This is a genomic window from Saccharothrix deserti, from assembly GCF_009769385.1.
GTDB lineage: Bacteria > Actinomycetota > Actinomycetes > Mycobacteriales > Pseudonocardiaceae > Actinosynnema > Actinosynnema deserti.
Genome location: NZ_ML775963.1, coordinates 114202 through 168749, shown reverse-complemented (window position 1 = coordinate 168749; position 54548 = coordinate 114202). Strand labels below are relative to the sequence as shown.

The 54548-nt window shown below is 70.9% G+C and carries 63 protein-coding genes and 1 tRNA gene (2 of these 64 only partly in view); 34 read left to right on the top strand and 30 right to left on the bottom strand.

Going from position 1 to position 54548, the window contains the following annotated elements; translation table 11 throughout:
• A protein-coding gene (locus FM051_RS09525; RefSeq protein WP_158842543.1) for a toxin-antitoxin system HicB family antitoxin crosses the window boundary here: on the bottom strand, positions 1 to 52 show its 5' end (the start). 437 nt of this gene lie to the left of the window's left edge; only the first 52 of its 489 coding nucleotides appear in the window; it begins with the start codon at positions 50 to 52; the stop codon falls past the left edge of the window.
• A 443-nt stretch (positions 53 to 495) separates the two neighbouring features.
• On the opposite strand from FM051_RS09525, the gene FM051_RS09520 reads away from it, so the two are divergent.
• Positions 496 to 1677, top strand: coding sequence for a Fic family protein (locus FM051_RS09520; RefSeq protein WP_158842542.1), 1182 nt, complete (start codon positions 496 to 498; stop codon positions 1675 to 1677).
• Positions 1678 to 1813: 136 nt separating this feature from the next.
• Here the strand turns inward: FM051_RS09520 and FM051_RS09515 are convergent, their stop codons facing one another.
• Positions 1814 to 2677 (bottom strand): tetratricopeptide repeat protein, encoded by an 864-nt coding sequence (locus FM051_RS09515; protein WP_158842541.1) that lies wholly within the window; start codon positions 2675 to 2677, stop codon positions 1814 to 1816.
• Between the two features lie 189 nt (positions 2678 to 2866).
• Entirely contained in the window at positions 2867 to 3097 is a 231-nt protein-coding gene (locus tag FM051_RS09510) for a transcriptional regulator (protein ID WP_158842540.1), read from the bottom strand.
• Positions 3098 to 3260: 163 nt separating this feature from the next.
• Between FM051_RS09510 and FM051_RS09505 the strand changes: the two genes are divergently transcribed.
• Together FM051_RS09505 and FM051_RS09500 are read left to right on the top strand one after the other, a co-directional pair.
• Positions 3261 to 3605 carry a helix-turn-helix domain-containing protein gene (locus tag FM051_RS09505; protein WP_158842539.1) on the top strand — a complete coding sequence of 115 codons (345 nt, stop codon included), beginning with the start codon at positions 3261 to 3263 and terminating at the stop codon, positions 3603 to 3605.
• Between the two features lie 98 nt (positions 3606 to 3703).
• On the top strand, positions 3704 to 3871 hold the full coding sequence (locus FM051_RS09500) for a hypothetical protein (protein WP_158842538.1): 168 nt from the start codon (positions 3704 to 3706) through the stop codon (positions 3869 to 3871).
• A 219-nt stretch (positions 3872 to 4090) separates the two neighbouring features.
• On the opposite strand, the gene FM051_RS09495 is transcribed toward FM051_RS09500, so the two are convergent.
• Positions 4091 to 4276 (bottom strand): DUF5999 family protein, encoded by a 186-nt coding sequence (locus FM051_RS09495; RefSeq protein ID WP_158842537.1) that lies wholly within the window; start codon positions 4274 to 4276, stop codon positions 4091 to 4093.
• Positions 4277 to 4444: 168 nt separating this feature from the next.
• Between FM051_RS09495 and FM051_RS09490 the strand changes: the two genes are divergently transcribed.
• The 6 genes from FM051_RS09490 to FM051_RS09465 all read left to right on the top strand — a co-directional run bounded on the left by FM051_RS09490 (position 4445) and on the right by FM051_RS09465 (position 12166).
• Positions 4445 to 6778, top strand: a complete 2334-nt coding sequence (locus FM051_RS09490) for an ATP-binding protein (RefSeq protein WP_238412258.1) — start codon at positions 4445 to 4447, stop codon at positions 6776 to 6778.
• Between the two features lie 227 nt (positions 6779 to 7005).
• Complete coding sequence (locus tag FM051_RS09485) at positions 7006 to 8136, top strand: alpha/beta hydrolase family protein (protein WP_158842536.1); 1131 nt, start codon at positions 7006 to 7008, stop codon at positions 8134 to 8136.
• A gap of 176 nt (positions 8137 to 8312) precedes the next feature.
• Positions 8313 to 9431, top strand: coding sequence for a sensor histidine kinase (locus FM051_RS09480; RefSeq protein WP_158842535.1), 1119 nt, complete (start codon positions 8313 to 8315; stop codon positions 9429 to 9431).
• The gene (locus tag FM051_RS09475; protein WP_158842534.1) at positions 9424 to 10533 is read left to right on the top strand and encodes a hypothetical protein; all 1110 of its coding nucleotides are present in this window, start codon (positions 9424 to 9426) and stop codon (positions 10531 to 10533) included. The genes FM051_RS09480 and FM051_RS09475 overlap by 8 nt, the downstream gene beginning before the upstream one ends.
• Positions 10515 to 11192 (top strand): response regulator, encoded by a 678-nt coding sequence (locus FM051_RS09470; protein ID WP_158842533.1) that lies wholly within the window; start codon positions 10515 to 10517, stop codon positions 11190 to 11192. The genes FM051_RS09475 and FM051_RS09470 overlap by 19 nt, the downstream gene beginning before the upstream one ends.
• 209 nt (positions 11193 to 11401) lie before the next feature.
• Positions 11402 to 12166, top strand: coding sequence for a hypothetical protein (locus tag FM051_RS09465; RefSeq protein ID WP_158842532.1), 765 nt, complete (start codon positions 11402 to 11404; stop codon positions 12164 to 12166).
• Positions 12167 to 12306: 140 nt separating this feature from the next.
• On the opposite strand, the gene FM051_RS09460 is transcribed toward FM051_RS09465, so the two are convergent.
• Positions 12307 to 12379 (bottom strand) — tRNA-Arg (locus tag FM051_RS09460).
• Positions 12380 to 12577: 198 nt separating this feature from the next.
• Here FM051_RS09460 and FM051_RS09455 point away from each other — a divergent pair.
• Together FM051_RS09455 and FM051_RS09450 are read left to right on the top strand one after the other, a co-directional pair.
• Positions 12578 to 13423: a hypothetical protein gene (locus tag FM051_RS09455; RefSeq protein ID WP_158842531.1), complete on the top strand. Its 846-nt coding sequence runs from the start codon at positions 12578 to 12580 to the stop codon at positions 13421 to 13423.
• Between the two features lie 35 nt (positions 13424 to 13458).
• Positions 13459 to 14202 (top strand): FkbM family methyltransferase, encoded by a 744-nt coding sequence (locus FM051_RS09450; RefSeq protein ID WP_158842530.1) that lies wholly within the window; start codon positions 13459 to 13461, stop codon positions 14200 to 14202.
• Positions 14203 to 14279: 77 nt separating this feature from the next.
• Here the strand turns inward: FM051_RS09450 and FM051_RS09445 are convergent, their stop codons facing one another.
• The gene (locus tag FM051_RS09445) at positions 14280 to 17462 is read right to left on the bottom strand and encodes a penicillin acylase family protein (protein WP_158842529.1); all 3183 of its coding nucleotides are present in this window, start codon (positions 17460 to 17462) and stop codon (positions 14280 to 14282) included.
• Between the two features lie 396 nt (positions 17463 to 17858).
• Between FM051_RS09445 and FM051_RS09440 the strand changes: the two genes are divergently transcribed.
• On the top strand, positions 17859 to 18506 hold the full coding sequence (locus FM051_RS09440; RefSeq protein ID WP_077008338.1) for a response regulator: 648 nt from the start codon (positions 17859 to 17861) through the stop codon (positions 18504 to 18506).
• Between the two features lie 199 nt (positions 18507 to 18705).
• Here FM051_RS09440 and FM051_RS09435 read toward each other — a convergent pair whose 3' ends face one another.
• A complete protein-coding gene (locus FM051_RS09435) occupies positions 18706 to 20217 on the bottom strand; it encodes a GGDEF domain-containing protein (RefSeq protein WP_158842528.1) in 1512 nt (503 codons plus the stop codon).
• 73 nt (positions 20218 to 20290) lie between these two features.
• Positions 20291 to 20923, bottom strand: coding sequence for a 5,6-dimethylbenzimidazole synthase (gene bluB, locus FM051_RS09430; protein WP_158842527.1), 633 nt, complete (start codon positions 20921 to 20923; stop codon positions 20291 to 20293).
• 84 nt (positions 20924 to 21007) lie between these two features.
• Here bluB and FM051_RS09425 point away from each other — a divergent pair, with 84 nt between their 5' ends.
• Positions 21008 to 21325 (top strand): hypothetical protein, encoded by a 318-nt coding sequence (locus FM051_RS09425; RefSeq protein WP_158842526.1) that lies wholly within the window; start codon positions 21008 to 21010, stop codon positions 21323 to 21325.
• On the opposite strand, the gene rpsR is transcribed toward FM051_RS09425, so the two are convergent.
• Genes rpsR through rpmB form a run of 4 tightly spaced genes read right to left on the bottom strand, consistent with a single transcriptional unit; the run spans position 21273 to position 22225 of the window.
• Positions 21273 to 21503 (bottom strand): 30S ribosomal protein S18, encoded by a 231-nt coding sequence (gene rpsR / locus FM051_RS09420; protein ID WP_158842525.1) that lies wholly within the window; start codon positions 21501 to 21503, stop codon positions 21273 to 21275. The genes FM051_RS09425 and rpsR overlap by 53 nt on opposite strands.
• An 18-nt stretch (positions 21504 to 21521) precedes the next feature.
• Positions 21522 to 21824 carry a 30S ribosomal protein S14 gene (gene rpsN, locus FM051_RS09415; RefSeq protein ID WP_158842524.1) on the bottom strand — a complete coding sequence of 101 codons (303 nt, stop codon included), beginning with the start codon at positions 21822 to 21824 and terminating at the stop codon, positions 21522 to 21524.
• Positions 21825 to 21992 carry a 50S ribosomal protein L33 gene (gene rpmG / locus FM051_RS09410; protein WP_158842523.1) on the bottom strand — a complete coding sequence of 56 codons (168 nt, stop codon included), beginning with the start codon at positions 21990 to 21992 and terminating at the stop codon, positions 21825 to 21827. It abuts the gene before it with no gap.
• Positions 21989 to 22225, bottom strand: coding sequence for a 50S ribosomal protein L28 (gene rpmB, locus FM051_RS09405; RefSeq protein ID WP_158842522.1), 237 nt, complete (start codon positions 22223 to 22225; stop codon positions 21989 to 21991). The genes rpmG and rpmB overlap by 4 nt, the downstream gene beginning before the upstream one ends.
• A 66-nt stretch (positions 22226 to 22291) precedes the next feature.
• On the opposite strand from rpmB, the gene mrf reads away from it, so the two are divergent.
• The 4 genes from mrf to FM051_RS09385 all read left to right on the top strand — a co-directional run bounded on the left by mrf (position 22292) and on the right by FM051_RS09385 (position 24891).
• Positions 22292 to 23347 (top strand): ribosome hibernation factor-recruiting GTPase MRF, encoded by a 1056-nt coding sequence (mrf, locus tag FM051_RS09400; RefSeq protein ID WP_420803580.1) that lies wholly within the window; start codon positions 22292 to 22294, stop codon positions 23345 to 23347.
• Positions 23344 to 23592, top strand: coding sequence for a type B 50S ribosomal protein L31 (locus tag FM051_RS09395; protein ID WP_158842520.1), 249 nt, complete (start codon positions 23344 to 23346; stop codon positions 23590 to 23592). The genes mrf and FM051_RS09395 overlap by 4 nt, the downstream gene beginning before the upstream one ends.
• On the top strand, positions 23592 to 23756 hold the full coding sequence (rpmF, locus tag FM051_RS09390; protein WP_158842519.1) for a 50S ribosomal protein L32: 165 nt from the start codon (positions 23592 to 23594) through the stop codon (positions 23754 to 23756). Before FM051_RS09395 ends, rpmF begins: the two co-directional genes overlap by 1 nt.
• 82 nt (positions 23757 to 23838) lie before the next feature.
• Positions 23839 to 24891, top strand: coding sequence for a MerR family transcriptional regulator (locus FM051_RS09385; RefSeq protein WP_158842518.1), 1053 nt, complete (start codon positions 23839 to 23841; stop codon positions 24889 to 24891).
• A 21-nt stretch (positions 24892 to 24912) separates the two neighbouring features.
• Here the strand turns inward: FM051_RS09385 and FM051_RS09380 are convergent, their stop codons facing one another.
• A complete protein-coding gene (locus tag FM051_RS09380; RefSeq protein WP_158842517.1) occupies positions 24913 to 25575 on the bottom strand; it encodes a histidine phosphatase family protein in 663 nt (220 codons plus the stop codon).
• 54 nt (positions 25576 to 25629) lie between these two features.
• On the opposite strand from FM051_RS09380, the gene FM051_RS09375 reads away from it, so the two are divergent.
• The 5 genes from FM051_RS09375 (at position 25630) to FM051_RS09355 (ending at position 30240) form a co-directional block, all read left to right on the top strand.
• Positions 25630 to 25986: an EthD family reductase gene (locus FM051_RS09375; protein ID WP_158842516.1), complete on the top strand. Its 357-nt coding sequence runs from the start codon at positions 25630 to 25632 to the stop codon at positions 25984 to 25986.
• Complete coding sequence (locus FM051_RS09370) at positions 25983 to 26813, top strand: 3-hydroxyacyl-CoA dehydrogenase family protein (RefSeq protein ID WP_158842515.1); 831 nt, start codon at positions 25983 to 25985, stop codon at positions 26811 to 26813. Before FM051_RS09375 ends, FM051_RS09370 begins: the two co-directional genes overlap by 4 nt.
• Positions 26810 to 27958: a GNAT family N-acetyltransferase gene (locus FM051_RS09365; protein ID WP_238412256.1), complete on the top strand. Its 1149-nt coding sequence runs from the start codon at positions 26810 to 26812 to the stop codon at positions 27956 to 27958. Before FM051_RS09370 ends, FM051_RS09365 begins: the two co-directional genes overlap by 4 nt.
• Before the next feature lie 174 nt (positions 27959 to 28132).
• Entirely contained in the window at positions 28133 to 28822 is a 690-nt protein-coding gene (locus tag FM051_RS09360) for a response regulator transcription factor (protein WP_158842514.1), read from the top strand.
• A complete protein-coding gene (locus FM051_RS09355) occupies positions 28819 to 30240 on the top strand; it encodes a HAMP domain-containing sensor histidine kinase (RefSeq protein WP_158842513.1) in 1422 nt (473 codons plus the stop codon). The genes FM051_RS09360 and FM051_RS09355 overlap by 4 nt, the downstream gene beginning before the upstream one ends.
• Positions 30241 to 30263: 23 nt before the next feature.
• Here FM051_RS09355 and FM051_RS09350 read toward each other — a convergent pair whose 3' ends face one another.
• Positions 30264 to 30986 carry a 5-formyltetrahydrofolate cyclo-ligase gene (locus FM051_RS09350; RefSeq protein WP_158842512.1) on the bottom strand — a complete coding sequence of 241 codons (723 nt, stop codon included), beginning with the start codon at positions 30984 to 30986 and terminating at the stop codon, positions 30264 to 30266.
• Between the two features lie 11 nt (positions 30987 to 30997).
• Positions 30998 to 32164, bottom strand: coding sequence for a helix-turn-helix domain-containing protein (locus FM051_RS09345; RefSeq protein ID WP_158842511.1), 1167 nt, complete (start codon positions 32162 to 32164; stop codon positions 30998 to 31000).
• Positions 32165 to 32336: 172 nt separating this feature from the next.
• Between FM051_RS09345 and FM051_RS09340 the strand changes: the two genes are divergently transcribed.
• The 3 genes from FM051_RS09340 (at position 32337) to FM051_RS09330 (ending at position 33656) form a co-directional block, all read left to right on the top strand.
• A complete protein-coding gene (locus tag FM051_RS09340) occupies positions 32337 to 32912 on the top strand; it encodes a bifunctional DNA primase/polymerase (protein WP_158842510.1) in 576 nt (191 codons plus the stop codon).
• The gene (locus tag FM051_RS09335; protein WP_158842509.1) at positions 32909 to 33190 is read left to right on the top strand and encodes a hypothetical protein; all 282 of its coding nucleotides are present in this window, start codon (positions 32909 to 32911) and stop codon (positions 33188 to 33190) included. Before FM051_RS09340 ends, FM051_RS09335 begins: the two co-directional genes overlap by 4 nt.
• Positions 33191 to 33293: 103 nt before the next feature.
• A complete protein-coding gene (locus tag FM051_RS09330) occupies positions 33294 to 33656 on the top strand; it encodes a DoxX family protein (protein WP_158842508.1) in 363 nt (120 codons plus the stop codon).
• Here FM051_RS09330 and FM051_RS09325 read toward each other — a convergent pair.
• The 3 genes from FM051_RS09325 to FM051_RS09315 are packed head-to-tail and all read right to left on the bottom strand — an operon-like array spanning position 33631 to position 36753.
• Entirely contained in the window at positions 33631 to 34488 is an 858-nt protein-coding gene (locus tag FM051_RS09325) for a carbohydrate ABC transporter permease (RefSeq protein WP_158842507.1), read from the bottom strand. The genes FM051_RS09330 and FM051_RS09325 overlap by 26 nt on opposite strands.
• Positions 34485 to 35450, bottom strand: a complete 966-nt coding sequence (locus FM051_RS09320; RefSeq protein WP_238412255.1) for a carbohydrate ABC transporter permease — start codon at positions 35448 to 35450, stop codon at positions 34485 to 34487. Before FM051_RS09320 ends, FM051_RS09325 begins: the two co-directional genes overlap by 4 nt.
• Positions 35451 to 35454: 4 nt before the next feature.
• The gene (locus FM051_RS09315; RefSeq protein ID WP_158842506.1) at positions 35455 to 36753 is read right to left on the bottom strand and encodes an ABC transporter substrate-binding protein; all 1299 of its coding nucleotides are present in this window, start codon (positions 36751 to 36753) and stop codon (positions 35455 to 35457) included.
• Between the two features lie 261 nt (positions 36754 to 37014).
• Here FM051_RS09315 and FM051_RS09310 point away from each other — a divergent pair, with 261 nt between their 5' ends.
• The 4 genes from FM051_RS09310 (at position 37015) to FM051_RS50415 (ending at position 42958) form a co-directional block, all read left to right on the top strand.
• Complete coding sequence (locus FM051_RS09310) at positions 37015 to 39030, top strand: beta-galactosidase (RefSeq protein ID WP_158842505.1); 2016 nt, start codon at positions 37015 to 37017, stop codon at positions 39028 to 39030.
• A gap of 1 nt (position 39031) precedes the next feature.
• Positions 39032 to 39829 (top strand): DeoR/GlpR family DNA-binding transcription regulator, encoded by a 798-nt coding sequence (locus tag FM051_RS09305; protein ID WP_158842504.1) that lies wholly within the window; start codon positions 39032 to 39034, stop codon positions 39827 to 39829.
• Positions 39826 to 40917, top strand: a complete 1092-nt coding sequence (gene galT, locus FM051_RS09300) for a galactose-1-phosphate uridylyltransferase (RefSeq protein ID WP_158842503.1) — start codon at positions 39826 to 39828, stop codon at positions 40915 to 40917. The genes FM051_RS09305 and galT overlap by 4 nt, the downstream gene beginning before the upstream one ends.
• Before the next feature lie 106 nt (positions 40918 to 41023).
• A complete protein-coding gene (locus tag FM051_RS50415; RefSeq protein WP_202918754.1) occupies positions 41024 to 42958 on the top strand; it encodes a trypsin-like peptidase domain-containing protein in 1935 nt (644 codons plus the stop codon).
• 64 nt (positions 42959 to 43022) lie between these two features.
• Here FM051_RS50415 and FM051_RS09290 read toward each other — a convergent pair whose 3' ends face one another.
• The 5 genes from FM051_RS09290 to FM051_RS09270 are packed head-to-tail and all read right to left on the bottom strand — an operon-like array spanning position 43023 to position 46510.
• Positions 43023 to 43463 carry a hypothetical protein gene (locus FM051_RS09290; RefSeq protein ID WP_158842502.1) on the bottom strand — a complete coding sequence of 147 codons (441 nt, stop codon included), beginning with the start codon at positions 43461 to 43463 and terminating at the stop codon, positions 43023 to 43025.
• Complete coding sequence (locus FM051_RS09285) at positions 43460 to 44545, bottom strand: molybdopterin-dependent oxidoreductase (protein ID WP_158842501.1); 1086 nt, start codon at positions 44543 to 44545, stop codon at positions 43460 to 43462. The genes FM051_RS09290 and FM051_RS09285 overlap by 4 nt, the downstream gene beginning before the upstream one ends.
• Positions 44542 to 45144: a class I SAM-dependent methyltransferase gene (locus FM051_RS09280; RefSeq protein ID WP_158842500.1), complete on the bottom strand. Its 603-nt coding sequence runs from the start codon at positions 45142 to 45144 to the stop codon at positions 44542 to 44544. Before FM051_RS09280 ends, FM051_RS09285 begins: the two co-directional genes overlap by 4 nt.
• Positions 45141 to 45809: a TIGR04282 family arsenosugar biosynthesis glycosyltransferase gene (locus tag FM051_RS09275; RefSeq protein ID WP_158842618.1), complete on the bottom strand. Its 669-nt coding sequence runs from the start codon at positions 45807 to 45809 to the stop codon at positions 45141 to 45143. Before FM051_RS09275 ends, FM051_RS09280 begins: the two co-directional genes overlap by 4 nt.
• 44 nt (positions 45810 to 45853) lie before the next feature.
• Positions 45854 to 46510: a glycosyltransferase family 2 protein gene (locus FM051_RS09270; RefSeq protein ID WP_158842499.1), complete on the bottom strand. Its 657-nt coding sequence runs from the start codon at positions 46508 to 46510 to the stop codon at positions 45854 to 45856.
• A gap of 132 nt (positions 46511 to 46642) precedes the next feature.
• Between FM051_RS09270 and FM051_RS09265 the strand changes: the two genes are divergently transcribed.
• The 3 genes from FM051_RS09265 to FM051_RS09255 are packed head-to-tail and all read left to right on the top strand — an operon-like array spanning position 46643 to position 49600.
• Positions 46643 to 47851: a hypothetical protein gene (locus FM051_RS09265; protein ID WP_238412254.1), complete on the top strand. Its 1209-nt coding sequence runs from the start codon at positions 46643 to 46645 to the stop codon at positions 47849 to 47851.
• A 7-nt stretch (positions 47852 to 47858) separates the two neighbouring features.
• Positions 47859 to 48581, top strand: coding sequence for a response regulator transcription factor (locus tag FM051_RS09260; RefSeq protein WP_238412253.1), 723 nt, complete (start codon positions 47859 to 47861; stop codon positions 48579 to 48581).
• Positions 48581 to 49600: a sensor histidine kinase gene (locus FM051_RS09255; RefSeq protein ID WP_158842498.1), complete on the top strand. Its 1020-nt coding sequence runs from the start codon at positions 48581 to 48583 to the stop codon at positions 49598 to 49600. Before FM051_RS09260 ends, FM051_RS09255 begins: the two co-directional genes overlap by 1 nt.
• On the opposite strand, the gene FM051_RS09250 is transcribed toward FM051_RS09255, so the two are convergent.
• Positions 49569 to 50588 carry an NAD-dependent epimerase/dehydratase family protein gene (locus tag FM051_RS09250; protein WP_158842497.1) on the bottom strand — a complete coding sequence of 340 codons (1020 nt, stop codon included), beginning with the start codon at positions 50586 to 50588 and terminating at the stop codon, positions 49569 to 49571. The genes FM051_RS09255 and FM051_RS09250 overlap by 32 nt on opposite strands.
• Before the next feature lie 94 nt (positions 50589 to 50682).
• Between FM051_RS09250 and FM051_RS09245 the strand changes: the two genes are divergently transcribed.
• Positions 50683 to 51183, top strand: coding sequence for a MogA/MoaB family molybdenum cofactor biosynthesis protein (locus tag FM051_RS09245; RefSeq protein WP_053719418.1), 501 nt, complete (start codon positions 50683 to 50685; stop codon positions 51181 to 51183).
• Positions 51180 to 51368 (top strand): hypothetical protein, encoded by a 189-nt coding sequence (locus tag FM051_RS09240; RefSeq protein ID WP_158842496.1) that lies wholly within the window; start codon positions 51180 to 51182, stop codon positions 51366 to 51368. Before FM051_RS09245 ends, FM051_RS09240 begins: the two co-directional genes overlap by 4 nt.
• Positions 51369 to 51427: 59 nt before the next feature.
• Here the strand turns inward: FM051_RS09240 and mscL are convergent, their stop codons facing one another.
• The 6 genes from mscL to FM051_RS09210 all read right to left on the bottom strand — a co-directional run.
• Positions 51428 to 51826: a large-conductance mechanosensitive channel protein MscL gene (gene mscL / locus FM051_RS09235; RefSeq protein WP_158842495.1), complete on the bottom strand. Its 399-nt coding sequence runs from the start codon at positions 51824 to 51826 to the stop codon at positions 51428 to 51430.
• Between the two features lie 48 nt (positions 51827 to 51874).
• Positions 51875 to 52819 carry an RNA polymerase subunit sigma-70 gene (locus FM051_RS09230; protein ID WP_158842494.1) on the bottom strand — a complete coding sequence of 315 codons (945 nt, stop codon included), beginning with the start codon at positions 52817 to 52819 and terminating at the stop codon, positions 51875 to 51877.
• The gene (locus tag FM051_RS09225; RefSeq protein WP_158842493.1) at positions 52816 to 53235 is read right to left on the bottom strand and encodes a glyoxalase superfamily protein; all 420 of its coding nucleotides are present in this window, start codon (positions 53233 to 53235) and stop codon (positions 52816 to 52818) included. The genes FM051_RS09230 and FM051_RS09225 overlap by 4 nt, the downstream gene beginning before the upstream one ends.
• Before the next feature lie 291 nt (positions 53236 to 53526).
• Positions 53527 to 54036 (bottom strand): SAF domain-containing protein, encoded by a 510-nt coding sequence (locus FM051_RS09220; protein ID WP_158842492.1) that lies wholly within the window; start codon positions 54034 to 54036, stop codon positions 53527 to 53529.
• 86 nt (positions 54037 to 54122) lie between these two features.
• The gene (locus FM051_RS09215) at positions 54123 to 54413 is read right to left on the bottom strand and encodes an FmdB family zinc ribbon protein (RefSeq protein WP_158842491.1); all 291 of its coding nucleotides are present in this window, start codon (positions 54411 to 54413) and stop codon (positions 54123 to 54125) included.
• Positions 54414 to 54514: 101 nt separating this feature from the next.
• Positions 54515 to 54548, bottom strand: partial view of a 5-formyltetrahydrofolate cyclo-ligase gene (locus FM051_RS09210; protein ID WP_158842490.1) — the 3' end only. The gene runs 530 nt beyond the window's last position; the window shows 34 of its 564 coding nt (coding positions 531-564); its start codon lies beyond the right edge, outside the window; it ends in the stop codon at positions 54515 to 54517.

Below are 54548 nucleotides of genomic sequence, written 5' to 3'. Positions count from 1 at the left end.
CGGCGGTGGCGAGCGCCCGACGAAGGTTGTCGACGTACGGCGTCAAGTCCATGGCACCACTATGGCATCAGTGTGGCACCACTGCAAGCCCGTGTGGCGTCACGGCCGGCGGCGGGGGTTGCGACCGGGTTTCGGGCGTAGTCGTCACTCGTTCGAGTGAAAATGCCCTTCAATGAGACCGGTGGTCCATTTTGGAACGTGGTGCGGCGCTTTGGGCGGGGTTCGGGCCGTTCACCTCGGTTGGAATAATGCAGCTCGTGCGGAACTGGTTGGAATCCTCCGGCGTGTTGGGTGTGCGCTCGCAGCGCCCGTGCTGAGCTGCGTATATACGCTTGCCGGCAGTTGTTGTCCGCAGATTTGCGGACCCCGGTCGAACTTTAACTCGAACGGCCTAGCGAACTGATCTTGGCGGATGTGTAGTGAAGTCGATCGCCACTTCACTTTGGCTCTTGAACGCCTTGCCAAGGCGTCAGCCGTCGTGCAAGCCTTTCGCCCATGAATTTCCGCCCTCTGTCCACCGGGCAGTGGTCGCCGGTTCCGCACCTCCCCGGCATCCCCGAAGCTCTCCGGCGCGAAGGCGCCTACCTGCCGCCGCCGCTGCCGTCGGACCTGGCGCTGCCCGTCGCGACCTACCGCGGGTGCGCCGAGGCGGAGCACGCGCTCGGTCGGCTGGACGAGGCGGCCGACCGGTTGGGCCTGCGGTCCGCCCTCGGCCGGGCGACGCAGGCACGTGACGCGAACAGCTCGGCCGGGCTGTCCGGGGTGGCGGTCGGCCTGCGCGAGACGTTCGCGGCGGACCTGCTGGCCTCCCAGGACGGCACGCCGCCCGCGGACAGCGCCGCGCCGTCCCAGCTGGTCGCGCCGTTCCTGCGGGCCTTCGACCACGGTCTCGCCCGCGTCCGCGCCGGCGCGGCGGTCGACGCCGAACTGGTGGGCGAGGTGGCCGCGATCATGACCGGCCGTGCCCCCGGCCACCACCACATCGGTGACGTGCTGCGCCGTGCGCCGGGACGACTGGGTGTCAGCGACGAGCGCGCTTACCTGCTGACCGCGACCGGCGCGCACCTCGTGGCGCTGCTGGAGCAGTGGTCCACGTGGGTGCGAGAGGAGGACGAGCAGCCGAGGATCGCCAAGATCGCGCTCGCGCACTACCAGCTGGAGGTGCTGCAGCCGTTCCCGACCGCCAACGGGCACGTCGCGCGCGCGTTCTCCACGCTGGAGATGGTGCGGTGCGGGCTGGTGCGCGACCAGGTCCTGCCGCTGTCGGTGTGGCTGGACAACGCCCTGGCCGAGTACCAGCGGCAGATCCGCGCGGTGGTCGACACCGGCCGGATCGACCGCTGGGTGGACTTCTTCGCCGCCGCCGTGCGCGACCAGGCCGTCGCCCAGCTGCGGCTGATCGGTCACCTGGAGGCGTTGGCCGCCGACTACGCCGCGCGGCTGCCCAAGAAGGGGACGCTGCCCCGGGTCGCCGCCGAGCTGATCGGCTTCCCCGCCGTGGACAACCGGTCGCTGCGCACGCGGTACGGCCTCACCGCGAAGGCCGCCACCGACATCACCGCACGCCTGGTCGAGCTGGGCATCCTCGTCCCGTGGGAGTTCCGCGGCTACCGCCGGGTGTTCCTGTGCCGGGACGTGCTGCGCCTGCTGGCCGGCAACCCCGACACCACCGCCTGACCTGACCCCGACCTGCCACTACCCCGTCACTACCTGGAAGAACGCGACAACACCGATGAGCGCATCCCCCGACCACCCGTCCCCGCAGTGCCGCCGTGCCGGCTGCCGCAGGAAGGACTGCCGCCGACGTCACCGGTCAAGGATCATGCCGGGAGTCCGCGTCGTCGTCGGCCTGCTGATCCAGGTCGGCGTGGCCCTGGTCCACCTGTTCCGGGACTGACTCCAGCTCGGCCACCAGGTCACGGACCCGCTGCGCCGCCACGTCGTCGGTCCCGATGAGCAGTGCGAGCGCGCGGTTGAACCGCCGGTGGGCCACGGCCCGGTCGCCGGACAGCCACAGCGCCCGGCCGAGCAGGGTCAGGCACCCGGCCCGTTCGGCGGTCCCCGGCAGCTCCTCGAACACCTTGTCCGCGCGGGACAGGTAGTTGACCGCCGAGTCGAACCGGCCGACCTCGATCATCAACGAGCCGAGGTGCACCAGCGCCCGTGCCACTCCGGGCTGGTCACCGTGCAGGAGGTACAGCTCCAGCGCCTCGTCGGCGCACTCGACGACCTTGTGCATCCGGCCTTGGGCCCGGTAGGTCGCCGCCAGGTCGTGCAACGCGGCGGAAGCGGCGTCCGGGTCGTCGTCGCGGAGGCGGTGGATCGCCAGCTCGCGCATGCCCGCGACGGTGGCGAGCCGGAGCGCCCCCTGCGCGCGCAGCGATTCGGCGGCACGGCGGAAGGCCGTGGCGAGCAGGAGGGACGTGGGCAGTGCGGCGGCGAGTGCGGCACCGATGTCGAGTAACTCGCGCGACCACGTTTCGTCCACGTCGGTCGGGACCGCCGGCCACACGTCGGCGAACAGCGCCACGGCGGTCTCGGGTTCACCGATCGTGTCGCGGAGGGTGGCCAGGACGTGGTCGCGGTGTGCGTCGAACCAGGCACGTCCAGGGGTCTGCCGGGCGACCAGCAGGTCTTGGCGCAACCGCGAGGCCGCGTGCCGTGGGGCGTCGCTCACCTGGTGTCATCCTTCCGGGTCCCCGTGTTGGTGGACCGACGTGTAGGGGGTGGACCACTGGTCTCATCGCTCTGCGACGTCACATGATCACGAGTCTCGCCCCTTCGGGTGAATGCGCACACCGCTGAAGTGGCGGACTCTCGGCGAAACCGGTCGCACATGCGCTCGACCGGGACACCGGGACCGGCCTCACTGCCGGGTCGAGACGACTTCGAAGAGGTCGTCGAACTGCATCGGCGCGAGCGCCGTCAACGCGCCGCCGATGAACGCCGGACCGGGCTGGAGCTCGCCGCTGAGGACGCGCGCGACCGTGGACCGGTTCACGTCCATCGCCTTGGCCAGGGAGTAGTCCGACTCGAAGCCCGCGAGCCGCGCGGCCTTGGTGAAGACATCGGTGCGGAGCTTGATCGTGTTCGGCATGGTCCGCCTCGTGTTGTGCGCACCCAACGTGTGGTGTGTGCGCACAACGCTAGCAGTGTGTGGTGTATGCGCAACTAATGTTGTGTGCACACAACGTGCAGGTCAGGGCCCACCTGGGGGGACTGCGCAACGAGCGTTGCGTGCGCGCGGCTACCATGGGCGGGTGACCACAGACGAGAGTGCGGACTCGCCCTGGTGGGACTGGGTCCAGCGCCAACTGGACGACCACGGGATGACCACGGCGCGGCTGAGCGAGCTGACCGGGTTGGACCGCAGCGCCTTCACCCGATGGCGCAGGGGCGAGCGCCCCACCCTCGACACCGCCCGGCTGGTGGCCAAGGCGTTCGGCATCAGCCCGCTGGAAGTCATGGTGGAGGCGCAGCTGATCTTCCCCGAGGAAGCGGGCATGAAGGGGATGCGCAGTCCCGACCCGGGGGCGCTGACCGACCAGCAGCTGGTGGCCGAACTGAGCCGCCGCCTCAAGCGCTCGTCCCCGAGTGATACGTAGTCACCTACGTAGGTCTGGCGATGTGTCACCGACCCCTCGGCCGACATCGTGGTAGCCAACCGCACCACGACCGTGGTCGGAACCACGAGGAGTTCGCCATGACCATCGACTCGCTCCCGCAGCCCTGCCCGCGCTGCCTGCGCGACACGGTGCTCGTCACGAACCGCGTCGGCAGGCAGTGGCTGCACGTCGGCACGTGGCGGCTGCGGTGTGACCGCGTCGTCGGCACCATCGACGAGCAGGATGCGGAAAAGCAGACGGCCTGAGGGGCACACACACGACGAACCTGACGGGGACCGACCCCGTCAGGTTCGTCGCTTTTTATGAGCTCGGTAGCTAGGAGACGCGAAAGAGCTCGCAAGACATGAAAGCGCGGCCAGGCGGCGCGCTAGCGGCACGAGGGGATGCCGTGCTGGACACCCCCAGAAAGCCGGCCGCCGAGCGGTCGGGACGCTCGGCGGCCGAGATCGTGGTTCCGCCTTGGTTCAGGCGGCGGCGGCGTAGGTGGCGGCGACGACGCGGTGGTCGGACAGCATCAGGCCACCGTCGTCGAACAGCACCACGCCGTTGCACAGCAGGTACCAGCCCTGCTCCGGGTGGGAGGTGGTGATCCGCGCCCACTGGCCGTTCGAGTCCGTCCCTGACGGGCACCGGGGTTCGTGCTGGCACATGATTGACGCTCCTGACGGTCCAACGGCCAATCCTTCAACCGACCTCTGTGTTCTGGACCACGTGACTAAAGACTGCGCTCGTCGCGCCCGCCGGTCATCGGGAGAACTACGTATCCACTGCTCAAGTCCGTACGCTTGGCCCTTGACGGGGGAGACGGGAGTCGAACCGTGGTCGTCGCGGAGGTGCCTCATCCGACGGTCGGGCTGCCGGCCGAGCTGACCAGCTTCATCGGCCGCCGACGTGAGCTGGAGCAGGCCAGGCGGTTGCTGTCCGCCAACCGTCTGCTGACCCTGACCGGTGCGGGCGGCGTGGGCAAGACCCGGCTGTCGCTCCGGATCGCCGACCAGGCGCGGCGGACCTTCCCGGACGGCGTCTACCGGGTGGAACTCGACGCGTTGCACGACCCCTCCCTGCTGGCGCAGAGCGTGGCGACGAGGTTCGGGCTGCGTGACGCGTCGGTCGAGCCCGCGGAACGGCTCGCCGAGCACCTCGAGGACAAGCGGCTGCTGCTGGTGCTCGACAACTGCGAACACCTCGTGGACGCGTGCGCGATTCTGGTCGGCAAGCTGCTCGGCGCCGCGCCCGGCCTGCGCGTGCTCGCCACCAGCAGGCACGTGCTGGGCATCGCGGGCGAGCAGACGATGGTGGTCCCGCCGCTCCCGGTGCCCGACGACACGGACCGGACCACGGGCTGTGAGGCGGTCGACCTGTTCGCCGACCGCGCGGCGGCGGTGCTGCCCGGCTTCACCGTCGACGAGCGCAACCGGCACCTGGTCGTGCGCATCTGCCGTCGGCTGGACGGCATCCCGCTGGCCATCGAGCTGGCCGCCGCGTGGGTGCGCACGCTGTCGCTCGCCGACATCCACGACCGGCTGGACGACTGCCTCAAGCTGCTCAACCGGGGCAGCCGCACCGCGCCGTCACGTCAGCAGACGCTCGCGGGCGCGATCGACTGGAGCCACGACCTGTGCCTGCCCGAGGAGCGGGCGCTGTGGGCCCGGCTGTCGGTGTTCGCGGGCGGGTTCGACCTGGACGCGGCCGAGGCCGTCGGCTCGGGCGGTGACATCGCCGTAGCGGACGTGATCGGCCTCGTGGCGGGCCTGGTGGACAAGTCGATCCTGATCCGCGACCCGGACACGCACGGCCGGACGGCGCGGTACCGGATGTTGGAGACGATCCGCCAGTACGGGCGGGCGCGGCTCGCGTCGTCGGATTCGGGCTCGGGCTCGGGCGACGAGGATGCCGTACGGGCCCGTCACCTGGAGCACTACGTGCGCCTGGCCGAGCGGTACCGGTCCGAGTCCTTCGGCCCGCACCAGCTCGACTGGGTCCAGCGGATGATCCGCGAGCACCCGAACCTGCGGATCGCGATCGAGTTCGCCCTCACCGGAGCCGGGCGGGTCCGCGCCGCCACGGACATCGCCTCCCGCCTGTGGAACTTCTGGTTCTCCGGCGGCTTCCTGCGGGAAGGCCACCGCTGGCTGACCAGGGCGCTCGAAGCGGACCCCGAGCCGACCCGCTCACGTGCCGAGGCGCTGTGGACCTGCGCTTTCATCTCCGTCCACCTCGGCGAGGCCGACTCGGCCCGGCGGATGCTCGCCGAGTGCGAGGTCCTCGCCGAGCAACTGGACGACGACCCGCTGCGCGCCCACCACGCCGAGGCCGCAGGCCTCGCCGCACTGCACCGCGGTGAGGTGCCGGCGGCGTGCGCGCTGCTGGAACAGGCGGTCGTCGGACACCGGGAGGTCGGAGATCTGCTCGGGCTCGCGGACTCGTTGATCCTGCTGGCCGCGGCGACCCTGTTCAGCGACGACCCACGCGGCGCCGACGCGGCGGCAGAGGCCTTGGAGCTGTGCGAGACCCATGACGCCACGTGGACGAGGGCTTACGGGCTGTGGGCGGTGGCGGTCCACAAGTGGCGTGCCGGCGACCACCGCGACGCCGAGCGGCTGAGCCAGGACGCCATCCGGCTGCAACGGGCGGCCCGGGACTGGACGGGCCTGGCCTACCTGCTGGAGGCGCTGGCCTGGTGCACGGAGGGAGCGGGCCGGCCGGAGCGGGCGGCGCGGTTGCTCGGCGCGGCCACCGCGGTGTGGCGGCTGAGCGGGGCGAAGACCTACGAGGCCCCGCCCTACGCCGCCGTCGACGAGCAGATCGCGGCACGGGCCACCGGCGAGATCGGCGCGGAGGCGTTCCGGACGGCGTTCGAGGAGGGCAAGGCGCTCGGTCTGGAAGACGTGATCGCGTACGCCCTGGAGGAGAAGACCGCGAAGCCGGCATCGCCCGACGAATCGCTCGACACGGGTCCCGGCCTGACCCGCCGGCAGCTGGAGATCGCCCACCTGGTCGCCGAGGGCCTGAGCAACAAGGAGATCGCGGCCCGGCTGGTGATCGCCCTGCGGACGGCGGAGACCCACGTCGAGAACGTGCTGACCAAGCTGGGCTTCACCTCGCGCACCCAGATCGCCACGTGGGTCGCCGAACGCCGCGCCGACCGTTGAACCCCCTGGTACACCGGTCGCCTACATCGCAGGGATGACGTCGGCCGGCCTCATCCTCGTGCGGTACCGGAAATGCCTCCGTCGACCGACGCGCCCGGACCGGGAGCGCTTCTAGCGTCCACCGGACCAGATGCGACGACCGAGGGAGTCCGATCATGACCACACCGGCGATCGAACCGCGCGACGCGAGTCCCCGACACGGGAAGCCGCCGGTCCCGGGTGGCCGCATGACGGCCGTTGCCGGGCTCCTCGCCGTGGCGGCGTCCGCCTTGTCCGTGCCTGCCGCGGCCTCGGGAGGCACGCCGCACCTGTCCAAACCCACCGGTCCGCACTCGATCGGAACCACGTCCCTGCACCTGACGGACACCTCGCGCCCCGACCCGTGGGTTCCTGAAGAGGAAAGGGAGCTCATGGTCTCCCTGTGGTACCCGGCGAAGCCTTCGGGCGGGCCGCGGGCGCAGTACATGACGCCGACGGAGTCGGAACTCATGCTGAAGCACGGGGGCATCACCGGGCTGCCGTACGACGTGCTCAGCACGACGCGAACCAACGCGGTCAAGGACGCCACGCCGACCGGGCGCACGCGCGGCCTGCCCCTGGTCGTGCTGTCGCCCGGCTACACCAAGTCCCGCAAGACGCTCACCGGCCTGGCCGAAGACCTGGCGAGCCACGGCTACGTGGTGGCCGCGGTCGATCACACCTACGAGAACCCCGCCACCACGTTCCCGGACGGCCGGGTCGCCACCTGCGCCTCGTGCGAGATCCCGCACGACCCGACGTTCTGGGACAAGCTGGAGGCGGGCCGGGCCGTCGACATCTCGTTCGTGCTCGACGAACTGACCGGGGCGCAACAGAAGTGGGCCCGGCTGATCGACCCGGCCAGGATCGCGATGGCGGGCCACTCCGTCGGCGGCGCGAGCGCCATGACCGCCATGCTGGCCGACTCCCGGTTGCGCGCCGGGATCGACGTCGACGGCGTCACGCACACGCCGATCCCGGACACCGGGCTGTCGCGGCCGTTCCTGTTCATGGGCAGGGAATCCGCTTACACCCCGGGAACCCCTAACGCGTTCTCCTGGGAACGTGACTGGCCGCACCTGACCGGGTGGAAGCGGTGGCTCGTGGTGTCCGGCGTCACACACGCCTCCTTCACCGACGTCGGCCTGCTGGGGGAGCAACTCGGCCTCGACGGCGGAGCCGAGCTGCCCGCTGCCCGCGCCACGGAGATCACCCGCCGGTACACCCGGGCGTTCTTCGACCTGCACCTGGGCAACAGGCCCCAACCCCTGCTGGACACCCCGTCGCCGCGCTACCCCGAGGTGAAGTTCTGCGCCGTGGAGACCAAGACCTGCGAGTAGGTCGGCGACGCGCCGACAACGAGGTGGGGAAGACCGAACCCCGGTCGCGGCCCGTCGAGCAGCCGCTCCGCCGGCGGAAACCCCTTGCCGAGCTGTCCTATTCGGACCGTGTTGCCGGTAAAGTCGCCACGTCGCCGCCGCGTGGGTAGTGGGGCGAGTGCGAGGCGGGGTGGGGGATGGCGGGGCAGGCCGAACGTCGGCTGCGGCGGTTCGGCCGTCGGTACGCGGTGGTGGTCCGCCTGGCGACGTTGCTGCCCATCGCCGCGGTCGCCCTGCTCAGGGCGACGCCGTCGCAGTTGCCGGCCATCGTCTTCGTCGTCGGTGCCGCCGTGGTGTGGACGTGCGGGTACGGGTGGTGGCTGCAGAGGACCGACGGCCCGCTGCCGGTCGCGGTGGACGTGGTGGTGCTGCTCGGCGTGTGCCTGAGCATCTTCGTGACCGACGCCGTCGAGCACACCAACATCGGCTGGATCAGGCTCCTCGTCACGTTCGCCTGCGTGACCTACCAGTGGCACACCTCGCCGTTGGCGGGCGGTGTCGCGGCACTCGCGGTCGACGGCGGGCTGATGATCACCACCAGCGCCGCCGGAGCGGACCCCGACCTGCTGGTCGGGCAGGCGTGGGTGCTGGTGGCGGCCACGTTGTCCAGAGCGGCGTGGCTGCTCGTCCGGCGTGCCGCGGCGCGGGCCGACCGGATGGCCGCCGAGGCCGCACAGGCCCGTCGGGACTCGCTGGTGGCGGCGGCCGTGCGCGCCGGAGAACGGGAATTCGCCGCCGCCCTGCACGACACCGCCGCCGCGACGCTGCTGATGGTCGGCAGCGGGCAGGTTCGCGGGGACACCGCCTGGCTGGCGCCGCAGGCGCGCCGTGACCTGGAAAGGCTGCGCACCGACCACACCCGGGCAGCCCGGCACACCGACCTCGTCCGGTTGCTGGACGCCGAGATCGAGGCCGTGCACCTGGACGTCGAGTTCGACGCCCCCGACCGGCTTCCGCTGCCGTCCGAGGTGGCGACGGCGTTGGCCGACGCCACCAGGGAGGCGCTCAACAACGTCCGCCGGCACGCCGGCACCGGACGGGCGGTCATCCGGCTCGGCGCGGACGAGCAGTGGGTGCGACTCGACATCGTCGACGAGGGGAACGGGTTCCAGGTCGACGACGTCCCGGCCACCCGACGCGGGTTGCGGGAGTCGGTGCGCGGCCGGTTGAGCCGTATCGGCGGCACGGCGGCGGTCAGCTCCAGCGTCGGTGCGGGCACCGCCGTGCGGTTGGCCTGGGGTGCCCGCGGTGAGTGACGCCGTCGGCGGGCAGACGCGGGCACAGCTGCTGCTCGCCCTGCGGACCGCGATCCTGCTCGTGAGCGTGGCCGTCGTCTGCGGGCTCGGCCTCGCCAACCTGGTGCGCCACCTCGGATCCCACGAATTCCCGCTCGCGCAGGTGGGCGCGTTCGCGGCGCTGGCCGCTGTGCTCGCCGTCGAAGCCGTGCTGCTCGTCCGGCGCCGACCGTGGGGCCGGCTGCGCCTGCCGGCCGTCGCCGTCGTGCTGGCCGCGTCGGTGCTGTCCGCCGCGACCCTGCCCGACGGTCGCACGGCGTCCGGCGTGGACTGGGTCTTCGGCGCGGCCAACTGGGTCGGGCTCGTCGTGCTGCTGGACCGTCCACTGCGGACCGTGGTGGCGTTCCTGTCGGCGCACGAGCTGATCGCCGCGCTGAACCTGGTCCTGTTCGACGACGTCGACAAGGGCGACCTGGCGCGGCTCGCCACGGGCTCGGTCAACGTGATCGGCTTCCCGCTGTGCGTGGCGGTGGTGGCCGCGGTGCTGAACCGGCTCGCCGCGGAAGCGGCGGCGGCCGGCGCCGAGATCGAGCGGGTGCGCACCGAGGAGGCCGTCACGGCGGAGTCGCACCGGCGCAGGCAGCAGCGGTTCGCCGAGCTCGCCGACGGCACGATCCCGCTGTTGGCCGGGCTCGCCGACGGCTCGCTCAACCCCGAGGACGCCTCGGTCCAGCGACGCAGCGCGATCGAGGCGGCCCGGATGCGGCGGCTGTGCGCGGAGACGGACGTGGTGACGAACCCGTTGCTGCACGAGCTGCGCCACTGCGCCGACGTCGCCGACCGCAAGGGCGTCGTGGTGGAGCTGGAAGCACGCGGCCACTGGCCGACACCGCCCGTCACCGTCCGGCGGGACCTCACCGACGCCGCGCTGACCGCTCTCGCCACGGCCGCCTCGTGGGCGCGGGTCACCGTGGTCGGCGACCACGAGCTGGTGTCGGTCAACGTCGTCGCGGACTGCGGCGAGGTCGAGCCGCCGCGCCCGGCGACGCCCGGTGTGCGGGTCGAGGTGCTCGGCAACGGCGAGACGGTCTGGATGGAGGCCCGATGGCAGCCGACGACGTGATCACCGCGGTGATCGTCGACGATCACGCGGCGATCAGCGCGGGCGTCCGCTACTGGTGCGAGCAGGCTTCCCCGGCGATCCGCCTGGTCGACGCCGGTGACCGGCTCGCCGACGTCTGGACCGGCCCGGGTGCCACCGCCGACGTGGTGATCTTCGACCTGGAGCTGGTGCCGGGCCGACCGGACTTCACCGAGCTGCGCAGGCTGGTGGACAGTGGCCGCCGCGTCGTCGTCTACTCCCAACACGCCGACGCCGCCACCGCGCTCAAGTGCGTCGACCTCGGTGCGCTGGCCTACCTGACCAAGCGGGAAGGCCTGGAGCACCTGATCCCCGCCGTCCGGGCCGCCGCACAGGGCATGCCCTACACCGCGCCGTCCTTGTCGGGCGCGCTCGTCGCCGACGACGCACCCGACCGGCCACGCCTGTCACCGCGTGAGGCGGAAGTCCTGCGGGCGTGGTTCACCTCGTCGTCCAAGGAACTCGTCGCCGCCAAGCTCAACATCACGGTGAAGACCGTCGACACGCACATCGCGCGCGTGCGGGTGAAGTACGCGAACGCCGGACGGACGGCCCGCACCAAGAGCGAACTCGTGAGCCGGGCGCTCGACGACGGGCTCATCACGCTCGCGGAACTCAACCAAACCGATACCGCGCTGTAGGGCGTTCACCGGACACCGGGGAAACCGCCGCGCCCGTACGCTCTCCACCGAGCGCGTTGCATTGGTCGTGGATCCAGCTCGCCCGTGCCTTCGAGGGGTAGGTGCGGGGCGTGGCCGGAGAACCCGCGGCGGACGTTGCGGAATCGCCGTTGAAACGCGGGGTGCTCTGTCTGGATGTGTCACACGAAGGCCCTTGTCGAGGAGGTCCGATGACGCACCCCGGTGCGCCACAGCACTACCCGCAGCCCGGGCAGTACCCGCAGCATCAGCCGCAGTTCCCGCAGCAAGGGCAGCAGTACGGGCATCCGCAGCAGGGTCAGCACTACCCGCAACAGTATTTAGGGGGACCACCACCGCGGCGCGGCAACAAGGCCGGCGTGGTGATCGGGGTGCTGGCCGTCGTCCTCGTGCTCGGCCTGGCATTCGCCGGGTACTGGGTGTTCTTCGAAATGGACGACTCCGCCGACGCGCGGCCGGCCGTGGACGCCTCCCAGGACCTGGAGAAGGCGCCGATCGGCTGCGCGATGTTCGACGAGGCGGAGGTGGCTCCCCACATCCCCGGCCGCATGGACTACGAGGAGGGCTCGGCCAACCCGGGTGTCGGGGAGTCGTACGACCAGGGGCAGTGCATGTGGAACAACCCCGACTTCATCAAGGAGAAGGTCCGCCCGTCACACGTGATCGTGACCAGCTACGTCTACCATGCCAACATGACGATGTCCGGCGTGGACAGGGCGAAGGAGCACCTGGAGCGCCGCGTGCGCACTGGGGTCGCGGTGAACGTGAAAGGCGCCGACGACGCTCTGCTCGTGGAGCAGAGGAAGGTCGACTGGACGGTGGAGCTCGTCGTCCGCTACCACAACGTCGTCTACTCCGTCGTGTACGCCAACCAGACCGATGGTGCGAACGTCAAGGGCGGGGCGACGGCACTGGCCACCATCGCGATCGGCAAGGTAGTGCCGGACGAAGACTGACGAGCCGGCAGACATCGGCCCGCAGGCGGCAGGCGATGCGGCTTCCAGCCCAGCGTGAAGGCGGGACAGCTCAGCCTAAAAGATCAAGCCCCGGCCGCGTTTCCGCTGGCCAGGGCCTGATTCACCCGGCGAAAGGTGAGTGCCCCCGGCAGGATTCGAACCTGCGACACACGGTTTAGGAAACCGATGCTCTATCCCCTGAGCTACGAGGGCGCGTGGTGCAGCCTACCGGGTGGTGGGTAGGGCTTTGGGTGGAGGGGTTGTCACTCGGTGGGCCTAGGAGTGTGCACCTTGGGTTAGGTGGGGCCTGCGACCCCTCGGCTGTCTGGGGGAAGTGGGCGACCTCATCTGTTCCGCATCGGTCAAGTGAGGTACAGAAGGGGCATATCGCCCTCCGACGAAAGCCATCCCATGAGCAGTAGACCCTGGCCTGACTTCCGTCCCGGCCCCCTCGGCTCCGTCGGCGCCTGGTGGCGTCGGCTCCGCGCCCGCCCCGTCGACGCCGAGCAGTACACGTTCGTCCCCGCCTCGACCTCCCACCAGCACCCGTTCGAGACGCCGCTCCCGAGCGCCGTCTACGGGCTGGACTTCCAGGCCCGGATGACGATCCACTGGCGGGTCGACCTGACGACCGGTGTGCGGCACACCGCACCGCGCAGCGCCGCCGTCAACGACATCATCCACCGGGCCAAGGCGCTGACCGAACGGGCGATGCTCGTCCACCACGCCCCGCTGCAGCACCAGCTCGGGGCCGAACTCGCCGCCGAACGGCAGGTCGAGGGCACGCACGTGTGGGCGCGTGCGGACGGCATCGAGCTGACCGCCGACGACCACGACCTGGAGATGGCGCGCAAGCACATCGAGCTCCTCCAGACCACCACCATGCGCCAGGCCGAACGGGACGCCGAACGCGCCGAGATCAAGTACCTGCGCGACGAGGTCCTGACCGACCTCTCCACCGCCACCATCTGGTGGCTCGTCCGCAACGGCTACCAGGTCGAGCAGGCCGTCGCCCTCAGCCGGCACCTGGCCGAACTCGTCGGCATCGCCTCCCAGCGCCGCGACCAGCACTGGGCCGACACGCTGGTCACCTCGTTCGAAAGCGCTCTCCCGCGCCTGGACGACGGGCACCGCGCCGACGTCCGCCTCCACCTGGCCAAGGCCCTCGGCATCTACGGCGGCTCCACCGTCGCCGCGGAGTTCGCCGAGCAGGTCGGCCTCCCCCACCACCAGAACGGCGCCAAGCCGCTGACTTAGCCAAAAAATCCGACGCAGTCCCTAATGTGGTCACCGTGACCCAGAACCTGACCGAGGTGCGCGGCGCGGCCGTGGCGGGCGCGTTGCGCGTCCTCGCCCGGCTGACGCCGTTCGTCGAACCCGAGTTGATCGGCCTGCGCGACGTGGTGCGACCCGGAGACGTGTGCGTCGACATCGGCGCCGCGCTCGGCCTCTACACCGTCTCGCTGTCCCGCCTCGTCGGTCCACAAGGGACAGTGCACAGCATCGAGCCGCTGGTGTTCGCGCACCCCGCGCTGTCCTACCTGCTCCGACCCCGCGAAGGCCGGAACGTCGTGCGGCACTCCGTGGCGTTGGGCGTCGCCGAAGGCCGTGACGTGATGAGCGTCCCGGTGCGCCACGGCACACCGGTCACCGGCCGCTCGTTCCTCACCTCGGGCGCGGACGGGCTGGGCTCCAACGCCGAGTTCACCGACCACCTCGAAGTCCTCGTCCGCACCGACACCCTGGACCGGTTCGTCGCGGCCAACGCCATCGACCGGCTGGACTTCGTCAAGGCCGACGTCGAGGGTGCGGAACTCCGCGTGCTGCAAGGCGGTTCGGAGACGATCGAGAGGTTTCGACCGAAACTTCTTCTCGAGATCGAGGAACGGCACGTGCTGCGCTTCGGCTACCGGGCCCGGGACGTCCAGGACTGGCTCGCCGAACGCGGCTACCGCATGCACGCCTGGCACCGCAACGCCTGGCGGCAGGTCGACCGGATCGACGGCCGGGTGCGGAACTACCTGTTCAAAGCGTGAGAAGACCCTGATCAGAGCCTGAAAAGGCGGAAGACCCCGGTCCCTGGGGGTGGACCGGGGTCTTCCTGCGGACCGGTCTACGTGACGTAGACCTCAAGTTCGTAAACCGAGTATCCGTATTCTGTCGCCCGTTGGATACCCGTCATTCGTACGAATCGTGCCGTACCGGGCGGGAACGACGCAACATCCCGGCCACCATCGCCTGCGGACGTCGTGTACACCGTGCGCCACGTGCTGCCGTCGGACGACAGCTCTATGCGATACCCCTTGGCATAAGACGCTTCCCACGACAGCACGACCCGGCCGACGGTGCGCGCCGCGCCCAGGTCCACCTGCACCCACTGCTGGTCGGACCAGTCGCTGGCCCACCGGGTGTCCGGCTTGCCGTCCACGGCGTTGGAGGGCGGTGAGTTGTACCAGCCGGTTTCGTGGCTGCTGGCGGTGGCCGTGGTGCCGGCCGCCAGGTTCGCCACGTTGGCGCCGCGGCGGGACGGGAACTGCACGACCTGCTGGTACGTGGGTCGGTTCTGCCAGTTCACCTTGTCCTGGTTGATGCCGCCCATGGCCCGGTGGATGATCGTGTCCGCGCACCACTGATCACCGGCGGCGCACGAGTCGTCACCGGGGTACACCGCCGTGGCGGGCTTGGCCGCCGCCGCACGCAGGCTGTCCAGCAGCACCTGCCGGCACGCCGCCACCGCACCGCCACCGCAGTAACGGGCGCCCAGGGCGCCGTCCACCCGATCGCCGAGCACGGCCCGCAGGTCCTTGTCGACGTAGCTCCACCAGCCGTACTGGAACGAGGAGCCCTTGTGCGGCGCGGCGCCGTGCGTGTCCGACGGCGCCTCGTCGACCTGGAGCGCACGCGTCAGCTGCCCGTACAGCCCGTCACCGAGCCCCGGCTTGAACTGCGCCTCCACCAGCAGCGGCCACCACGCGTCGAGCAGCCGGATCGCCTCGGCGTGCCCGTACGCCTTGCTGCCGCGCGAGGTCTCCTTGCGCAGCGAACCGGACCGCTGCCACTCCCGCAGCTTCCCGACCGCCGCGGCCAACGTCGGATCGGTCACCGCCGCCGTGTCGATCACCCGCAGCAGGTCCGGCAGCACCTGCTCGGCACGCAGGTCGGCCACCCCCGCCTCGGCCATCGCCCGGGTCAACGACGCCCGCGTGACGGGACCGCGCGCGATCAGCGCCCGCACCCGGTCGTCCAGCAGGTCGCCGCGGTGCACGGAGCCGTTGCCGTAGCCCGACGCCGAGTAGTCCAGCGCCTGCTTGTTGTTCCAGCTGATGTAGTAGTCCTGGTTGATCGAGTTCGGGTGCTGCGCGAACGGCGTGTACGTCGCCGTGTTGCGGTCGGCGTTCCAGCCTTCCCACTCGTACGCGGCCTCGGCCTTCACCGGCAGGTGCGGGTCGACGGTCGCCTTGCGCACCGGGTTCGCGCCGGAGTTGAAGTACGCGGTGTCCCGCGAGTCCACGTAGAACCAGTTGAAGGCGTACCCGACGTCCTCGGCGGCGCGCTGGAAGTCGGCGGCCGACTTGATCGCGTCGGGGTCGTTGAACTCCTGGAACCCGACGATCGAGTCCACCTCGTGCAGGTAGGTCGACCGCAACGACGTGTACGCGACGAACTTCCCGCCCACCTTCGCCCGGCTCTGCACCAGCCCGTACTTCGTGCGGTACATGACCAGCGTGTACGAGCCGGCGGGCGTCGGGTCGGCCACCGTCGGCTTCCAGGCGTTCTTGCGCTCCAACCGCTCCATCGGCAGGCACTGCCCGTGGTACCGGTAGTGCAGCGACGACGCGGTGGGCGTGCCGTTATCGGGCTCGCACAGCTCCACGGCGTACGTGTCGGTGATGTCCTGCCCGGCGGACGTCGCGCTCCACGAGTAGTCGACACCACGCCCGAGCTGCACGTACATCGACACACCCGCGAACGACACGCCGCGCGCCCGCAGGCCCGGACCGTTCAGCTCCTGCAGCATCAGCAGCTGCGGCGCGAAGTACCCGGTCTGCGGTCCCCACACGGCGATCGGGTTGCCGGTGTCGGTGTGCGCGCCGGACACGGCCAGCGCGTTGGACATGCCCTGCTTCTTGTTCAGCAGGTCGCGCGGCAGCACGCCGTCCGCGAAAAGCCCTTCCGCCGCCTTGAGATCCGCCGGCACGTCCACAGTGGACTGAGCGGCTGAGGTCTGGTCGTAGACCATCGGCTCCGGCGTCACCACGCCGCCGTCGGGCAGCGCCACGCCCTGCGGGTTGGCGGGCGTCGTCCCGTACGGGAAGCGCTGGCCGTTGTGCAGGGTGAGCACCGACTCGGGGTCGTTCTGCTCGCGGAACGACCGCCACACCTGATCGCCCACCGCGGCGCCGTACCGGTTCTGCGCGGCCAGCTTCACCAGCGCGTTCTGCACCTCGCCGCCGCCGCCCGCGCCGAACAGCCCGCCCACCACGGCCGCGATCGCGACCAGGTCGGTCGGCTGGAACGGCTTGATGTCGTTCCAGTTGGTGACCGAGTCGGCGTGCCCGGTCAGCACGTACTCGCCGGGGAAGTACCGGCCGTTCACCGACTCGGTGAGGTAGGCGTTGATGCCCGCGATGTAGTCCTTCACGTCCTGCAACGCCTGCGCGCCGCGCGGTCCCTGGGACGCCACCTGGTCGATCTGCGCCTGGAGGTCGGCCTCGGTGTACGGGATCTGGTTGTAGAAGCTCTGCTCCAGCACCCGGTTGCCCTCGGCGCCGCCCGCGAACCCGGACAGCTGGCCGCGGCCGAGGTGCCGGAACAGGTCCATCAGCCACAACCGGTCCTGCGCGGCGGCGTAACCCGCGCCGAACTCCGTGCCCGACCGCGTGGTCCCGTAGATGTGCGGCATCCCGATGGCCTTGTCGCGCACGATCGTGACGTCGGCGCGCGGCTTGATCGTGCTCTCGACCTGGTCCGCCGGGACGCCGAACGACGCGTCGTTGAAGAACGTGCCCAGCTGCTCGTTGGTCAGGCCGCTGTAGCCGGAGACGAGGGAGTCGTAGCGGCCGAGCTGGTCGGCGGAGTGCGCCGGACGGGTGCCGAACGCCTGGTGGGACAGGATCTCGGCGAGCGTGGCGTTGCCGTTCTGACCGGGCGGCAGCACGTCGTGGCACTGGCCGAGGCAGTGGTCGTCCGGGGTGAACGCGGTGGTCCTGACCTCGGCTTGGGAGGTCGTGGGGACGGTGAGGGCGGTCGCCGTGAGGAGGGCGACCACGGCGAACGATCGGGTGGCTCTCCGCATGGCGCGAAGCTCCTTCCAGGCAGGGATCGTGTGACGCACGTTACTGTGAAGTAGGCATTCGCGAAAGACCTTCGCGTTTGCCCCCTGTGGGCCGTCGACCTGCGTGTCACGCGCGTGTGCACGTATGAGCAGTACGGCAGCCCGTCGTCCGCCCATGCGGGGCCATAGGGACTACGGGGTGCGGTCTATCCGGACCACAAGCCCTGCGGCCGGTTGTCGCGTCGGCGCGAGGAAGTCGCGCGGGTCCCGAGCCGGCCTCGGATATTTCCTGGCAACTGTGAACAGGCGGATCCTGTGTCTTTCCATGGTGAGATAACGGTGAATTAACGTCAGCTTGCGTGTTCGTGCGCGATGCTGGGCGAGTACGAACACGAAACGCCAACGCGGGGAGGCGTCGTGATCAAGGTGATGCTGGCCGACGACGAAGACCTCGTCCGGTCCGGCCTTCGCATGATCCTCAGCAGCGCCGGCGACATCGAAGTCGTGGCCGAGTGCGACGACGGGCACCTGGTGGCCGACCTGGCGCGCCGGCACCGCCCGCACGTCGTGCTGCTGGACATCCGGATGCGGTCGTCCGACGGGTTGATGGCGCTGCGCAGGCTGCGCGCCATTCCCGACCCGCCGAAGATCGCCATGCTCACCACGTTCGACGTGGACGAGTACGTGTCGGAGGCGCTGCGGCTGGGCGCCTCGGGCTTCCTGCTCAAGGACACCGAACCCGAGCAGCTGGTCCGGGCGGTGCGCGACCTCGCGCTGGGCGGCGCCGTGCTCGACCCCGGCGTGGCGGCCAGGGTGCTGGCCGCGGTCGCCGACGGTGAACGGGCCGCCGAGCCCGCGCGCCGGCTGCTGGCCTCGCTGTCCGAACGCGAGCGCGAGGTGCTGGTGCTGATCGGGCAGGGCATGTCCAACGCCGAGATCGGCGGGACCCTGCACCTGTCCGAGGCCACCGTGAAGGGCTACGTCTCGTCGGTGCTGGGCAAGATCGGCGCGGTGAACCGGGTCCAGGCGGCACTGGTCGCGTTCCGCGGCGGTTTGATCGCTTGACTGTGTTTGATTGCCGCTGCTCCGCAGACGGCGGGCTCGGTCGCCCGGGAGGTCGGTCGTTCGCGCCTGATTTTCCGACGATCGAAAAGCGTGATCGCCGGAAAATGAGTCGCGAACGACCGACGGCGACCTCGCGTGGTGGTCGGGATGGCGGTGTGAGACGCCGAAGGACCCGCGGGCTGGTTGCCCAGTCTGCGCGCTAATTCCCGGAGACGATTTCGGGGATCTCTACGTGGGGTTCTACTTCTACGCGGTTGCGGCCGTGGCGCTTGGCGCGGTACAGCGCCATGTCCGCGGCCGCGAACAACTTGTCCAGTTTGGCCGGTCCGGCTGCCACCCCGATGCTCACCGTCGGCCGCTGGGTGGTGCCGAGCATGGTCCAGTCGTGGCCGTCCACCGCCGCCCGGATGCGTTCGGCGACCACCGGGCCGACGTCGAGCGGGCTGCCGCCCGTGTCGCCGAGCAGCACCACGAACTCGTCACCGGCCCACCGGGCGACCAGGTCGGCGGCCCGGCACTCGCGCCGCAGCAACTGCGCGATCTCGCGCAACGTCGCGTCACCCGCCGCGTGGCCGGCGTCGTCGTTCACACCCTTGAACCGGTCCACGTCCACCAGCACCAGCCACGGCACCCGGCCGCGCGCCGCCGTGCCCTCCAGCAGACCGGCCGCCGCGCGTTCCAGCCCGAGGCGGTTCGCCAGCCCCGTCAACGGGTCGCGGGCCGCCGCCTCCTGCGCCGCCACGGCCAACCGCTGCGCCTGCACGGCCACCCGGCGCTGCTCCAACGCCTGCCCCAGTCCCTCTTGGAGGGTCACCATGGACGTCTTGCTCGCCGCGACCGAACAGCGCAACGCCGCCGCCTCGCCGACGTGGTCGTCCAGCTCCGCGCAGATGTCCGCCAGGTCCAATGAGAACCGCAGCAGCAGCGACGCGTCGTTGATGGCCTCCGCCGCGGCGACCGCCCGGCTGGCCAGCGTGCGGGCCTCCACCAGCCTGCCCTGCTCGCGCCGGACCCCCGCCAACACCCAGTTGGCCCCCGCCAAAGCCCAGTTGTTGTGGGCGTCGCGCGCCTGCCGCAACGTCTCCCGCGCGGTCTCCTCGGCCTGTTCGAACTCGCCCACACCGGCCAGCGCGCAGCCGTACGCGGACATCAGCGCCAGCCGCGTCTGCTCGGCCTTGACCAGCTCCAAACCCTCTTTGAGGTACCCGCGCGCCTCCTCGAAGATCGCCGGCGCCTGGTCCGGCGGCGACGAGATGGCGCGGAAGTTCAACAGGCCGCCGAGGCCCTGGAGGCACTGGCTCAGCACCTCGGCCGCGGTCTCGTGGCTGTCCATCGCCCGGCGGGCGACCTGCGCGGACAACCGCAGCATGTCGATGGCCGCACGGCGGTTGCCGATGCCCTCCAGCAGGTAGGCCAGCGCGTGCATGGCCAGTGCGGCGGCCGGGTTGTCGCTGTGCTCGCCGTCGAGGTCCGTCCACCCCTCCGCGGCCAGCTCCAACGCCAGCGGGATGCGACCGAGCCGCCACGCCAACTTGCCCTGGTTGATCAGCACCGCGGCACGCTGCAAGCGGTCGGCGCCGGGCGGCACCCGGCCCACCACCTGGTCGAACAGGGTGTTGGCCTCCGGCAGGCGCCCAGCGTTCAGCAGCTCCTTGACCTCGAGGTCGAGTTGCGGCACCTGCCCCGCTACCAGCGGATCTCGCTGCTCCACTCGTGCTGACACTCCATTCCGACTCGGCGAGTCGGTACGCGGGCCCGCTCGCCGACGGCACGGCCATCACAGGCTACCGGCCCGAACGCCGTGTGTACCGCTCCTGGTGGAGTACGTCCTCGAGCGGCATCCGGTTGCGCCAGCCGTGCCGCTCCAGATCGGGCGTCTCGGGAAGCTTGTCGACGGGACCGACGCACAGCCACGCCACCGGCCGCAGCCGCTGCGGGATGTCGAGCAACCGTCGCAATTCGTCCTCGCGGTAGAAGCTCACCCAGCCGACACCCAGGCCTTCGGCGGTCGCGGCCAGCCACAGGTTCTGGATGGCCAGGCACACCGAGTAGAGGCCGGCGTCGGCGATGGCGTGCCTGCCCAGCACGGCGGGCGAGCCGCGATCGGGGTCGTAGGTGACGACCACACCGACCGTCGACTCCAGAATGCCCTCGACTTTGATCTTCGCGAAGAGTTCGGCCTGCCGAACCTCCAGTTCGGCCGCGAAGACGCTGCGCTCGGCCTGGACGTGGTCGCGGAACGCGCGGCGGGTGTGCTCGTCGCGCACGACGATGAAGTCCCACGGCTGGGACAGGCCCACGCTGGGCGCGGCGTGCGCGGCGGTGAGCACCCGGCGCAGCACCTCGGGTGGGATCGGGGCGCCGGTGAACTCACCCCTGGTGTCCCTCCGGCGGTGCAGGACGTCGTAGAAGCTCATTCGAACGATCGTGCCTCACACGATTCGGTGAACCCGACCGCGGGAGGGTGGCGTGCGTCTCAACCGGGCGTTGAATGGCCGGTCATGGTCGGAACAGTGCACGGGTCCGCGCTCGGCTTCGCGGGCGGCGTCGGGGCGACCGCCCTCGCCGCGAACTGGCCGGTGTTCGCCCTGCTCCTGCTCGTGGTGGTCGTGGTGGTCGTCTCGTGGTGGACGACCGTGCTCGGCGCGGTGCTGACCGCCGTGCAGTGCTGGGGCCTGTACGCGAGCTTCGTCGTCGGCGACGAAGGGCGCCTGGTGCCGGACTGGCCCGCGTTGGCGGTGCTGGCGGTGGCCAGCACCGCGTCGCTCAGCGGCCTTGCGAGGGGTAGGGCAGCAACGCCATCTCCCGCGCGTTCTTGATCGCGGTGGCGACCTGGCGCTGCTGCTGCGGCGTCAGGCCGGTGACCCGGCGGGAGCGGATCTTGCCGCGGTCGGAGATGAACTTCCGCAGCAGGGTCGCGTCCTTCCAGTCCACAGTGGCCACGCCCTCCTTGCGGAGGAGGTTCGCCCGGCGTTTCGGTTCGGTTCTGTTCCGCATTTTTCTGGGCAGTCCGTCCTACCAGCTCGACTTCGTCACGCCGGGCAGTTCGCCGCGGTGCGCCATCTCGCGCAGCCGGATGCGGGACAGGCCGAACGCGCGGTAGTGCGCGCGGGGGCGGCCGTCCACCGCGTCCCGGTTGCGGAGCCTGGTGGGGCTGGCGTCGCGGGGTAGCTTCTGCAGCGCCTTGAGCGCCTCGTCGCGGCGGTCCTGGTCGGGGTGGACGCGGATGATCTCCTTCAGCTCGCGCCGCCGTTCCGCGTACCGGGCGACGACCTGCCTGCGCTGCTGGTCGCGGGCGATCTTCGACTTCTTGGCCACTTATCGCTCCTCGCGGAAGTCCACGTGCCTGCGCACGACCGGGTCGAACTTGCGCAGCACCAGGCGGTCCGGGTCGTTGCGCCGGTTCTTGCGGGTCACGTACGTGTAGCCGGTGCCCGCGGTGGAGCGGAGCTTGATGATCGGGCGGACGTCGCTCGCCTTGCTCATCGGCCCTCACCCTTCCGGATCTCGGCGAGCACGGACTCGATGCCGCGGCGGTCGATGGTCTTCATCGCCTTGGTGGACAGGGTCAGGGTCACGTAGCGGTTCTCGCCCGGCACCCAGTAGCGGCGGGTCTGGGTGTTGGGCAGCCAACGCCGTGACGTGCGCCGGTGCGAGTGCGAGACCTGTTTGCCGAAGCCCGGCTTGCGGCCGGTCAGCTGGCAGTGCCTGCGGGACATGACCCTCCTCGTTTGAAACGACAATCGTTGTCGTTTAGGGTAGCCCATGTGGAAACCGTTGTCGTTATGGTGGCCGGGATGGGTGCGCACGGCGTCGCCGAGGAGGTCTGGCGCGCCTCACCGGGATCCGTGCTCGTGCGGCACGACCTGTCGGCGCTGTCGTCCGGGCTGGTGCGGCGGTGGGTCGACGGCGTGCCGACCGAGCTGACCCTGGCCCACGGCTGCGTGTCCTGCACGCTGCGGGAAGACCTGCTGCCGCTGCTCGCGTCGCTGGGCGGACGGGTGGTGCTCGACCTCGACCCGGCGTTGGAGCCGGAGGCGGTGTGCCTGGCGTTGGTCGACGAGCCGGTGCGGGTCGAGACGGTGGTGTCCGTGGTGGACCGGGCGACCTGGTCGGTCGACGCGACGGGTGACGCGACGCTGGGTGAGCGGGGCATCGGGCTGCCGTCCGACGAGCGGACCGTGGCGCAGGTCGTGGTCGGGCAGGTGGAGTTCGCCGACGCGCTGGTGCTGACCGGACCCGCCGGCGACGACGTGCTGACGGCGGTGCTGGACCGCGTCGCGCCCGGCACGCCGCGGTTCGAACTGTCCTCTTTGGACGTCGACGCGCTGTTGGCGGTGCCGGTCGGGCGTCGGTTCACCCCGGCGTTCGGACCGTTGCTGCGCGGTGTGCCGTTGGAGCCCGCCGCCGGTGTGTCGGTCGTGCGGTTCACGGCACGGCGGCCGTTCCACCCCATGCGGCTGCACGACGCGCTGGACGTGCTGCTGGACGGCGTGGTGCGCGCCCGCGGCCGGGTCTGGGTGATCAGCCAGCCGTCCCGGGTCATGTGGCTGGAGTCGGCAGGCGGCGGCTTGAGCGTCGGCGCGGTCGGCACCTGGCTCGCCGCGCAGGACGACTGGTCCACTGTGGACTCGGAACGACGGGCGTTCGCTTCGCTGGACTGGGACCCGGAGTTCGGCGACCGGGGCCAGGAGGTGGTCGTGGTGTGCCTGCACGCCTCCGGTGAGTCCGTGCTCGCGGCCCTGGAAGGGGCGTTGGTCACGGACGAGGAGTTGGCCATGGGGCCCGAACTGGAGTTCGTGGACCCGTTCTCCGAATGGCACGAGATGGAGGAGCTGTGAAGCGCGGTATCCACCCGGACTACCACCCCGTGGTGTTCCAGGACTCTTCGACCGGGATGACGTTCCTGACCCGGTCGACCGCGACGTCCGCGCGGACGATCGAGTGGGAGGGGCAGGTGTACCCGCTGATCACGGTGGACGTGACGTCGGATTCGCACCCGTTCTGGACCGGCGCGCAGCGGGTCATGGACACCGCCGGGCGGGTCGAGAAGTTCAACCGCCGCTACGGGCGGAGGGGTCGCTGATGGCCGTTCCGAAGCGGAAGATGTCGCGGAGCAACACGCGGTCGCGGCGGGCGCAGTGGAAGGCGTCGGTGCCCGACCTGGTTCCGGTGGTGACGCTGGACGGGCGGCGGCTCATGGTGCCCCGGCGGTTGGTCCCCGCCTACCGACGGGGGTTGCTGCCCTGACCTGTGGTTGACCTTCACCCTGGGTGAAGCCGCACGGTGGAGTTCGCCGGGCCGCAGACCCGGCCGAGGAAGGGGTGGGGACGTGGAGCTGCTGACCATCGGGGCGTTCGCGCGGGCCTCCCGCCTGTCGCCGAAGGCGCTGCGGCTCTACGACGAGCTGGGCCTGCTCACGCCGGCCCGGGTCGACCCGGTCTCGGGCTACCGGTTCTACGCGCCGGACCAGCTCGACCGGGCCCGCCTGGTGGCGTGGCTGCGCCGACTGGGCATGCCGTTGGCCCGCATCCGGCGGGTGTGCGCGCTCGACCCGGCGGACGCCGCCGTCGAGGTGCGCGCCTACTGGGCGCAGGTCGAGGCCGACACCGCGGCCCGGCGGAACCTCGCCACCTTCCTCGTGGAGCAACTCTCCGGGAAGGACACCACCATGACCGTCGCACTCCGGTACGCCCTGCGCACCGACCGCGGGCTCGTCAGGGACTCGAACCAGGACTTCGGCTACGCGGGCGAGCGGCTGCTCGCGGTGGCCGACGGGTTCGGCGCCCGCGGCGAACCCCTCAGCTCGATGGCCATCGACACGCTCGCCCCGCTGGACACCGCCATCCCGGCGGGGGAGCTGCTCAACACCCTGGCGGACGCCGTGCACCGCGCCGGGACGGCGGTCGGCGACTACCTGTCGGCCCACCCGGCCGACGAGTGCAGCGGGACCACGTTGACCGCGCTGGTGCTGTCCGGGTCGCGGTTGGGCCTGGTGCACGTCGGCGACGCGCGGGTGTACCTGCTGCGCGGCGGCGAGCTGTTCCGCATCACGCACGACCACACGGTGGTGCAGTCGATGATCGCCGAGGGCAGGCTGACCGAGGAGGAGGCGGTCAGCCACCCGCAGCGGTCGATGCTGGTGCGGGCCCTGCACGGCAAGGCGGTGGAGCCTGATCTGGCCCTGCACGACGCCCTGCCGGGCGACCGGTACCTGCTGTGCTCGGACGGCCTGCACACCGTCGTGCCGCAAGCCGACGTGCTGGAGGTGCTGGAGTCCGCGGTGGACCCGGAGGAGGCGACGCGGCGGCTGGTCGAGCTGGCCAACGGCAACGGCGGCCCGGACAACGTGGTGTGCGTGGTCGCGGACGTGATCCCGGCCTAGCGCCCGGTCCTGGTCGTAGTCCTAGGACGCGGGTGCGAGCGGGCCCTGGACCTCGCCGTCCGGCGAGACCCGCCACTGGTCGAACGGCCGGTCCAGGTGCCACGCCTTGCCGTCGTGGGTGAGTACCCGGTATTCGCACGTCTCCAGGTTCGACAGCGACTCGAACAGCTCGATGCTCCACCCGAACAGGCGGCGGCACAGCAGGCGGATGGTGAGGCCGTGCGACACCACCAGCGCCGTGGTCGGGTGGGCCGGGTCCCGCATCCGGGTCTCCAGGTCGGTCAGGAACGCGGCCAGGCGGTCGTCCACGTCCGCGCCCGACTCGCCGTTCGGCAGCCGGAAGAAGAAGTGGCCGAACGCGTGGCGCTGGTGCTTCAGCACCTCCTGCCGGACCGGGTCCTGGAGGTTGCCCCAGTCCTGTTCGCGCAACCGGGGCTCGGCCACCGTGCGTTCCACCTGGTCACCGAGGTCCAGGTTGCGGAGGGTGGCCCTGGTCCGCACGTACGGGCTGACGTAGACGGCCGCCGGGTCGCCGTTCAGCAGCTCCTTGATCCGCGGGCCGGTGTCCTTGGCCTCCTGTTCCCCCAGTTCGGTCAACGGGAGGGCGTGGTCGGGGACGCGGCAGTACGCCAGCTCGTCGACGTTGCCCAGGCTCTGTCCATGGCGCAGCAGGATGATCCGCACCGGTCCATGGTGCCGGTGTTACATTCGCTGGCGAAACCGGACGGAAGGTGTCACATGATCAAGTACGTCGCCCTGTACCGGAAGCCCGCCGACGTCGAGGCGTTCGACGAGGCCTACTTCGCCTCCCACCTCCCGTTGGTCGAACGAACGCCGGGGCTGCTGCGGGCCGAGGTGGCGAAGGTCTCACGGGTCTTCGTGCCCGGTTTCCTCGGCGAGCACGAGCCGCACCTCGTGGCCGAGATGTACTTCGAGTCCGCCGCGGCGATGAAGACCGCCTTCGGGTCGCCCGAGTGGCAGGCCGCCGGGGCGAACCTCGCCGAGATCGGCGGCGTCGAGCTGGTCGCCATGTTCGCCGCCGAAGTCGTCGCCGACGATGTCGCCGAGGACGTCACCGAGGTCGGCGCGCGATGATCTCCGTGGTGATCGGCGGCGGCACGATGGGCGCCGGTGTCGCGCACCTCTTCCTCGCCGGCGGGCACGAGGTGGTGCTGGTCGAGGCGGGCGCCGACCGGGCGTTGGCCGCACGGCGGGCGGTCGAGGCGTCGCTGGCCAAGGCCGCCGAGCGCGGCAAGCTGGACGCCGTCCCGCACGAGCTGCTGAAGAACCTCACCGTGGTCGAACGGCTGGACGACGTCGCCGCCGGCGCCTCGCTGGTGGTGGAGGCGGTGCCCGAGGACGTCGAGCTGAAGCGGCAGGTGCTCAAGGCCGCCGCAAACGCTTGCCCGAACGCGGTGCTGGCGTCCAACACGTCGTCGCTGTCGATCTCGGCGATCGCCGAGGGCCTGCCCGGCGAACGGGTGCTGGGCATGCACTTCTTCAACCCCGTGCCGGTCCAGCAGCTGGTCGAGCTGGTCCACCACGACGGTGTGTCGGCCGACGTCGTCGCCCGCGTCCGCGGCTGGGCCGAGGAGCTGGGCAAGACCGTCATCGAGGTCCGGGACGCGCCCGGTTTCGCCACCTCGCGGCTCGGTGTCGCGGTCGGCATGGAGGCGATCCGGATGCTCGAAGAGGGCGTGGCGAGCGCCGAGGACATCGACACCGGCATGAGGCTCGGCTACGGCTGGCCGATGGGTCCGCTGCGGCTGACCGACCTGGTCGGGCTGGACGTCCGGCTGGCCATCGCCGAGCACCTGGCCGCCGAGCTGGGTCCGCGCTTCGAACCGCCGCGGCTGCTGCGGGACAAGGTCGCCGCCGGTCAGCTCGGGCGGAAGACCGGCCGGGGTTTCTTCACCTGGTGACTGGTAAGCAGGACGGCGTGCTGATCCGCGAACTGACGCCGGACGACGTCGAGGAGGCCGACCGGCTGCGCCGGGTCGCCTACGGGAGCATCGGCGATCCGTCGTTGTGCCCCGGCCGGCGGGGGTTGGCCGCCGAACTGGGCGGTCGGCTGGTGGGCGTGCTCACGGTCAAGGACTTCCACCAGTTCTACGGCGGGTCGACGGTGCCCATGGGCGGCATCGGGTTGGCCGTCGCGCCCCACGCGCGGGGACGTGGGCTGGCGAGCGCGCTGCTCGACGCGGCGTTGCGGGACATGCGGGAACGCGGCCAGCCGCTGTCCGTGCTCTACGCGACCGTGCCCGCGCTCTACCGGTCGCGCGGGTGGGAGCGGGCCGGGGTGTTCGAGTACCTGGAGTTCCCGCTGGACCGGATGCCCGCCGGCGAACGGGTGCTCGCGCGGCCCGCCGGCGAGGGCGACCTCCAGGCCCTGCACGCCTGCTACACCGACCTCGCGTCCACGGTGAACGGGCTCATCGACCGCAGCCCGCCCACCATCGACGTGGCCGACGTGCTCAAGCTCGACGTCGTGTCGGTGGTGCCGGGTCACGACGGCGAGGTGCGCGGATACCTCACGGCCGAACGCGGCACCCACGGGTTGCGGGTGTTCGACCTGGTCGGGCGGGATGTCGCGACCCAACTCGGGTTGCTGCGCGAGTTGGGCAGCTGGGCCGGTGTGCTGGACAAGGCCCTGGTCCGGGTCACCGATCCCGCCGTCACCGGTTTGCTGACCAACCAGGCGATCGAGCACACCATCACCACGTCGACCTGGCTGCTGCGCGTCGTGGACCTGCCGGCGGCGGTGGCGGCACGGGGCTGGCCGGCGGCGGAGTGGCTGAAGCCCGCGTCCGTGGACCTCGACGTCGTCGACGAGCACGCGCCGTGGCACGCGGGACGGCACCGGTTGGTGGTCGAGGACGGTCGGGTGCGCGTCGAGCCTGGTGGGAGCGGTGCCGTGCGGCTGCACGCGCGTGCGCTCGGACCGTGGTTCAGCGGCATGCAGGACAGCCACGCGCTGCGCCGCGCCGGGCTGCTGGACGGTGACGCCGCGTTGCTCGACCGGCTGGTCGGCGCACCGGGCGTCCCACGACTGGCTGACTTCTTTTAACCCGACCGCCCTCACTTCTCGCCGCCTCCAGGACCACCACGCGAGTGATCGACCTCCAAGGCGACCGAGCCCGCCGTCTGCGGAGCAGCGGCAATTCAACACAGTCAAAACTTGACGGGTAGCTCACACCCCCTTCTCAGGCAGCTCTCAGGACCGCGAGCAAGACTGAGTCCCATGCGCATCCTCGTTGTCGACGACGACAGGGCCGTGCGTGAGTCGCTCCGTCGCTCACTGCAGTTCAACGGCTACCAGGTCGACCTGGCCGGCGACGGCCAGCAGGCTCTCGAGTCCGTCGTGTCCCAGCGCCCCGACGCCATGGTGCTGGACGTGATGATGCCCAGGCTCGACGGGTTGGAGGTGTGCCGCCGGCTGCGCAGCACCGGCGACGACCTGCCGATCCTCGTGCTCACCGCCCGTGACGCGGTGTCCGACCGGGTGTCCGGGCTGGACGCCGGCGCGGACGACTACCTGCCCAAGCCGTTCGCGCTGGAGGAGCTGCTGGCCCGGCTCCGCGCGCTGCTGCGGCGGGCCGTCTCGGAGGCGGAGGAGCCGGCGGGCGCGGTGCTGAGGTTCGCGGACCTGGAGCTCGACCCGAGCACCCGGGACGTGCGGCGCGGTGACCGGCCGATCAGCCTCACCCGGACCGAGTTCGCCCTGCTGGAGCTGTTCCTGGCGCACCCCAAGCAGGTGCTGACCCGCGGCCGGATCCTGGAGGACGTCTGGGGCTACGACTTCCCGACCTCGGGCAACGCGCTGGAGGTCTACGTCGGCTACCTGCGCCGCAAGACCGAGGCCGAGGGCGAGCCCCGGCTGCTGCACACGGTGCGCGGCGTCGGCTACGTGATGCGGGAGACCCCTCCGTGATCGGTGCCGCCAACGGGCGACTCCAGCGGGTGTCGTTGCGGGCGCGGGTCACCCTGCTCGCCGCCTTCTGCGTCGCCGGAGCCGTCGCCGTCGTGTCGCTCGGCGCGTACATGACGGTGAGCCAGAACCTGCACGACCAGCTGGACGAGAACCTGCGGCAGCGCTCCGAGGCCGCGGTCAACGCACCCAAGGTCAACAACAACGTCTCCGAGATCCCCGGCGCCTTCCTGGCCGCCGGTGACATCCGGATCGGCGTGCTGGACGTGAGCGGGCTGATCCAGTACCCGAAGGGCACGGTCGCGCCGCCGACCCAGCCCGCCGACCTGGACGTGGCGCGCGGGTCGAAGCTGGAGAACATCTGGACCGACACGCGCACCGACTTCCGGGTGCTCGCGGTGCCCTACGGCGACGGTCAGGCGATGCTGATCGCCCAGTCCACCAAGCCGCTGAACACCACCCTGGGCAAGCTGTCCGTGGTGTTGTTCGTGATCAGCGGGTTGGGCGTGCTGGTCGCGGCGGCGGCGGGCACGGCGGTCGCGCGCACCGGGCTGCGACCCGTGCAGCGGTTGACCGAGGCCACCGAACGGGTCGCGATGACCGGTGACCTGCGGCCCATCCCGGTGTCCGGTGACGACGAGCTGGCGGTGTTGTCGCAGCGGTTCAACGCGATGCTCGGCGCGGTGGCGGAGTCGCAGGAGCGGCAGCGCCGACTGGTCGCCGACGCGGGCCACGAGCTTCGCACGCCGTTGACGTCCATGCGCACCAACCTGGAACTGCTGCTGGCCTCGGAACGCCCGGACGCGCCGACCCTGTCCGACGAGGACAAGGCGGAGATCAACGCCGACGTCCGGGCCCAGCTGGACGAGCTGACCACGTTGATCGGAGACCTGGTCGAGCTGGCCCGCGAGGACGCGCCGCAGGTCGTGCACGAACCGGTCGACCTGGTCGAGGTCGTGGAACGAGCCCTGGACCGCGCGAAGCGGCGGGCGAGCGACGTGCATTTCGCGGTCGAGGTCGAGCAGTGGTCGCTGCTGGGTGATTCCAGCGCCTTGGAACGCGCGGTGCTCAACCTCCTGGACAACGCGGTGAAGTTCAGCCCGACGGGCGGCGTGGTCCGACTGACCCTCAAGCAGTTGGGCGACGGCAGCGCGGTGGTCGAGGTCGCGGACTCCGGTCCGGGCATCGCCGACGCCGACCTGCCCCACGTCTTCGAACGCTTCTACCGCTCCTCCGAGGCCCGCACACTGCCCGGCTCAGGCCTGGGCCTGGCAATCGTCAAACAGGTGGCCGAACGCCACGGCGGCATGGCCTACGTGGGCAAGGCCCCGGAAGGCGGCGCGATGTTCACCCTCCGCCTCCCCGGCCGCCCCACCCCGGTCCCGAACCACTCGGCCAACGCCGACCAGGTGTCGCACTAGTCACCGCACGTCCGCTCCACTCGTTACCGCACCGACCTCCGTCGTGCCGCCAACACGGGAATCGCCGCGATCTTCTCTGCCGGGAGGTCGTCCCACAGGAGCCCACGAGGTCGTCGGGGCTCACCGCATCGGGTGACAGCATCGGGCGTCACGATCACGTCCACGCTGAAGTCGTGTTCGGTTTCGGGCAGTTCGTCGTCCACGACCTGGAGCGCGTGAACGGTCGTCACGATGGTCGTCCTCGGCCCGATGAGCCCGGCTTCCTGGAGCAGTGCCACCTCGATGTCCGAGTACCCGGCGCCCTTGCCCAGCCGCACGCCGCGCCGGTTCACCGCCACGCTGCCGCAGACGATCAGGTCGACGGGCGGCATGGCGTCGACATCGACCTGACGTCCGACTCGGGCAGCAGTGTGCCGGACTGCGGCTTCCTCAGGCGCTACCGACAGCGTCGCGGGGTCGAGCAGGTAGAACGGCAGCGCCTCGGCCAGCTTCGGCACCGCCATGTAGACGAGCTTGCCTTCGCGCAGGGCGCGGGCGCGTACCGGCTCCTGGGCGGTGTCCGGCACCGCCTTGATCACTCTCGCGGTCTTCCACTCCGGGAGTTCGGCCAAGCGGTCGGCGGCCTCCCGTGCGCCGAAGAACGACGGGATGCGGCCGTGGACACCGGGCGGAACGGCGTTCTCGCGTTCCAGCAGCGCCCACACGCGCTCGCGGGCGGCCTGTTTCGCCTGGTCGACGTCCGCCACCCCGGTGCCTCCTACTTCGTCGCCATCAACGTCATCACGCGGTCGTGCACATCCTGCACGTCGGCGTCGTGCCGCCACGGCCGCATTTCCCGACAGGCGTCGAACAGGATGTTGAGCCCGCCGCCGCCCCAGGTCAGCTCGATCGCGTCCATCGCCTTGTGCAGCGCCCCGGCGGCCTCGTCCACCTTGCCTTGCCGCAGGTAGGCCAGGCTGAGGTTGCCGAGCACGATGGCCTCGGACTTCGAGCGGTCGCGCAGTTCGGCGGCGGCGGTTTCGAGGATGGGGGCAGCCTGCTCGGCCCGGCCCAGGAACAGGTAGCACGATCCCGCCAGCCGGCCGTACTGCGTCGGTGAGAACAGGTGGAGCGCGGTGTCATCCTCGTCGATCTGTCCGAAGCGGGCTTCGGCGTCGCCGAGCGCTCGTTCGCAGTCGCCGAGCCGGCCGAGCATGGCGTGCGCTTCGGCGGCGTGAAGCATCGCGAGACCGCTGAGCACATGACTGGTCCCCGTGGTCATCTCGGCCGCCTGCATCGTCAGCACGAGGCCGGCCTCGGGATCGTTCTCGCCGTAGAGGGCCACGAAGCTCTTGCGGAGCAGGGCGAGTCCTTCGGCCGCGAAGTCTCGGGCCCGCTTTGCCGCCGCACAGGCCTGGTCGAAGTAGCGGTGCGCGGTCCGGTGATCACGACGTTGCGAGGCGTCCCAGACGAGCTGCCCCATCAGGATGGCGCTCTCGGCCTCGACGGCGCTCAACTCCCGCCTGACGCGATGTGTCCTGGCGTGCGCGGTGAAGAGAGTGATCTGGCCGAGGACTTTGCCGGTTTCCGCGAGCAGCGAGGTCGACGGTGCCCGGTCGTAGCGTTCATCGAGCTCGTGAACGTGCTGGCGCAGCTGCGCCACAGCCAAGAGATCGACCGAGCCCGGATGCCGTAGCGAGTGCGCCGGACGATCGTCCGATTCGGCTTCATCACGGGCGTCGGTGGTGAGCAGTTCGTCCAACTTCTCAAGCGATACCCGCAGGAGCCGGGCGAGCTTCGGACGCTGGTACGGAAGCGGCTCGCGGGCGCCTGCTTCCCAGCGCACGACCGTGGAGCGTTCGACGTGGGCGGCTTCGGCGAAGGACTCCTGCGTGAAGCCGGCTGCCTTCCGAGCACGGGCCAGGCCGGTTCGCCGTACTGCCATCGGGTGACCTCCTGGCGTTGGCATGCGCATTGCTCGGCACACGTTCTCGCAGGTCGACCGTACCGCTGCGCCACCCTGGCATCTTGCCGGGTCAGCCCCGGCTCTGTTGGTCGCCCCCGCTGGATTCCACCCTTGATCCTGTCTCGGTAATCCCTCGGCAGGAGGCAAGGCAGTGTCAGGCAGCACGCCGGAAACCCAACCGACCACCCCGTTGCAAGCGGCGTTGGAGTACGCCGCTCTCGGCTGGCCCGTCATCCCCGGAGCTGTCTGGCACGACGGGCGCTTCGCCGATCCCGCCGACGAGCAGCCCGTCACCAGTCCTTTCCTGCGGCCCATCGACGCTGCGACCACGGATCCGGCGCTGGTGCGGGAGTGGTGGTCGGCACCCGGGTTGCACGCGCCCAACGTGCTCACCATGACCGGGCCGGGCTTGGGCGCGGTGTCGGTGTACGAGTCGCTGGTCGACGCCATCGTGGATCACCGGTGGTTCAGCACCAGGCCCACGCCGGTGCTCGCCATCCCCGGGATGCCGTTGGCGTACTTCCTCGTCAGGCCGCCGATCCCGATCACGTTGCCGTCCGACGAGGCACGAGTGCTCGCCGAAGGCACGACGCTGCCCCTGCCACCGAGCACGATCGGCAGCAGGTCGGCCACCTGGCTGGTCTCCCCGGAGCAAGCGGGCAACGTGTTGCTCATCGGCGACGAACTCGCCGACCTCATCCGCAGCCTGAGCAGGAAGAGCGCGTGAACGACAAGGAGTTCACCACGGTCATGCGCCGGCTCGCGGCCGACGAGGCTCCGAGACTGTTCGCCATCATCGAGGAGTACGGCGAACACGACGACGCCCGAGTCGCCGGCTACGGCCTGGCCTTCGAGGACCGTGCGGAGGTCAACTCGGTCGAAGGCGGTTTCCACCTGACCGCCCAGAGCGCCGAGACCGCACGCACGCTGTTCGACATCAGCTCGCGGTCGTCAGGCGGACGGGCGCACGTGGTGTGGCTGGATGAAGCCGCGACGATCACATAGCGGTTCGACGGGACTACCGGTGTCACCTTTGACGCCGGCCGTTCGTCCCAGTGAGCAGGGGCCGGATTCGGTCCCTGCTCACTGTCGGACGTTCGGAGGAGTCATGTTCATCGCGTACGTCGTCGTCACGGTCGTCACGGTCCTGGCCAACGCCGGGATGGCCGTTGCCGACTTCGTGAAGGCGGAGTTCGTGCCGGCCAACTCGGCTGAAGTCGGCGTGCCGCCATCGTGGTTGCCGATGCCGGCCTCGCTGAAGGCGGCCGGGGCGGTTGGTCTCCTCCTCGGTCTGCTCGGAGCTGAGGTCGTCGGGGTCGTGGCCGCGGTCGGGTTGGTGGTGTTCTTCGTCGGTGCGATCGTCGTGCACGTGCGGGCCAAGGTGTTGCACAACGTCGTGCAAGGTCCTGGTGCCTACCTCGCGCCGGCGGTCGCCTCGTTGGTGCTCAGCCTTTCGTCGCACCCAGGGTGAGGCCGCCGATGAACTGGCGTTGCAGCACGAAGAACACGACCAGGGTGGGCAGCGCGACGAGCAGTGACCCGGCCGCGACCAGGTTGTTGTCCACGAAGAACGTGCCCTTGAGGTTCTGCAACGCCGACGTGATCGGCATCTTGTCGCCGGTCTGGATCAGCACCAGCGCCCACAGGAAGTCGTTGTAGATCCAGGTGAACTCCAGCGTCGCCAACGCCGCCAGCGCGGGCCGGCACAGCGGCAGGATCACCTGCCAGTACTGCCGGAACACACCCGCGCCGTCGACCCGGGCCGCCTCGCTCAGTTCGTGCGGGATCGTCTTCATGTAGTTGCTCAGCACGAACACGCAGAACCCGGACTGGAACGCCACGTGGATCAGCACCAGGCCGAACTGCGAGTCCAGCAGCAACTCGCTGTCGCTCAACCACCCGGGCACCGGCGTGAGCAGGTACAGCCGGTACAGCGGCGTGACGATCACCTGCTGCGGCAGCAGGTTGCCCGCCGTGAACAGCATCAGCAGGGCCAGGTTGAACTTGAAGCTGAACCGCGACACCCCGTACGCCACCATCGAGCTGAGCAGCAGCACCAGCACCAACGCGGGCAGCGTCACGATCAGCGTGTTCAGGTAGTAGTGCGGCAGGTCGGCCTGGGTCCACGCGGTGCTGAAGTTGTCGAACGTCAGGCTCTCGGCGATCGAGAAGTAGCCGTTGCGCGCGGTGTCGTCGTACGTGCGCAGCGACGCGTACAAAGCCCACAGCAGCGGCGCCAACGTAGCCAGGCACGTCAGCACGAGGAACACGTGCAGGAGGATGCGACCAGGTCGGAACGTCATGAGCGCCCCTCCTCGCGGAACACCTGGAACAGGCGCGGGATGATGACCCCGAGCGCGATCAGCAGCAGGATCACCGCCAGCGCGGAACCCCAGCCGATCCGGCTCGACTCGCCGATGATGTTGTCGGTCACCAGCACGGACAGCAGCTCCAGCCCGTTGCGGCCCTTGTTGATCACGTAGACGATGTCGAACGCCCGCAGGCCCTCGATCACGGTGACCACGAGCACCACCACGTTCACCGGCTTGAGCACCGGGAACGTGACCCGGAAGAACGTCTGCCACGCGTTCGCGCCGTCCAGCGCCGCGGCTTCCTTCAACGCCGGGTCCACCGACTTCAACCCGGCCAAGTACAGCAGCATGATGTACCCGGTGTGCCGCCAACCGGCGGCGACCAGCACCGCGTACAGGTTGATGTCCGGATCGCCCAGCCAGTTCACCGGATCCGTGGACGCCGTGCCGAGCACGTTGTTCAGCAGACCCTGCTCGGGCTGGTAGATGAGCTGCCAGATGAACCCGACCAGCGCCAGCGACAGCACCATCGGCAGGTACAGCGCGCTCTGGTAGAGCCGGCCGAACCGCAGCTGCCGGTCCAGCAGCACGGCCAGCAGCAGCCCGGCGACGGTCGGGATCACGAGGAGGAACAGCAGCCAGATCAGGTTGTGCTGGAACGCGGGCCAGAACCGCGGGTAGCGGGTGAAGATGTCGACGTAGTTCTGGAAGCCGACCCACTCGATGTCCTCGAACCCGCCGATGCCGTCCCACGAGCTGAAGGACAGGACGACGGACCCGAACGCGGGTACCCACACCAGCGCGATGTGCACCAGCGCCGGTATGCCGAGCATCAGGCCGAGGATGAGCTTGTCGCGGGGCGCGAGCGCGGTGGCGCGGCGCTTGGTGCGCCGGGACGACGAGGAGGGCTCCGTCGTCCCGGCGGGCTCCGGGGGAGACTGCAGCGCGGTCACGACGTCACTCCGTGAAGATCGTCTTCGCCTGGTCGGCCATGCCCTTGAGGATCGAGTCGATGTCGTCGGGGTTCTGGATGAACGCGTTGAGCCCGTTGGTCGCCGCGTCGCTGGCGAACCGCGGGTCGGTGTCGCGGTCCAGGAACTGGGTGATGTGCGCGGCTTCCTTGATGACCTGCGCGGCCTTCTTCTGCAGCGAGTTGTAGCCGGAGGTGTCGGCCTTGTTCGACGTCGCGACCGCGGTCGGGTCCGACTTGAGGTACGTGGCCTGCGCGGCGGGCGTGGACAGGTACTCCAGCAGCTTGGCCGCGCCGGCGGCGTTGGCCGGCTTCTTGGACATCATGTAGCCGTCGATCGGGGCTTCCACGGTGTCCTGGCCGTGCTCGGGGTTGATCTCCGGGTACGGGAAGAAGTCCAGGTCCTCCCGCTCGTCGGCCTTGAACTGCTGGGCGACGAACGAGCCGAGCAGGAACATGCCCGCCTTGCCCTGCTGGAGGCTCTGCGCGGCCTCCTGCCACTCCCGGCCGAGCGCGTTCTCCTGGTGGAACGGCAGCAGCCGCTTCCAGGTGTCGAACACCTCCTTCACCTTGGGGCTCTGCCAGTCCTCCTTGCCCGCCATCAGGTCGACGTGGAACTGGTAGCCGTTGATGCGGAAGTTCAGCTGGTCGAACGTGCCCATGCCGGGCCAGCCCTGCTTCTGCGCGAACGCGATCGGCACCAGCCCGTCGGCCTGCATCTTCGTGGACAGCCCGACGAGCTCGTCCAACGTCTTCGGCACCGCGTAGCCGCGCTGCTGCCACACGCTCTTGCGGTAGAACACGCCCCACGGGTACTGGGTGAACGGGATCAGGTACTGCTTGCCGTCCGAGGCGGTGGACGCCTCCTTCAGCGCGGGCTCGTAGCCGCCGGAGACCTTCGACCACACCTCGCTCAGGTCGCCGGTCAGGCCCTTCTCGGCGAAGAACCGCATCCGGTAGCCCGCGAACCAGGCCAGCACGTCGTCCGGCTTGCCCTGGAGGTAGTTGTTGATCTGCTCCTGGTACTGCTCGTGCTGCTTGGTGTTGATCGCGACCTTGAGGCCCGACTCGCTCTGGAAGGCGTTGATCACCGCGGTGATCGCGTCCTTGGGCACCTGGTCGGACAGGTTGTTGCCGAACGACACCGTGTCGGTGGCGGTGCCGCCGCTGTCGGAGCCGCACGCGGCCAGACCGGGGACCGCCGCGATGCCCGCTCCGGCGATGATGGCTTTCAAGAGGGCTCGACGGCCCATGAGCGGGTGGGGGCTGGCGGAGAAGCTCGTCATCGTCGCTCCTACGGGTGACACTTGACCGGGAATCAACCGAACACCGAACACGGAGTCAAACAAGATTGCGCACAATGTGGTCTGCAACACACCCACTGTCAAGCGCCGTTATCGAGCCGTTAACCCAGGTGATCGCTGCTGAATCGACGTGAACAGGGGTGGTGTGACATGTTTCGATCTTGTGTCGGTGGACACAGCTAAACGGGCGACTTTGTTGAAGTGTGTTGACGTTCGGGTCGGCCTTCGGCCACTCTTGCGCGCATGACGACTTGGCCCACGGGTGTGCCCGGCCTGGCTTGGGGCGCCGACTACAACCCTGAACAGTGGCCGGAGCCGGTCTGGGCCGAGGACGTGGAGCTGATGCGGCGGGCCGGGGTGAACCTGGTCAGCGTGGGGATCTTCTCCTGGGCGCTGCTGGAGGTCGAGGAAGGCCGCTACGAGTTCGACTGGCTCGACCGCGTGCTCGACCAGCTGCACGCGGGCGGCGTCCGGGTCGACCTGGCCACCGCGACCGCCGCGCCGCCGCCGTGGCTGACCACCGCCCACCCCGAGGTGCTGCCGGAGACCGCCGACGGCGTCCGGCTCTCGCACGGCTCGCGCCAGTCCTACTGCCCGAGCTCGCCGATCTACCGGACCAAGGCCGTCGCGCTCGCGCGCGCGTTGGCCGAGCGGTACCGCGACCACCCGGCGCTGTCCGCGTGGCACGTCGGCAACGAGTACGGCTGCCACGTCCCGCGCTGCTACTGCGACCGGTGCGCGGCGGCGTTCCGGACCTGGCTGCAGGCCCGCCACGGGAGCCTGGACGCCCTGAACGAGGCGTGGGGCACGGCGTTCTGGAGCCAGCACTACACCGCGTGGGAGCAGATCGTGCCGCCGCGCGTGACGCCGGCGCAGAACAACCCCGGCCAGCTGCTGGACTTCGACCGGTTCTCCTCCGACGCCCTGCTGGAGCTGTACAAGGCCGAGCGGGACGTGCTGCACGAGGTGACGCCCGGCGTGCCGGTGACCACGAACTTCATGGTCACGTGGAACTTCTCCGCGCTGGACTACTGGAAGTGGGCCGCCGAGGTCGACTTCCTCTCCAACGACCACTACACCCGCGCCGAGCACCCCGAGCGGCACATCGACCTGTCGTTCTCCGCCGACGTCATGCGCGGGTTGGCCGGCGGCAAGCCGTGGCTGCTGATGGAGCACTCCACCTCGGCGGTGAACTGGCAGGTGCGCAACATCGCCAAGCTGCCCGGTGAGCTGCGGCGCAACTCGTACGCGCACGTCGCGCACGGCGCGGACGGCACGCTGTTCTTCCAGTGGCGGCAGTCACGGGCGGGCGCGGAGCGCTACCACTCGGCGATGGTGCCGCACGCGGGCACCGACACGAAGGTGTTCCGCGAGGTCGAGCTGGTCGGTGCGGAGTACCAGCGGATCGCCGAGATCGTCGGCTCGACCGTGGACGCGTCGGTGGCGGTGGTCTACGACTGGCAGTCGTGGTGGGCGCTGAGCCAGCCCGCGCACCCGACCTCCGACTTCGCCTACCAGGAACACGTCTTCGCGCTCTACCGCGCGTTGTGGCGGGCCGGCGTGACGGTCGACTTCGTGCCGCCCGTCGCCGATCCGTCGGCTCTGTCGGCGTACGAGCTGGTCGTGGTGCCGGCGCTGTACACGGTGGACGACGCCACGCCGTACGAGGAGTACGTCGCCGGCGGCGGCCACCTGCTGGTCACGTACCTGTCCGGCATCACGGACACGCGCGGCCACGTGCACCTCGGCGGCTACCCCGGCGCGTTCCGCGAGCTGCTCGGCGTGCGGACCGAGGAGTTCCACCCGCTGCGTTCCGGTGAGGCGGTGACGCTGGACGACGGCTCGTCGGCCACCGTCTGGACCGAGCACCTGCACGCCGACAGCGCGAAGGTGATGGCCTCCTACGCCGACGGCCCGCTGCCCGGTGTGCCGGCCGTCACCCGCAACGAACACGGCGACGGCGTCGCCTGGTACCTGGCCTGCGGCTTGACCGGCGACGGGCTGGACCGGCTGGTGCGGACGACGCTCGACCAGGCGGGCGTCCACCACGCGGATGTCGGCCAGGAGGGCGTCGAGGTGGTGCGTCGCAGCGGGCAGGTGGGCGGCTCCGCCGTATCGTGGCTGGTCGCCGTCAACCACGGGGACGGCGACGTGGAGCTGTCCGCGGTGGGTGTCGAGCTGCTGTCCGGCGCGCGTGCGTCCGGCAGCGTGGTCGTGCCCGCCGGCGGCGTTGTGGTGGTCAGGGAAGAAGAGGTGTGACGTGCTGGCACGTCAACGACAAGCGGTGATCCTGGAAGAGGTCCGCCGCACCGGCGCGGTGCGGGTGAGCGACCTGGTCGTCCGGCTGGGCGTCTCGGACATGACGGTGCGCCGCGACCTGGACGTGCTGGCCGCCCGCGGCCTGGTGGAGAAGGTGTACGGCGGGGCCACGTCCGTGGTCGGCCGCAGCACCGACGAGCCGGGTTTCGAGGCCAAGTCGGTGCGCCAGCTGCCGGAGAAGGAGGCCATCGCCGCGTTCGCCGCCGGCCTGGTGCGCCCCGGCACCGCCATCGGCCTGTCCGCGGGCACGACCACGTGGACGCTGGCCCGGTTCCTCGACGACATCCCGGACCTGACCGTGGTGACCAACTCGATCCGGGTCGCCGACGTGCTCCAGCAGAGCGGGCGCACCGACCGCACGGTGGTGCTCACCGGCGGGGTGCGGACGCCGTCGGACGCGCTGGTCGGGCCGGTCGCCGTGCAGGCGCTGCGGTCGCTGCACCTGGACGTGGTGTTCCTGGGCGTGCACGGCATGGCCGAGCGCTCCGGCTTCACCACCCCGAACCTGAACGAGAGCGAGACCGATCGCGCGCTGGTCGACGCGGCCGGTCGGGTCGTCGTGGTCGCGGACCACACCAAGTGGGGCACCGTCGGCATCTCCACCATCGCCGCGCTGGACGAGGCGGACGTGCTGGTGACCGACGAGGGACTGACCGAGCCCGCGCGGACGGTGCTCGGCGAGCAAGTGGGTGAACTGGTCCTGGCGCACGTGCCGGGACGCGGAGAGGAACTGGCGTGAGGCGTACGGCGGGGAAACTTGCCGATGGTCGCGAGATCATCTACTTCGACGACACCCCCGACCCGCCGCCGCGGGACGCGGTGGACACCCGCGACCTGCCGCGCACGCAGCCGTTGTCCGAGGTACGCCGGGACCCGTTGACCGGCGAGTGGGTGGCGATGGCCGCGCACCGGCAGACCCGCACCTACAAGCCGCCTGCCGACCTGTGCCCGCTGTGCCCGTCGACGCCGGGCAAGCCGACCGAGGTCCCCGAGTCGTCGTACGACGTCGTGGTGTTCGAGAACCGGTTCCCGTCGTTCGCCCAGGGCGTGCCCGAGCTGCCGTCCACTGTGGACGGTATGCCGATGGTGGCGCGGGCCGGTGGGCGCGGGCGGTGCGAGGTCATGTGCTTCACGTCCGACCACGACACGTCGTTCGGCTCGCTGCCCGCGTCACGGGTGCGCACGGTCGTGGACGCGTGGGCGGACCGCACGGCGGCGCTGAACGCGGTGCCGGGCGTCGAGCAGGTCTTCCCGTTCGAGAACCGGGGCGAAGAGATCGGCGTGACGCTGTCCCACCCGCACGGGCAGATCTACGGCTACCCCTTCGTGACCCCGAAGACCGAGCGGATGCTGGCCGTCGCGGCGGACTACCAAGCGTCACACGGTCGTCCACTGATGGGTGACATTCTCGCGGCCGAGCGAGCCGTCGGTACCCGGATCATCGCGGAGAGCGAGCACTGGACGGCGTTCGTGCCCGCCGCGGCGCGTTGGCCGGTCGAGGTGCACCTCGTCCCGCACCGCCAGGTGCCGGACCTGCCCGCGCTCACGGACGCCGAACGGGACGACTTCGCGGTCCTCTACCTGTCCGTGCTGCACCGGCTGGACGCCCTCTACCAGCGTCCGCTGCCGTACATCGCGGCGTGGCACCAGGCGCCCGTGCGCACCGGCCGTGACCTGGCCTGGCTGCACCTGGAGGTGTTCTCCGTGCTGCGTGCCCCCGACAAGCTCAAGTACCTGGCCGGCTCCGAGTCGGGCATGGGCGTGTGGGTGAACGACGCGACGCCCGAGCAGATCGCGGAGCGGCTGCGCACGTCGATCTCCGGCTGAGCCGGCCCCGAGTCGGCAACGTCGCCGTCTCACCTCCGGTGGACTCACAACTGATGCCCAGTTTCGTTTAAGGCTGCTCTCAGGCGGGCACCGCACAGTTGTGGACATGACCGAGAACGAGCAGCCGAAGCAGCCGCAGCAGTCTCCGCCGCCTCAGCAGCAGCAGAGCCCGTGGGCGCGTGGCGCCGGGCCCGGTCATGACGACGCCGGTTTCCAGCAGCAGGGTGCTGGTCAGCCGGACACCGACGCGGCGGGTGCTGTGCAGGGCGGCACCGACGCGCCGGAGTCCTCCGGAGCGCGGGGTGCCTGGCAGGGAGGCCCGGCGCGGGCGGAGGACGTGACCGACGGATCGGCGGCAGGGGCCGATCGGTCGGACGCCGGGTCGGCGGGTGCTCCGCAGGGGAGCACCGGCCGCCCGGCCGACTTCGGCTCGCAGGGCGCCCCGCAGGGCGCCGGCCGGCCGGCTTCGGGTGCGGTGGGCGCGTCCCAGGACAGCGCCCTCCACCCGGACAGCATCACCTCGACACCGGCCGCTGCCGGTCACTCGTCGAACTTCGGCTCGCCGGCCGCTCCTCAGACGAGCGCCGGCCAGCCCGGACCCGGGTCGCCGGCCGCGCGGACAAGCGCCGGCCACCCGGAGGACTTCGGCTCGCCGGCCGCCACGCAGGGTGCCGCCGGCCAGCCGGAAACCGGTCGAACGGGCGCTGTGCAGGGCGGCGCCGGTCAGACCGGAACCGGCGGGTTCGGCGCCGTGCAGGGCGGCGCCGGACTGCCGGGAACCGGGTCGGGAGCCTGGCATGGAGGCTTCCAGCACCCGGAGCACACGGGTCCGTACGGCGCGCCGCGGACCGGCGCCGCTGCGGACCACTCCGGCTCGCCGACCCCACCCCCTTCGGGGTCGGCGCAGCCGGGGGTCTCGGGCCCCTACTACGCGCCGCCCGGATCGGTCGCCGCACCTCCCCGGCAACGGCAACGGGGACGCGGCAAGATCGTCGCCGGTGTGGCCGCGCTCGTGCTCGCCGTCGGCGGCGTCTCGGGCGGAGTCGGCGGCTACCTGGGCTACCAGGCGGCCGAGGGTTCCGGGCCGGTGACCAACGCGCTCAACCAGGCCCCGCCCGCACAGCAGACCGCCGACGCGCCGGAGGGCTCCATCGAGCAGGTCGCCCAGAAGGTGCTGCCGACCGTGGTCCAGGTGCAGGTCAGCGGCGGTGCCGGGTCCGGCTTCACGCTCAGCTCCGACGGACTGGTGCTGACCAACAACCACGTGGTCGAGTCCGCCGCGAACGGCGGCCCCATCAAGGTGCAGCTCCAGGACGGCCGCTCGTTCGACGCCAAGATCGTCGGCCGCGACCCGTCGTCCGACCTGGCCGTGATCAAGATGGAGGACGTCTCCGGCCTGCCCACCGCCGAACTCGGCAACTCCGGTGACCTGAAGATCGGCCAGCAGGTCGTCGCGGTCGGCTCGCCGTTCGACCTCAACGGCACGGTCACGTCCGGCATCGTCAGCTCGCTGAACCGCCCGGTGCGCGCCGGCGGCGAGCAGGGCGCCGTGGACACCGTGCTCAACGCCATCCAGACCGACGCCGCGATCAACCCCGGCAACTCGGGCGGCCCGCTGGTGAACATGCGCGGCCAGGTGGTCGGCATCAACTCGGCGATCTACAGCCCGAACTCCAGCCAGTCCGCGCAGGGCGGCTCGGTCGGCATCGGCTTCGCCATCCCGATCGACCAGGCCCGCCGCACGGCCAAGGAGCTGTCCGAGACCGGCAAGGCCACCCAGACCGTGCTCGGCGTCCAGGTCGGTGACGCGCCGGACGGTGGCGCGTTGGTCCGCGACGTGACCGCCGGCGGCGCCGCCGAGGCGGCCGGCATCAAGACCGGTGACGTGATCACCAAGTTCGGCGACCGGCCCGTGGACAGCTCGGACACCCTGGTCGCCGCCGTCCGGTCCCGCGCGCCGGGCGAGAAGGTGCAGCTCACCATCGGTGAGGACCGCACGGTCGAGGTGACGCTCGGCAGCCAGACCGTCGAGCCCCGCTAGACCCGAAGACCCCGGCTCACGTGCCCCGAGCCGGTTGTGGAGGCCGCAGGCCGACAGGCTCCCCTCACCTGTCGGCGTGCGGCCTCTTGTTCTGTTCCGTCGGTCCTCCGGCTCCGGTCCGCCGTCGCCGGGCTTGCCCGGTCAGGGCGGCGGCCGACACGCCCAGCCAGATCACGCCGACCGCCACCAGCAGTCCGACCAGGTAGTCCCGGTCGTTCAGGCCGGGGTTGGGCGGGCCGGCGAACGGGCGCCACAGGAGCGGGACGGCCAGTAGGCCGAGCACTCCGGTGAGGATTCCGCCGACCTGCACGGGGGCGCGCCACGGCTCCGGCACCCACCGGGCGATGAGGAGGCCTAGTCCTCCGAGGAAAGGGGCGAGTAATACATCATGTACGACCGGGCCTCCTGCGAACCACAACCCCAGGTTCACGTCGACCAGCGGCAACAGGAGGAACGCGCCCCACGCGCCCATGACCACACCCAGCGCACCGATCACCCACCTCATCGGACGACCTCCAGGCGGGTGACCCACTTGGTCTGCGTCACGCCCGGTCGGCTCGGCGCGATCAACCGGCACGGGTAGCCGTGGTCCAGGGACAGGGTCTCCCCGTCGACCTCCAGCGCCAGCAGGGTCAACGGGTCGCGGGCGTGTGCGGCGGGCAACGTGCTCGCCCGGTAGAGGCCGTCACGTTCCAGTGATTCCACCCGGACGTCCCCCGGCTCGACACCCGCCAACGCCAGCAGATCGCGCACCGGCACCCCGGTCCACCGCGCCGACGCGCTCCAGCCCTCCACGCACGCGATCGGCAGTTCGGCCGTGGTCTGCGGCAGCGCTTCGAGTTCAGGGCGGGAGAACTGCCGGGATCCGACGGTCAGTCGCCAGTCCGAGTCCACAGTAGACACACCAGCGGCAGCGGCGGTGCGGTTGACCGGAAGTGCGGCCGAACGCGTGCCCAGCACCGAGACGGTCCGCAGCCACGGCACCGTGCCGCCCGCCGTGGCGAGCACCGCGACCGCCGCCGCACCGCCCGTGGTGAGCAGGAAACCCCGTCGGCTGAGCTTGCCCGGATGCGACGAGCTCAGCCGCACCTCTTCGGCGGGTGTGCGCATGAGCGGCAGCTTGACCGCGATGTGCACGAGCAGCGCGCCGACCGCGATCCACGCCACCGCGTGGTGCGCGGGCGGGAAGAAGAACTGCCACGGGTAGTTCTGCGTGGCGTTGAACAGGCCTGTGACCAGCTCGAAGAACGACGCGCCGAGCAGCACCAGGATCGAACCGCGTTCCAGCGCGTGCGGCACGGACTTCACCAGCGGGCGTGCGAACAGCTTCGGGTACACCGTCCACAGCTTCGCCAGCAGCAACGGGATCGCGGCCACGCCCGACGTGACGTGCACGCCCTGCGTGATCCGGTAGAGGCCGACCGGGCGGGTCGGCCAGGCGAACCACCCCGGCGGGTGCTGGACGTAGTGGCTGAGCAGCCCGGTGACGAAGCACAGGCCGAACGCGATGCCCAGCCACAGGCCGATCCTGGTGGCCGTGTGCGGGCTGGACTCGCGCGCCGGGACTTTCAGCGCCGGGACTTTCACGACCGCACCAGTTCCGCGAACCAGCGGCCGTCGCGTTCGACCAGCCACCGAGGCTTGAGGCCGGCCCGTGCGGCGGTGGGCGTGATCGCCCGCGCGTCGACGCGAGCCCAGTCGAACCACGCGCCGCCACCCACCCGCGCCCGTTCCCGGCGCAGCCCGCAGCCCGGCGGCTCGACCTCCACCAGCACGCTCCCGCGCCGGTGCAGCAGCCCTCGGGCCCGGCGGAGCAGCACGACCGGGTCGCCGCCGATGCCGATGTTGCCGTCGGCGAGCAGCACGTGCGCCCACCGGCCCGCGCCGGGGAGCCGGCCGAACACGTCGCGGTGCAGGGCCGGGCCGCCGCGGGTGCGGGTGAGGGCGACGGCCAGCGGCGAGTTGTCCACGCCCAGGGCCACGACACCGCGCCGGACCAGTGCCGCGACCAGCCGACCGGGGCCGCAGCCGAGGTCGATGGTCGGGCCGTGGCACGCGTCGAGCAGGACGTGGTCGGCGTCGTTCGCGTCCTCGTGCCACCGGTCGACCGGCAGTGGCACGTGGTCGCCGCCGTCCAGTTCGAGCCGGCACTCCGAGCCGCCGAGGCCGACGTCGAACGCGGTCACCGCAGCACGCCGAGGTTGGCGAGGGCGGCGGCGAACCGGGTGTGCGGCACGGTCGCGGCGACCTGCCGTGCGGTGGCCATGTCGTCCACATCGGACAGAACTGGCAGGGTGCCGATATCGCGTTCACCCAACGCCAGCAACGTGTACGTGCCGGTGTCGGGCTGGGACATCGGCACGATCCGGAGGTTCCGGGCGAGCGACGGCTCGTTCAGGCCGAGCGCCCACCAGCCGCCGTCGGCCGCCGGGCCCAGCACGGCGTCGTGCGCGGTCAGCCGTTCGACGGAGTCGGCCAGCAGGAGCGGGGTGACCTGCGGGGTGTCCATGCCGATCTGGAACACCGGCAGGCCGTGCGCGCGATGGGTGTCGGTGTGCGCGTTGGCGAGGCGGTCGGCGAAGGACGCGCCGCGCTGCGCGATGACGGTGAAGTGCCGCAGCGCGTCACGGATCTCGGCCGAACGGCGGGCTTCGCGCAGCGCGCCGGTCAACGCCACGACCGGCCGCACGTGCGGGGTGCGCAGGACGGCGTCGAGGGTGTCCAGCAGCGCGGCGGCGGCGACGTCGGCAGCCTCCTCGGGCGTCGCGGGCGGGCAGAGCCGGGTCTTCGCCAGTCCCGGCACCGGGGCCTTGGCCACCACCAGCAGGCTCGCCTTGAGCCGGTCGGCCATCTGAGGCAGGGCAGTCGGGGGCAGGTGAGCCGGGGGCCGGTCGGTCATCGCAGCACCGCCGTCATGTCCCGCACCGCGCGCACGGTGCCGCGCACCGAGCCGGACACCTTGGACTTCGTGCCCGCCGCACGGGGCCCGTAGCGGACGTCCCGCTCGACCACCCGCCACCCGGCCGCCGCCGCGCGCAGCAGCAGTTCGAGCGGGTAGCCGAACGCGCGGTCCTGAACGGCCAGGTCCAGCAGGTCCTGCCGGCGGAACGCGCGCATCGGCGCGATGTCCCGCACCGGCAGCCCCTTGTGCCGCAGCAACGCGGCCAGCACCGCGTTCCCCGCCCGCGCGTGCCACGGCCAGCTGCCCGCCTCCGGCACCCGGCGCCCGACCGCCAGGTCCGCCCGCGCGAGCAACGCCACCAGCTCGGGCAGTTCACCCGGATCGAGCGAGCCGTCCGCGTCGAGCACGCACACCACCTCGGAGCGCGCGTGCTCGACGCCCGTGTGCACCGCCGCGCCGTACCCCGGCCGGGGCTCGTGCACCACCTCCGCGCCCAGCGAGCGGGCGATGTCCGGCGAGCCGTCACGCGATCCGTTGTCCACCACCAGCGCCCGGTAGCCGGCGGGCATGGCCCGCAGCACACCCGGTAGGGCCGCCGCCTCGTCCAAGCAGGGGAGCACCACGTCGATTTCATCCACGATCCACAGCATGGGTCCGCCGTGGACGGCGGGAAACCGTTGTGCCGCTTACCGAATCCTGACGTGTTCCCCACTTCTTACGGACTGCTGACGGATGCCGTCGTGAAGGGGTGGCGCGGGGTCGGCGGGCCCTACGGTGGGCATGTGCTCCGTGTCCTGGCCGCCGTGGCCCTGGTCGCCTCGGCCGCCGTGGTCGGCGCGGTCCTGGGCGGCGAGCGCACGTTCGCGGGCGCGCCGCCGCTGTTCGCCGGGTGGTTCCCGCACGTCGGCATCGGCACGCCGTTGGCCGTGCTGGTGGCGTTACTGGTGGTCGTGTGGGGGCCGAGCCTGGCCGGGCGGCTGTCGTGGCGGGCGGCGTTGGGCGCGGGTTACGCGACCGCCGTGGCGTGGATCTTCTCGCTGGCCCTGGTGGACGGGTGGGAGCGCGGGTTCGCCGGGCGGCTGACCACGACCGACGAGTACCTGCACGAGGTGCCGGGCGTGACGGACGTGGGCGTGGTGCTGCGGGAGTTCTCGTCGCGCATCCTCGACTTCCAGCCCGACTCGTGGACCACGCACGTGTCCGGGCACCCGCCGGGCGCGCTGCTGGTGTTCGTCGGGCTGGACCGGATCGGGCTGTCCGGCGGCGCGTGGGCGTCGGCGTTCGTGGTGCTGATCGGCGCGTTGACGGCGGTCGCGGTGCCGGTGACGGTGCGGGCGCTCGGGTCCGAGGAGCACGCGCGGGCCGTGCTGCCGTTCGTGGCGCTGTTCCCCGGCGCGGTGTGGATCGGGGTGTCGGCGGACGGGCTGTTCGCGGGCGTGACGGCGTGCGGGATCGCGTTGCTGGCCACTCGGCGTGCACTGGCCGGTGGCGTGGTGCTGGGGTTCGGCGTGTTCCTGTCGTACGGGCTGGTGTTGATCGGTGTGCTCGCGCTGGCCGTGCTGTGGCCGGACCGGCGGCGGATCGGCGTGGCCGTCCTGGGCGCGGTGGGGGTGGTGGCGGTGTTCGCGGCGCTCGGGTTCTGGTGGCTGGACGGCTACCACCTGGTGGTCGAGCGGTACTACCAGGGCATCGCGTCGTCCCGTTCCTACGGCTACTGGGTGTGGGCGAACCTGGCCGCCGCCGTGCTCGCGTGCGGGTTCGCGCCGTTCGCCGCACGGTGGCGCGGACCAGCGGTCACACTGGCCGCAGCGGCGGCGGTGGCCATCCTGGTGGCCGACGTCTCCGGCTTGAGCAAGGCCGAGGTGGAGCGGATCTGGCTGCCGTTCACCGTGTGGCTGGTGGTGCTCGTGCCGGAGCGGCGACGACCATGGCTGGCGGCGCAAGCGGTGACCGCACTCGCGGTCAACCACCTCCTGCTGACCAACTGGTGAGGGTGTTGTGACAGTCGACGATCAAGCCGGCCCCGGCGTGACCGGGCGGGTCCTCGTCGTGGACGACGACGTGACCGTGCGCGATGTGGTGCGCCGGTACCTGGAGTTGGCCGGGCACGAGGTCGAGCTGGTCGGTGACGGCGAGAGCGCGTTGCGCCGGTTCGCCGAGCGCGAGCCGGACGTGGTGGTGCTGGACCTGATGCTGCCCGGCGTGGACGGGCTGGAGGTGTGCCGCCGGCTGCGGACGCGCAGCGCGGTGCCGGTGGTGATGCTGACCGCGTTGGGCGAGGAGGAGGACCGGATCGCCGGGCTCCAGCTCGGTGCGGACGACTACGTGACCAAGCCGTTCAGCCCGCGTGAGCTGGCGTTGCGGGTGTCGTCGGTGCTGCGCCGGTCGCGGGTGGCGGCGTCTGCCCGGCCGGTGTCGGTGCTGGAGGACGGCGGGCTGCGGGTGGACGTGGGCGCGCGGGCGGCGTCGCTGGACGGGCGCGAGCTGTCGTTGACCACGCGGGAGTTCGACCTGCTGGTGTTCTTCCTGACCCACCGGGGCACCGCGTTCAGCCGGGCCGAGCTGCTGTCGCGGGTGTGGGGCTGGGAGTTCGGCGACCAGTCCACCGTGACCGTCCACGTGCGACGGTTGCGGGAGAAGGTGGAGGTCGACTCGGCCCGGCCGGTGCGGATCGCGACCGTGTGGGGCGTCGGCTACCGGTACGACGGCGGTGGTGCCTGATGTTGGTCGAGATCTCCCACATCCTCCCGTACGCGGTGCTGTTCTCGCTGCCGTTGGCGCTGCTCGGGGCATTGGTGCTGCGGCGGCTGTCGAGCGGGTCGCTGACCACCGCGCTGACCGTGCTGGCGATCGTGCCTGTGGTGGCGACCATCGGCGGGGTGCTGGCGGTGAGCGGGTTCATGTTCACCCCGATCCTGACCACGACCTTGCTGGTGTGCCTGCTGGTGGCGTTGGTGACGGTGCCGACGGCGGTGCTGCTGGGGCGGGCGTTGGCGCGGCGCAGTGTGTGGGAGAGCGAGGCGCGGGCGCGGGAACGTGCGGCCGAGGCGTCCCGGCGTGAGCTGGTGGCGTGGATCAGCCACGACCTGCGCACGCCGTTGGCCGGTATCCGGGCGATGGCCGAGGCGCTGGCGGACGGCGTGGTGGCGCGGCGGGACGAGGTCGCCCAGTACGCGGGGCGGATCTCGGCCGAGGCGGAGTCGCTGTCCGGGATGGTGGACGACCTGTTCGAGCTGTCCCGGATCACCGCGGGCGCGTTGCGGCTGACGTTGTCCGAGGTGCCGCTGGCGGACGTGGTGAGCGAGGTCGTGGCGGCGGAGAGCCCGGTGGCCTCGCGCAAGGGCGTCCGGTTGCGGGCGGACGCCGCGACCTGGCCGGTGGTGCTGGGCAGCGACCCGGAGCTGGCGCGGGTGGTGCGGAACCTGCTGTCCAACGCGATCCGCCACACGCCGCCGGACGGGACGGTGGCCGTGCAGGTGGACGTGGAGGGCTCGTCGGCGCTGCTGCGCGTGGACGACGGGTGCGGCGGGATCCCGGAGGCCGACCTGCCCAGGGTGTTCGACGTGGCGTTCCGGGGCACGCCGCACCGGCAGCCGGTCGGCGGCGGGCTGGGGTTGGCGATCGCGCGCGGCCTCGTGGAGGCGCACCAGGGCACGATCGACGCGCACAACCACGGGCGCGGCTGCCGGTTCGAGGTGCGGCTGCCGCTCAGCGCAGCGGGTCCGTTGCGAACTGCTTGACACCCGCCGCGAACGACGTTTCCGCGCGGAAGCCGAGGAGGTCACGCGCTCGGGCGGGGTCGGCGACGACGTGCCGGACGTCCGCTGACCGCGCGCCGCCGACGACGCGCGGCCGGGGGCCGCCGCAGGCCTCCGCGAGGTGGGTGGCGAGGTCGCCGACGGTGTGCGGCTCGCCGGAGCAGATGTTGAGCGCGGTGAGCGTGCCGGGGGTGCCCGGCTGGTGGATCGCCAGGACGTTCGCCCGCGCCACGTCGGTGACGTGCACGAAGTCGCGGCGCTGGCGGCCGTCTTCGAGGACGGTGGGCGCCTCGCCGCGTTCGAGGGCGCTGCGGAACAGGCTCGCCACGCCCGCGTAAGGGGTGTTCTTGGGCATCCTCGGGCCGTACACGTTGTGGTACCTGAGCGCCCACACGTCGCCGCCCGTCTGGCGGGCCCAGGCCGCCGCGTAGTGCTCCTGGGCGAGCTTGCTGGCCGCGTAGGTGCTCCGGGGGTCCAGCGGGGCGTCTTCGGGGACCAGGCGCGGCTCCAGGGGCTCGCCGCAGTGCGGGCAGGGCGGTTCGTAGCGGCCCCGGTCGATGTCGGCCTGGCGGCGTGGCGCGGCCCGCGTGAGCCCGTGCTCGGCGCACTCGTACCGGCCTTCGCCGTACACGACCATCGAGGAGGCCATGACCAGGTGTTTCACTTTCTTCTCGTGCATCGCGGCGAGGAGGACGGCGGTGCCGAGGTCGTTGTTGCGGGCGTACAGGGGTGCGTCGGACGGGTCGAGGCCGTGGCCGACGACCGCCGCCTGGTGGCAGACCACGTCCACGCCGTCGAGGAGGGCCTTGACCGTGTCGAGGTCGGTGACGTCGTGGACCCCGTCGGGGCGGGTCCGGTGGGCCTGGGGGAGGTAGGCGTCGAGCACGACGACGTCGTGGCCTTGCCCGGCCAGCTGGTCGGCGATGTGGGAGCCGATGAACCCGGCTCCGCCGGTGAGGAGAACGCGCACGTCACCGAAGTTAGGGGCGGTTCGGCGGGATCGGCCGCCGCGACAGCGTGACGTCACGGAACCGTCAGATCTCCGATTGGCTACGGTGACGCTCATGGAACGCAGCGCGCAGCGCCTGGGACGCGCCCTTGTCGTGATCGTGGATGACCGGGTGGCGCACGGTGAGCACGACGACAGCACGGGACCGCTGGTCACCGAGTTGCTGGAGGAAGCAGGGTTCATCGTCGACGGCACCGTCGCGGTGGAGGGTGAGGTCGTGGGCATCCGCGCCGCACTGAACACCGCGGTCATCGGTGGCGTCGACCTGGTCGTCACCGTCGGCGGCACGGGTGTGTCGCCGCGCGACGTCACGCCGGACGCCACACAGGGCGTGCTCGACCGGCCGATCAGCGGTATCGCCGAGGCGCTCCGGGCCTCGGGGTTGGCGGCGGGCGCCGTCGACGCGGGTATCTCGCGGGGGCTGGTCGGCGTGTCCGGCAGCACCCTCGTGGTGAACCTGGCCGGGTCGCGGTCGGCGGTGCGTGACGGCATGGCGACGCTGTCTGCGCTGGTGCCGTACGTGATCGAGCAGTTGTCGGGGCTCGATGAGTCGTGACTGAGCCCGCTGACGACGCCGACGCCCGCGCCTCCGCCGCTGCCGCGGAGGAGGCGGCGCGGCGTCGTCGGCTGGCCGAGGTGTTCGGCGACGTCCTGCCGGAGACCTCATCGGACGAACCGCGCCCGTCCGGGCGCGACGACCGGTGGTACGAGGAGAACCGGCCACCGCACCACGGCGGCTGACCGGCGCGAATGGGTGTTCGAGAGCTTTTGAACACCCATTCGGCGATGGTCGTGGCGGCTCAGCCGCGGCTCTTCTGGGCCGCGAGCAGGTCGCGGATCTCTTTCAGCAGCTCGACGTCGGTGGGCTCGGCCGGACCGGCCTCCTCGCCGCGCTTGCGACGCTCCTTCAGCTTGTTCATCGGCAGCACGAACAGGAAGTAGACGACGGCCGCGGTGATCACGAAGCTGATGATCGCGTTGAACAGCGTGCTGAGGTCGACGAAGGTCGACTCCTTGCCGGGCACGACCTCGAAGCCCAGGCCCTGGGTCTCCGTGCCGCCGAGGGCGTTGATCAACGGCTTGATGACGCTCGTGGTGAACGCGGTGACGATGGCGGTGAACGCGGCGCCGATGACCACGGCCACGGCGAGGTCGATCACGTTCCCGCGCATCAGGAAGTCCTTGAAGCCCTTGATCACGTTGGCTCCTCCGTTCGGGGGTATTGGGGGCTTGCGGAGGGTAACGGCTCAGGATTGCGCTGGTGACGCTGCGGGTAGCTGTGTCGGGGGTAGGCCGAACAGGTGGAACATCTCCGGTCCGAACGTGGTGATCTCGGCGATCCGGTCGCCCTCGACGCGGAGGACGTCGAACTTGAACGCGCGGAACACCGTGTCGCCGGGGCGGCGCAGGTAGCTGGCGGCGGTGGGCATCCGGTTGGCCCAGGTCGGGACGAGCAGCCAGTCGCCGTCCCGGTCCGGCCCGAAGGCGCGTTCCAGCAGCGGCGTGAGCTGGTCCAGCCCGTCGAAGCACATCGGCATGGGCGGCATGGTGATCCGCAGGTCCTCGGCGGCGATCGAGACGGCCGCCGCCGCGTCACACCGCTGGTGGGCGTCGATGAACCGGCTCAGCAGCTCGCGTTCCCGCGGGCTCGGTTCCCGGGTGGTCCAGTCGTTGCGGTGGGACGGCAGGTGCTGCCTCATCGTGGCGCGGGCGCGCTGGAGGGCGCTGTTGGCCGCGGGCACGCTGATGTCGAGCAGGTCGGCGGTCTCCTGCGCCGTCATGCCCAGCACCTCGCGGGCGAGCAGTGCGGCGCGCTGTCGCGCGGGGAGGACCTGGAGGGCGGTCAGGAAGGCGAGCTCCACGGTCTCCCGCGCGACCGCGACCACGTCCGGCTCGTCGTCGGTCGGCGCGACCTGGTCCAGCAGGCGGTCCGGGTAGGGGGTGAGCCAGCTGATCTCGGGCTGGGCCTTCGGCGCTCGGGCTTTGGCCCGGATCAGGTCGACGCAGGTGTTCGTGGCGATCTTGTAGAGCCAGGCGCGGACGTTCGTGCCGTCGAACTTGTCGCGGGCGCGCCAGGCCCGGAGGAACACCTCCTGCACCGCGTCCTCGGCCTCTTCGTAGGAGGCGAGCATGCGGTAGCAGTGGACGTGCAGTTCACGGCGGTGCTGCTCGGTGGCCTGCTCGAACATCATCGGACGGACTGCTTGACCTGCTGGACGGCCCACGAGTTGCCGTCCGGGTCGTCGAAGAAGATGTAGGAGCCGTAGTCGCGGTCCTCCGGGTCGGGGCCGGGCGTCATCACGCCGTCCTGGAAGTGCTGCGGACCACTGTTGGCGACGCCGTTCGCTTCGAGGTGGGCGTGGGCGGCCTTGATGTCGGGGACGACGAAGTGGCAGCCCTTCAGCGTGCCCGGCGCACCGCTGTTGCCCAGCCCCGTGCCGAAGGTGAGTGAGCACGCCGAGCCGGGCGGCGTGACCTGGACGACGCGGAACGAGTCGCCCGCGCGGTGGTCGACGTCGACGTTGAAGCCGAGGGTGTCGGCGTAGAAGGCCTTGGCGCGGTCGACGTCGGACACGGGGACGATGACGACTTCCAGCTTCCAGTCCACGGTGCTCTCCTGGATTCAGGGCTCGAGGCCCACCCTGCAGTGCCTTGTACCCGGTGGAACGACAGGCGCGCCGAAAACTCATCGGTCAACCGATGACAACCTCATTCCCCCAGCTCACGACGCCAAACAGCCCCGATCACCTGTTGGCGCGCAACTCGCCGGCACCCGATCCCGGCCCGCGACCGAGCGACCCACCGGGCCCCTGACCGGACACTCGGCACGGCCGACGCGGTCATCGGGCCGGGAGCGGGAAGGGGCGCCGCGCGGATTGCCCGGGTGTGGGTGAAGCGGTCAGTGCAGGGTCACGGCCACGGGGTTGGCCAAGGACTCGGCGGCTATCCGGTGGGCCGCCGCGCGGTCCGCGGAGATCACCACCACCTCGCCCTCCCGGACCGCGACCACCGAGGCGTTCGCCGCCAGGACGTGCGACTCCGCACCCACGACGTCCACCCGGCTCCCCGGCCGCAGCAACCCGACGACCCCGGCGTCGGCCAGTCGCACGGCCACCGACGACAACCCGGGGTCGATCGGGGCCAAGCGGGCGTCGGTCAGTGGCTCGCCCGCTCTCGCCGCGCCCACCAACCCGCGGCCCAACGCGTCGGCCTCCGACACCGTCCCGGCGGGTGACAGAGAAGGCGGCACGGCGACCACGCGGACGTCTTCCGCGGTCAGCGGTACGCCCGGTGCCAGGTCGTGGGCGGCTACGAGTACGTCGACCGTCGGGCTGCCCGGCAGCACGGCCAGCGCCAGCGCCGCGAGGGCCAGCAGGGCCGCCAGGATCCTTCTGAGGTGGAGGAGCATGATCTCGACGCTAGGGACCGGCCCGGCCTCGGGACAGCACCAACCCCCGAGCTGTGGACAACTCGGGGGCTGTGGACAACTACGACTCAGGACGCGGCGGCGGCCGGAGTGGAAGAAGAGGTGGAAGACGAGGACGACGCGGCAGACGTCGACTCGCTCTTCTTGGTGGAAGAAGACGAAGACTCGCTCTTCGTGGACGAGGAACGGCTGTCGGTGCGGTAGAAGCCGCTGCCCTTGAACACGACGCCGACCGCGCCGTAGAGCTTGCGCAGCTTGCCGGAGCACTCGGGGCACTCCGTCAGCGCGGAGTCCGAGAAGGACTGCACCGCGTCGAACCGGTGGTCGCACTCGGTGCAGGCGTACTGGTAGGTCGGCACGGTGGGCCCTCCACGAGTCCTGGTTGGCACTCCGCCGTCACGAGTGCCAACAACGATGATGCGCCACCTGGCATACGTGGCGCAAACATCACAGGTCAACGTCACAACGGCAGGCGAACCAAGCCCGATCCGGGC

Excerpts from the sequence above, each read along its gene's own strand:
- FM051_RS09375 (WP_158842516.1), top strand. The coding sequence starts at position 25,630 with ATGATCAAGTACGTCGCCCTGTACCGGAAGCCCGCCGACGTCGAGGCG.
- FM051_RS09245 (WP_053719418.1), top strand. The coding sequence starts at position 50,683 with ATGGAACGCAGCGCGCAGCGCCTGGGACGCGCCCTTGTCGTGATCGTG.
- FM051_RS09470 (WP_158842533.1), top strand. The coding sequence starts at position 10,515 with ATGGCAGCCGACGACGTGATCACCGCGGTGATCGTCGACGATCACGCG.
- FM051_RS09325 (WP_158842507.1), bottom strand. The coding sequence starts at position 34,488 with ATGACGTTCCGACCTGGTCGCATCCTCCTGCACGTGTTCCTCGTGCTG.
- FM051_RS09510 (WP_158842540.1), bottom strand. The coding sequence starts at position 3,097 with ATGCCGAACACGATCAAGCTCCGCACCGATGTCTTCACCAAGGCCGCG.
- FM051_RS09370 (WP_158842515.1), top strand. The coding sequence starts at position 25,983 with ATGATCTCCGTGGTGATCGGCGGCGGCACGATGGGCGCCGGTGTCGCG.
- bluB (WP_158842527.1), bottom strand. The coding sequence starts at position 20,923 with ATGAGCTTCTACGACGTCCTGCACCGCCGGAGGGACACCAGGGGTGAG.
- FM051_RS09465 (WP_158842532.1), top strand. The coding sequence starts at position 11,402 with ATGACGCACCCCGGTGCGCCACAGCACTACCCGCAGCCCGGGCAGTAC.
- rpmB (WP_158842522.1), bottom strand. The coding sequence starts at position 22,225 with ATGTCCCGCAGGCACTGCCAGCTGACCGGCCGCAAGCCGGGCTTCGGC.
- mrf (WP_420803580.1), top strand. The coding sequence starts at position 22,292 with ATGGTGGCCGGGATGGGTGCGCACGGCGTCGCCGAGGAGGTCTGGCGC.
- FM051_RS09445 (WP_158842529.1), bottom strand. The coding sequence starts at position 17,462 with ATGCGGAGAGCCACCCGATCGTTCGCCGTGGTCGCCCTCCTCACGGCG.
- FM051_RS09455 (WP_158842531.1), top strand. The coding sequence starts at position 12,578 with ATGAGCAGTAGACCCTGGCCTGACTTCCGTCCCGGCCCCCTCGGCTCC.
- FM051_RS09500 (WP_158842538.1), top strand. The coding sequence starts at position 3,704 with ATGACCATCGACTCGCTCCCGCAGCCCTGCCCGCGCTGCCTGCGCGAC.
- FM051_RS09360 (WP_158842514.1), top strand. The coding sequence starts at position 28,133 with ATGCGCATCCTCGTTGTCGACGACGACAGGGCCGTGCGTGAGTCGCTC.
- FM051_RS09230 (WP_158842494.1), bottom strand. The coding sequence starts at position 52,819 with ATGATGTTCGAGCAGGCCACCGAGCAGCACCGCCGTGAACTGCACGTC.
- FM051_RS09275 (WP_158842618.1), bottom strand. The coding sequence starts at position 45,809 with ATGGCCGACCGGCTCAAGGCGAGCCTGCTGGTGGTGGCCAAGGCCCCG.
- FM051_RS09255 (WP_158842498.1), top strand. The coding sequence starts at position 48,581 with ATGTTGGTCGAGATCTCCCACATCCTCCCGTACGCGGTGCTGTTCTCG.
- FM051_RS09290 (WP_158842502.1), bottom strand. The coding sequence starts at position 43,463 with ATGAGGTGGGTGATCGGTGCGCTGGGTGTGGTCATGGGCGCGTGGGGC.
- rpsR (WP_158842525.1), bottom strand. The coding sequence starts at position 21,503 with ATGCGGAACAGAACCGAACCGAAACGCCGGGCGAACCTCCTCCGCAAG.
- FM051_RS09480 (WP_158842535.1), top strand. The coding sequence starts at position 8,313 with ATGGCGGGGCAGGCCGAACGTCGGCTGCGGCGGTTCGGCCGTCGGTAC.
- FM051_RS09315 (WP_158842506.1), bottom strand. The coding sequence starts at position 36,753 with ATGACGAGCTTCTCCGCCAGCCCCCACCCGCTCATGGGCCGTCGAGCC.
- FM051_RS09270 (WP_158842499.1), bottom strand. The coding sequence starts at position 46,510 with ATGCTGTGGATCGTGGATGAAATCGACGTGGTGCTCCCCTGCTTGGAC.
- FM051_RS50415 (WP_202918754.1), top strand. The coding sequence starts at position 41,024 with ATGACCGAGAACGAGCAGCCGAAGCAGCCGCAGCAGTCTCCGCCGCCT.
- FM051_RS09310 (WP_158842505.1), top strand. The coding sequence starts at position 37,015 with ATGACGACTTGGCCCACGGGTGTGCCCGGCCTGGCTTGGGGCGCCGAC.
- FM051_RS09220 (WP_158842492.1), bottom strand. The coding sequence starts at position 54,036 with ATGCTCCTCCACCTCAGAAGGATCCTGGCGGCCCTGCTGGCCCTCGCG.
- FM051_RS09485 (WP_158842536.1), top strand. The coding sequence starts at position 7,006 with ATGACGGCCGTTGCCGGGCTCCTCGCCGTGGCGGCGTCCGCCTTGTCC.
- FM051_RS09330 (WP_158842508.1), top strand. The coding sequence starts at position 33,294 with ATGTTCATCGCGTACGTCGTCGTCACGGTCGTCACGGTCCTGGCCAAC.
- FM051_RS09495 (WP_158842537.1), bottom strand. The coding sequence starts at position 4,276 with ATGTGCCAGCACGAACCCCGGTGCCCGTCAGGGACGGACTCGAACGGC.
- FM051_RS09345 (WP_158842511.1), bottom strand. The coding sequence starts at position 32,164 with ATGGCAGTACGGCGAACCGGCCTGGCCCGTGCTCGGAAGGCAGCCGGC.
- FM051_RS09520 (WP_158842542.1), top strand. The coding sequence starts at position 496 with ATGAATTTCCGCCCTCTGTCCACCGGGCAGTGGTCGCCGGTTCCGCAC.
- FM051_RS09425 (WP_158842526.1), top strand. The coding sequence starts at position 21,008 with ATGGTCGGAACAGTGCACGGGTCCGCGCTCGGCTTCGCGGGCGGCGTC.
- rpmF (WP_158842519.1), top strand. The coding sequence starts at position 23,592 with ATGGCCGTTCCGAAGCGGAAGATGTCGCGGAGCAACACGCGGTCGCGG.
- rpmG (WP_158842523.1), bottom strand. The coding sequence starts at position 21,992 with ATGAGCAAGGCGAGCGACGTCCGCCCGATCATCAAGCTCCGCTCCACC.